Raw genomic sequence first — 57,671 nt, 5'->3', positions numbered from 1 at the left:
GGCGGATATTGAAAAAGAGCTAAAAGCACTTATAGGTGATATGGTTGAAGAAAATGATGAAGATGTATCTTACGAGAGTAAGGTAAAAAATGTTCTTATAGAATTGGGAGATCCTGAAATTCTTGCAGACAACTACAGGGGATCCAAGCGATACCTTATAGGTCCCCAATACTACGAAAAATATATACTGATACTAAAGATTGTACTTATTGCGGTATTTGCAGGGGTAACAATGGCTATTATGGCACAAAGCTTTTTTACAAAGGAACAAAGCGGGCTTGATATAATAAAGAACTATTTGTCTGCATTGTTTTCCGCAGGATTGCAGGCCTTTGCCTGGACTACCGGAGCTTTCATAATTGCTGAGAGAAGTCAAATGAATATGGAAAAGGGTAATACTGAAAAGGATAGCCTGGAAAAAGGTAAATGGAGTCCTTCGCAATTACCTGTTATTCCGGAAAAAAAGGCAGTAATACCTGTACATGAGCCTGTTATATCCATCATCTTCAGTACCATATTTTTAGTTCTGCTTTATAGTACGCCACAGGTCTTCGCTGCATATTTTGAACTTGAGAGTGGGAGAATAGTGATTCCGGTATTTAATCAAGAGGCTATGCAAGGCGTAAGAGTAATACTTGTTTCAATACTTTTGCTGCATATTCTTAAAGAAATTTTGAAGCTTTACACAAGAAGGTGGACACTAAAGCTTTCGGTTGTTGTAACTGTGTTAGGTGTAGTATCGACTATCTTGGCATTAAGTATATTTACCAATCCTGATATTTGGAATCCTGATTTTTCAAGTGCAATTGTGAAACATATGAAGTTGACTTTTGATTTTAATGAATTGTGGGATAAATTTAAAACTGGGTTTATTGCAGTTATCATAGTAGTGGGAATTGCAGATGCCATAACCACTTTATATAAGGGAGTCAGGTACAATGTTATGAAATAGTGGAGTAATGAAAGGAATCTTATTTAATGAGTTTTTTAGGTCTATATGAAAAATATAAAAAACTATGTCCCACATATATTCTATACTTAGGCTGCCTTGTAACAGCTTTTGCCATAAAGCTTTTTTACACGAATGCAGACAGTTTTTCTCTGCAATTTATACTGGCTCCTGTTACAAGGCTTGTGGAAGTATTTACGGGGACTCTTTATCATTTTGTGCAGGAAAGAGGCTACATGAGTTCAGATGTAACTGTTGAAATAGGTCCAAGCTGTGCGGGAATTAATTTTCTGGTAATTTTGTTTTGTGCATTTTCCTTTTCATTTATTAAGGAATTTAATGGTATAATAAAAGTACTTGCTGCAGTGTTGTTTTTAATATTATCTTACATAATTACAATAATTGTTAATACCTTTAGAATAGTAGCTGCTATAAATTTTACAGTTTATAACGATGCATATTTAAAAATTGATAAAGAAGATTTCCACAAGATTTTAGGAACACTGGTATATTTCTTTTTTCTTGTATTGTTCTATATGGCAATATCGAGGCTTGTCATATTTCTAAAGACCAGGAAATCTAGAGGCATGCCAAAAACCACCTTGTAAATTTATTAACGATCAAGGTTGCAAAATCGCAATCAATTTTGTTTATGTCTAGGAAATTATGGTGTATTCACACCACAATTTCCCACGACAACAATCAGGGTTGCAAAATCGTAAGCGATTTTGTTCAAGATAGAAAGGAGTGTTTTAATGAAAAATATACTTAAGCCTTATTGGCTTCTAATAGGAGTTTCGCTGCCACAGCTGCTGATATTTATAATAATGGGCAGAATATTTTATATTATAAATTCCCAACTCACTGAGGAAAATCTACGGCTTTGGGCTGTGTTCGGTGGGCTTTTGGGATTATCGTATATTTCCTATACTGTCTATGGGGTTATAAGATTGATTTCAAGGAAGGAAGTACATTTAAAAACAGGTGTTTCACTTTTTTTGACTTACATACCATATCTTTATTTTTTTACTGTATTTAATGATAAAATAATTCCTTCCAGTATTCCAGACTGGATGCTTTTTGAGATTTCCCCTGAAATGATGGTTGTTACAATGATTACGCCTTCTATGGTTGTTGCAATGCTAATTAGCGTAGTCTGGCTTACTCCCTTTAAGTTTGGTATTTTGTTTAATAAAAAGACAGTACCGGTTCTGGCAATTCCAGCCTTTTGGTTTTTGCTTGTTACTGCGTTGCTTCCGTTATTGCATGTTCCTTTTACATCGGTTTTGGACCACCTTTCAACCATATCATTTGTTATTGGAACTGTTGCATTTTTGTTTGTTATTGTCAAACTTATTTATCACCTTCTTAATAAGAAACCTCAGATATGGCAAAAAGCCGTTATTCCGATCGTAACACTGGGACCTTTATTTGGGCTTTCAATAAACAATCAGGGCAATATTTTCGGGAATTTCTCCAGTGTTTATTTTTATCTGCTTGCAGTTTTTACGGGAGTGCTGCTTGTTATACCATCCTCAGACAACAAGTATCTAAGAAGTCTTTTATTTATACTTAAAAGCATCACATTCACTTTTACTGCCTATTTTTTTATAATCTTTTTGCCATACTTGCCTTTTTCATTGATTGGACTATTGGCATTTGGACTGGGAATTCTATTGCTGGTGCCTGTTGCACAAGCTTTTGTGCACGTCAGATCACTATGGGATGACTATAAATTCTTACAGCAGCACTACAAAAAAGCAGCTCTTTTAATTGTTTTTATCTGCGGTGTTTCAGTTATACCTGCACTTATCTCAATTTCCTTTAATAGCGATAAGGGACATATTGATAAAGCTTTAAATTTTATTTATCAACAAAACCTTTCGGATAAGAATGAAGTAAAGGTAAATACTAATGCACTTTCACGCTCGCTGAACTTTTTAAGAGAAAACAAATCATCCGGTAGAAGAGGTGGATTTTTTTCTTCAAATTATAAAATTCCTTTGATATCTGCCTATTATAATTGGCTTGTACTGGAGAACCTTACACTGTCCGAACAAAAGATCAAAGCAATTAAAAGCATATTTTTAGGAGTAAAGTATGAGAATAATACTATAAATAACACATTTAATAATACAATTGAGACTAGTGAAGAACAGGTTCAGCCAGTTAGGATCGATAAACACACTGTAGAGACGCAATTTGATTCAAAAAACAACTGCTACAGGAGCTGGATTCACTTTGATCTCAAAAACTCTAATGATTTCAACGCTGAATTCAGAGCCAGGTTTGAGCTTCCCCAAGACAGCTTTATAACAAACTATTATCTTTATGTAAATAATAAAAAGAAATTCGGTATGATTGCAGATAAAAGGGCTGCAAACTGGATATATGATCAAATAGTGACTATAAGAAGGGATCCGGGGATTCTTTCGTATATAAGCGACAGCATAATAGAATTCAAAGTGTTTCCTTTTAACACAAACGAAACCAGAAAAACAGGCTTTGAGATTATTCACAAGACGCCTGTAACATTAAAAATTGGTGAACTTGGTATTGACCTTGGAAACACAAATGTTGAAGGCAGCACCAAAGAAGTGGGGCTTTTAGATGCTTCAGTAAAGAAAATTGATGATGATGTTACTCTTGTGCCATATGAAGTTAAAAAAGCACTTTTGAAAGTCACAAGGGCTCCCTTTTATCACTTTGTAATTGATAGATCGGAAGGTAGCAAGGATAGGGGCCAGGAGCTTGTTAAATGCGTTGAAAACTACATTGAAAAGAACAAATTGAACCATAAGGATATTGGTATATCTGCGTTAAACTACAATCTGAAAAAGTTGACGGCTGGAGGAGCCTGGCAGGAGCAGTATTATAAGCTCCCGGCTGTTGGAGGGCTTTATCTTGACCATGCACTTAAAAGCATTCATTTTGAAAACTATAAAGATAAGTCCCATAAGTACCCTGCTGTAATAATAGTTACCGATGATATCGATAAAGCAACCTTGATCGGCAGCTACGATTCATTAAAGTATTTAATGCCGGACGTAAAGTGCTTTTACAGTCTTAATACTGAAGGGATGCTTTTGAGCCATTCGCTGGATGGAAAAGGAACAACAGAAATCCCTGCAACCGCATCAATTTCACCTGATACTGTTCTTCCATGGCCTGATGTTTCTGATATTAAGGCGTATTTAAGCGATGATACTTCTACATCGATAGTCCTTGGCGATAGCGACTATGAGCTTAATTCCGATAAAGCCATGTCTTCATTGGACACCGGGTTTGTGCTAAAGGCTGCAACTGCCAGCATGTTTTTGCATCCGGAAAAGACCAGTGGTAAGACACTTGAAATAGTTAAGGCCAGCATTAAAACCGGAGTTATGTCTCCCCTTACCTCCTATATAGTGTTGGAAAATGAAGCCCAGGAAAAGGTTCTTTTAGAAAAGCAGCAAAAGATTCTTTCAACCAAAAAACCTCTTGATGTAGGGGAGCCATCCCAGATGTCGGAACCTTCATTGATGATAATTGCACTTATAACGGCAGCCTTTGTTTTGGTGGTTCGGCATAGAAGGAGAAAGATGGCTGTTTAGATGATCCATTAAAAAACTCTGGCTAATCAACTGCTAATCTGATTTCCAGTTGGTTAGCCAGTGTCCATTTATACCTTTAGTAAAACTCTTGACTCTCCATTACTAGCAGTACCCATTTTTTCCAAGAAAGCTTTTATATTAGCCTCTTCTTTTCTTCGGTCTGCATTAAGTCTGCCCATTCTGTCACATAGACCAAGGAGTGCTACTTCCGTAACATTTGCCTGCCTTTTCATTGTTTTCACGTCTGCAAAGGGTAAATTATTAACTACAAAAAGTATTTGCATATGCCATCTTACAAGTATGGTTACTTTTCTTATAAACTCCTCATCATCTGAAAATTCCATTAAGAATTTCCTTGCAAGATTTGCACCGATCTTATCATGATCATAGGATGTTATTTTACCATTCCTGTTTTTTGTGGCATCGGGTTTTCCTATGTCATGCAGCAAAGCAGCCCACATAAAAGCCTTTCTACTGTTACTCTCGTTTTTTACTTTTGCTGCTTCATCTACAACCATCATCGTATGAACCCATACATTACCCTCTGGATGGTGCTTTGGGGACTGCTGTGCATTCTTTAAGTTGTTAAGCAAATTAAGAGGATATTGCTCAAACAACCGGGTTTTGGAAATTTCATTAAAATATAAAGATGGCTGTTCATCATTTAACAGATGTATATGCATTTGGCGAAATATATCGTGTAGTGATGTCATGATTTTTCATCTACCTTTTTATTCCCATACTTGGCTTTCCCCTGAATTTCGGGAACAGGGGCTACATCATTTTTTTGTATGTGCATTTTTTGAGTGTTTTCCGTTCCGTGTGGTTCTCTCGGATCGGGCCTTCGCATCCCAGCCTTCGCCATTTTACTCACTCCCTTTATATTTTGTTTGTTGTATTTTAAACATCATTATTCTTTATAGATTTTTTCTTAGCATTTCTATTCTGATTTTGATTCTCGGCGGTTAGTGGGGTTTGCCCATTTGATTTTTCCGCTCTTGCTTTTTTATTGTCCGGCTGACTGTCTTTTGGCATATAAATCACCTCGTAATTAGGTTTCCTTCATTTTTTTATTAATATACTTTTAAGGGTTTGAGAAAAAATATAAACAGGGTCTAATTTTGTATTTGAATTTATTACCACAAGGCAAACTTATGAAAATAATGATTATTACAGCTTGGTGTTGAGAGTATGTAAAGACATATGTTGCATAACGTGCCTGTATGATATAATTAAGGTATATTATGGTTGAAAAGGATATTACAATAAATAAAACTGACAGAGAAAATGCTTTATAAGCAATAAAATACAACTTGTATAATCTGAAAGGAAGGTGTTAAAATGTACAGAATCAAAAAGAGAGGAACCAGCTTGGCAGTTCTGCTTATTATCAGTTTAGTTCTAGGGGCCTTCAGTTTTGCCAATACTACTGCCTTGGCAAAAGCCACATGTATCAATAATAATTCTTCAACTTGGGAATGGGAAACATCAACACCTGAGCAGCAAGGTATGGACTCAGCCAAGCTGCTCGATATGTTTAAAGCGATCGAGGATAATAAAACACCGATACACAGTTTACTGATAGTTAAAAATGGTAAACTGGTTACAGAAGCGTATTTTGATCCATATGATAAAAATATGAGGCATGCATTATATTCAGCCACAAAGAGTGTGACTTCCACCCTTGTCGGTATTGCCATAAAGGAAGGTTACATAAAGGGAGTTGATCAGAAGGTTCTTGATTTCTTTCCTGATATAACTTTAGAAAACGATCAATATCAGGGTAAGGATATGACAATAGAAAACCTCCTGACTATGTCAACCGGGCACAGGGACGATTCATCACAGTATGTTTTTACCAGTATGGATTTCCCAAAATCCTTCTTCGGAATTCCTTTCAGCTCAAAACCGGGCACAAAGTTTTATTATGACAGCGGTGCATCTCATTTATTATCCGTTATCCTGACTAAAGCAACAGGGATGAGCACTGATCAATATGCAAAAAAACACTTGTTTGATCCAATGGGTATTACTGACTATACCTGGGAGACTGATCTTTCTGGCATAAACATCGGAGGATGGGGATTAAAAATGACTCCAAGGGATATGGCCAAGTTTGGTCAACTAGCCATTAACTGGGGAAAATGGTGCAACAAACAGCTGGTGCCAAAGGAATGGCTGGAGGTAGCAACCAGTAAGCACATTGATGCATACTGGGGAGAAGTAAGAGCCGATGATTATGGCTACCAGTGGTGGAGAAACTTTTTTGGGGGTTATAGAGCTGATGGATATGGTGGGCAGTTTGTTTATGTGCTTCCTGAACAGGATCTCGTTGTTGTTTTTACTTCAGGTATAAATTATTCTGAAAAGATGCAGCCAGGAAATTATGTTAATGATTACATAATACCTTCTGCAAAATCAAGCAAACCAATTAAGCCCAACTCAAAACCATTAATGAAGCTTAAGAATTTCATAAAAGGGCTGGAATCACCAAAGTCTGGTAAAAGTTCGTCACTGCCCAAGATTGCTCAAGAGATTTCAGGAAAAGTGTATAAAATGGATTTAACGGACATAAGTTTATCTTTTGATTTTAAAAAGAAAAATTCATCTGTATTAAATATAAAGCAAAATGGAAGCAGTCATGTATTGACGATTGGTCTGGATGGAGTGTATCGTATTAGCAAGGCAAGTCAGGTAGGAACTATGACCATGTATCCTTTATATAGCCAGGTGGCTTTAAAAGGAAATTGGGTAAATGAAAATACATTTGAAATGGACTGGCATTATGTAGGAGAACCTTTTTGTGAGGTGTACAGGTTTATATTTGACGGTTCTAAGATAACAGTAGATATTACAAAATACTTGGAGGATACAACCGGCTTATCTCCAAAGCAGTTGGTCTTAACCGGTATGTGTGAATAAAATATATAGATGATTGTAAATGATTGATTGTGAATGATTGATTGTGAATGATTATAGGTACCCAGCCGTAAAGCATTTTCTCTATATGTTTTGCTATATTAATCGCTTTTAGGCATGTTAAAGAAATAACTTACCATATATGCTCGTTTTCGAGCCAACTTAATTTCGTGAACTCACACTCGCAACGGTAAGTAATTCTTTAATCATGCCTTAGTATATAAACATTTTTTATATAGTTGTGCTCCACTACTAATAGTCGTATAATTAAATTAATGCTATATTGAAAGGATATATTTTGTATGGCTGTATTACTCTTACAGGCAAACAGGCAAATACCAAGATCAATTTATGCAATTATAAAAGCGGCATTGCTCTTGTTTGTGTCTGGGAAATTATGGCGTATACTAAAGAGCAATTTCTCACAACAACGACCAATGTTGCAAAATCACTTCATGATTTTGCTTTGTTCAATAATAGCCTGTGTCAGCCAAGTTTTATTTCTAAAAAAGCACTTGCTGGCTTCTGAAATAACAGAAGTTCTGCGGTTTAAGCCATTAGATTTAATGATTGCCTTAAGCATCATTTTATTGATTATATTCTTTTCAACGCTAGCATATCTTATTCTATTTTTGGAAATAGCTTTTATGCTTAATATTTTAATTATTATTCTTTTTCAGAGGATCAAAGTTCCCAATATATCTATTTGATTTTCATAGAAATAGCTAAAAATAGCCACATAATTTGTCTTTGGTCAAATTAGTGAGGTAGGCCTTTTTTTGACGTGCCTATGAAACCTTATAATTTAGATCAAATAATATATTGGGAGGTTATCTATATGATAAAGCTTATAAAAAAACTGAAACAGCTTCCGGATGAGTGGAATAATAAAGCCCTCAACGAGGAAGTTGATGAATATAAAAAATTAGTTGAGAAAATAAAAGAAGTAAATTTGCAAAATGCAGACGATTCGGAATTGTTAGCAATCTCAAAAAAACTTATGTCGCAGGCACAGAAAGGTACAAACTTGGATGAACTTATGTTGGAGGCCTTTGCCTTAGTAAAAGAAGCTGCTAAACGGATACTTGGGATGAAGCCTTTTGATGTGCAGGTTTTAGCTGGAATTGCAATGCATAAAGGCAAGCTTGCAGAGATGCAGACTGGAGAAGGCAAGACTTTGGCAGCTGTGTTTCCTGCGTACCTCAACGCACTGACTGGTAAAGGTGTTCATATATTTACTGCCAATGATTATCTTGCAAGGCGGGATGCGGAATGGATGGGACCGCTATATGCTTTTTTGGGTGTTGAGGCAGGGTTTATAAACGGCGGAATGAGCAGGGCGGAAAGAAGGAAAGCCTATGATTCCCATATCACATATGTTACTGCAAAAGAGGCTGGATTTGATTACCTGAGGGACTCATTGTGCTATGAGGTAAATGAGCTTACACAGAGGAATTTTAATATGGTCATAGTGGATGAGGCAGATTTCATACTGATTGATGAAGCACGGATTCCCCTTGTGATTGCTGAAAATACTCCTATAACAGAGGGGGAGTCGGATAAAATATCACATATAGTTGATAAACTGGAGTATGGGATTCATTACAGCACTGATGAGTGCAAGGGGAATGTTTACCTTACGGATAAAGGGGCTGACAGAGTTGAAGAGCTTTTGGGGTGCGGGAATATATACTCTGAGGATAACTATCAGGTGCTTTTAGATATAAACTGTGCACTGCATGCCCGTGCATTATTAAGGCGGGATGTTGATTATATTGTAGAGGAAGGTAAACTTAGGCTTGTTGATGAATTTACCGGGCGTATTGCAAATAAAAGGATGTGGCCCGATGGACTTCAGGCTGCAATTGAATCAAAAGAAGGTCTTAAAAGGCTCGCGGAAGGCAAAATATTAGGCACAATTACCATGCAGCATTTTATAAAGTCATATCCTAAAATATGCGGTATGACAGCTACTGCCTGTACATCGTTAGCAGAATTAAAAGAGTTTTACGATCTTGAGATTGCAGTGATACCACCAAATAAGCCTTGCATCAGAAATGATTATGAAGATTTGATATTTGCCGGTATTTCTGCTAAATATGAAGCTGTTGTTTCAGAAATAAAAAAAGTACACGCAACGGGTCGACCTATACTGGTGGGAACAGCCAGCATTGAAGAGTCTCAGAGGCTTTCGGATATTTTAAAAAAGGCTGATGTTCCATGTAATGTACTTAATGCAAAAAATCACGAACTGGAGGCAGATTTAATAGCAGAGGCGGGGAGCATTGGTGCTGTCACGGTTTCAACAAATATGGCAGGCCGGGGAACTGATATAAGGTTAGGTGGAGCAAGAGAGGAAGAAAGGGATAAGGTTGTTGCACTAGGAGGATTGTATGTCATAGGAACCAATAAATATGAAAGCCGCAGGATTGAAAAACAATTGAGAGGACGTTCCGGAAGGCAGGGGGAGCCCGGTTCATCAAGGTTTTTTATATGCCTTGATGATGGTTTGATTAAAAAATACGGGGATAAAAGGCTCTTTGCTGCTGCCCAATATTTAAAAAACCAAAAGAATCCCATTGATGACTGGCTCTTTAGAGATTCTGTAGAAAAGGTGCAAAGGGTGGCAGAAGGGCAGAGTGAGGATATGAGGTTTCTTTTGTGGAGATATTCTAGTATTGTTGAAAACCAGCGGAAGATATTTTATAACCGGCGTCAATCTGTCCTGAGAGAAGATGGTGAATTGGGTAAAGTAGCAATATTGGCTTCTAAAGAATACAATATTGCTAAAAGTCAGTTAAGTAGCATTATGCTGCTTAAGGTGGAGAAGTACATTACGCTGTTCCATATGGATCGATTGTGGGCAGAATATATTTCTCAAATAAATTATATCCGGGAGGGAATACACCTGGTGAATGTAAGCGGCCTCAATCCCTTGGAAGAATTTGCAAGAGATATCCATAGTCTATTTGAGGAACTGATGACAAATATTTATGAAGAAGTGGCAAAATCTTTTAAAGCCATTGATTTTTCAAGCGGTGATGTAGATTTAGAAAAGGCCGGGATTAAGGCCCCTTCATCAACATGGACATACCAGATGACGGATAATCCCTTTTCCAATGATTTGGGAGTGCTTCTTGCAAGCAATCGAAATATAGGGTTTACTCCGGCTATTTTGCTCCTGTGGCCAATTGTGCTTTTTGGGATTATCTATACCAGAATTAAAAAGAGCAGGAAAATGAGGAATGTACCCTGAAGCTATAGCAATAACATATAGTACAGACATTCACGAAGTTAACATAATGCACATATTATAATCTATAGGAATGAATTATTGTGAAATGAGGTATATTATGTTAACTGGAACGGAGTATGTTAAGCAATCTATCGAAACTAACCTGTTCTTCCTGAGAATTATTAAAGAGCACCTGATATTTGCCAGTGCCGCCCTTACATTAAAGGATGCAAGCCTGGTACCGCAGCTAATGGCTTTTAAAGTAAAATTTGAAAATCTGCTTGTTTGTACAATTTCTTTAGCCAGGGGAGTTATTAAACCTGAAGCCATTGCGGCAGGGGATATAATCACGCCATATACAATGAAAGCAGAGATTGTAACACAGCAATATACGGGCATCCCCATTAATACTGCCATAACGCAGATGGAAGCAGCATTGGCAAATAACAATGCTATTGCACCAAACCCTGCAATAGTACAGTCTGTAAACATCTTAAATGAGAATATAATAATGAATTTAAGGGCTGCTATAGATGCCAAGAAAATGCTTCTTAGCAATATTTTAGCCTGTAAGATGTTTACCAATATGTATCCGGCCATGCTAGAGCATGTAACTCATGAAGCCGAGCATTACCTTGAGCATCTTGAGACTCTGCAAAGCGGCAAGAGCCTGTCTGATGGACCTAAGACAGCGGCAGAAAGACAAATATTCTGGAATCATATAATGGGAGATCACGGCAGGTTTATCAGAGGGCTTCTTGATCCAACTGAAGAAGAACTGATAGCAAAGGCTAATGGATTTGCAGGAGAGTTTGACGAGCTTACCAATGCAGCTAAAGAAGCTTATGATCAAGTAGGGCTCCTGCCGGAGGTCACAAAAAGAAGTATAAATGCCACAACAAACATTAAGGTATTTAAGGAACAAGGCACAATGGGAATACTTGAATGCAAAATAAGGTCAATAATACTGCCTCTGTTAAGCGATCACGTACTTAGGGAGGCAAACCATTATTTGAAGGAGCTAAGACATGAATGAAAAACTACTTACGCTTTTGAGCGTGTGTTGACGAGCTAAGTCAACGCATGAGCCAAATTTATAGCGGAAGTTATTTTTTGATCATGGCTAAAAGAGCTTTAATTACAAGTACAAATCAAATATGGAGCAAAGAGGTTGTCTTTGCTCCATAAGTTATTAAAAGCCTATGTATAGTATTAGCTTGGTTTTACCAGCCAAGCTTTGCCTTAATCTCTTTAGTCAGCTGATCAGCCATGAGCTGGTGGGTTTTAAGGCTTGGATGCCAATCTTCACCATAACCGTTGGCTTCTGACTGCTGTGGATATTCCATCATGTATACCTTGGAATCTCCTTTGGATTTAAAATCGTTTACAACCTCAGTCACGTATGATCTGCATGATTCCAGTCCTGTTCCCCACAACATGGGTCCAATAGTACAGAATACATGTGCATCGGGATAGTTTGTACGTATCTTTGACACAAGGGCCTTATAATTATTTATAAACTTTGCTTTATCAGGAGTGACAGTTGAAAAATCATTTGTACCTATGTTTATAACAATAACCTGTGGAATATATTTCTTAAAATCCCATTGCACACCACTTTGAGGAAGTGTCATGAGATAGCGGTCTTGAATAAGCTGTCCGCCTGCACCGCCATAGTTCATTGTAATGCCTATTCCCGACCACGCTATCAAGTTGGCACTGGCGTTTAATGACCTTGCAGTGATTGCGGCATAAGACAAGTAGCTGTTTTCATTTTTGGGTGTGAAGGGCTGCTCTTTGCTTGTTCCTTCGTTACCATATGCACATGTGATTGAATCACCGATAAACTCAATTTTTCTTTCAGGAGCAGGCGGCGGTGCTAAAAGCTTACCACTGTCGAAGGTAAATCCTAAGAATTGGACTTCTCCCTGGGATGCTTCTGTTCTCTTCCACAAAACAACCTCATGGTTTCCGTTGGTAAGACCGCTGGCAAGCTTAACTGTAGATTGATTGTTTACCATAAACGGGGTCATTACCTTGCCGTCTACGATAGCCTGGAACCAGTTCTCGCCGGTAGATTTTAATGTTACACTTACTTCAGTTCCTGAGAAGCTTGCGACTATGCTGCTGCCCGACCATGCAAATTTAGGGGATTGAGCATTTGTAAAGTCAAACCTTCCATCATAACGCACTCCTGGGGTGCCTGACGGTGATGTAGGCGTAGGAGATGCACTTGGTGTAGTCATAATGAGCTTGGCTGCAGGGTAGTTTGCGGATGTACTGCCGAAGTGCTTTGCTACAAACAATACATCTTCCATATTAATAGCCCCATTAAGGTTGAGATCACAAGATTCTTTATATTTTGAGTCTCCGGTAACAGCATTGAAAGAGCCTGCCATTAATATAATATCTGACATATTAATAGCGCCGTCGCTTACTCCGGATACTTCCATATCGCCAGGCCATATATCAAGAGGTCCTTCTTTTGGGCCAACCGATATATCTGATTTAAGGTTTGTAAAGCTGATGCTGCGGGCAAGATAACCGGATTTCTTTATTATCAATGTACCGCTAGTGGTTTCGGGTACTCCGCTAATCAAAAAGTAGCCTTCATTGTTTGTCTGAGCTTTGTAGGATGTTCCTGTAATTTCTGTAGTGAAGCCTGATTTAAGAATGGCGGCTTGTGACTCGTTAAATTTAAAATCAGGTGTTATGTAACCGCTTATTTGGTATCCTGCTGCTGCGGATGCATAGGATCCGCACAGAACCAGCATCAATGCTAATAAAGTCAGCATCAATGCCGGTAAAACAGATAATTTGACTTTCATTTTAAAACCTCCTCCTAAATAATAAAATAAAAAATTATAATAAGTCTAATATATCTATTATTATCTCATCATTTGGCTTGTTTTTCTACAATTTTCACTAATCTTCAATTATTAAGTGATAACAACAATCAAGGATCTGATTATTTTAGGGTTCCATAAGATTCAATATTCACTTTTACATCTATATTGAAAACACTGTGCTTATATACCTCCTTCCATTCGATGCTTTTCCAGTATTTATTGTATTTGCTGCGGATCAATTCTCCGATACCTATGGGATCAGATCCCACACCCTGCATGTATTTTATAAGCTTTTGCATTTCTGACTTTATGCTTCTTGCAATGTTATCCTGCAGCATTTTTTTGATCTCAGGTTTATAGAGGTTATCTTTTAAGGTATATTCGTCTATCAAAGCTGCAAAGTTAGTGCTTATGTTGATTACTGGCACATCCCCCGAGGTATCAATTTTAATCTTACGTTTAATGTCCCTTATGGACATTGAGGCTCCTCTTTTTATATTTCCGGTGCTCTTGCTTGGAGTTTGACCGTAATATGTGTAATGAATGTCTTTTTGCTCACCCAATAATGCATTTAGGATTATTGTCTGTTCTATATCCAGCTGTCCTACCATTTTATCGCCACTGAATAAAGCACTTCCAACTATTTCGATGTTTTTTTTGGTATACCTTACTAGAGGAGTTACTGGGTCTATAGTTTTTGAATAATACATAATGCAAAAATCATAGATCCTCGTTTCTGGAACAGCACCTCTTCGGCGTGCATCCATAAGCAAGTTGTTTACATAGAATGCAGGGATTGGCTTATCTTTAAATTTAGTGCTCATTTCCATCATCTCTTTAGGACTTCCATCTACCACTACTACATTTGCCAGCAATGGATTTTCAGGGTCTCTAAAGAAAACTTCTAAAAATTCATTTATACCCTTATGGGATATTCCTTTGGAGAAATAGATTTGCTGAATTTTTCCTCCTTGAAGGTATTTTCCGGATATATTACGCATTCTTTCCCTGGAAGCTCTTACGAGCTTTTCAGAATTCATACTCATGAATTGGACTTTTTCTTCAGTATTGTGTTCTACAATAGGGTAAGTTACAGACAAGAGTATACTATTATCAGGAGACTCTTCTATACCTAGCTGAAGGATAAAACCTATCTCCTCAAAGAGTTTCTGGTCCCAGCAACCTGTTTGCAATATTAAAATGATACACAGAAAAGCTACGACTATGAACCTGGCTATTTTCATCGGGTTTTCACTCCTTTTTTTCTGATAAATGAAAGAATAAGGCACAATACAAGAAAAAATGATATAAACATACCAGCGTAATTAATTATATCTATTAACATGAAAATTTGATTTATATCTTTAGGTATGCTGCTCAATATAAGTACGGAAGCAAAGAATATAAAATACGAGAGCCTGTTTTTTTTTATCATGAAAACTTTTTGCAACCCGTCAAATGCAGCAAATATATAAGACCTCATTGAACAAGCCATTGGTATGTACCATATGGCTATAAGGTATAAATCTACTCTTTCAAGAATAGGGGCGTTATAAATTCGGGACAGGTTGAAGAAAGGCATGGAAAAAAGGCTTACCATATTTTCTCCAAAAACTGCAGTGGTTGCAGCTACAGTAGATACAAAGATAAAAGTACTTACAATGGTGGCCAGAATATACCATTTAAATACTTTCTTTTTTTCGCTTACCCATGGGTAGAAAAAAACAATAAGTTCAAATCCTATAAATGCAAAAAAACATGATTTAACACTATATAACATTGGGAGTACGCCGGCTTCACCTAAAGGAAGTAGGAAGGAACCCTTAAAGTTATCATATAACAAAATAATGAGTATTGGAATTATAAGGTAGTTTATCATGGATAAGTATAGAAATCTGCTAATGCTTTTAAGGCCTTGCCATACGAGATAAAAAGACGGCAGTATAATAACGGGTGCCAATGCCCATGATGGTGTTGCCTGAAGTATTGTGATTCTGATAAAGATGTTAAAAAGACTGGCACCGGCCACTGTGGCAGCTAAAAGATATGCAACCAATAAAATGTTAAAGCCCAAGCCGATAATCTTGCCATAAATTAGTTTGTTTATGTCATATATGCCTTTGTCGGAATACCTCTTCATTAATAGCATAATCAAAGCACTTAATATAATTACGGCTATACTTGTGATTATTACTGATATCCACCCGTCATGCCCCACTTCCTTTGCTAAGGTTGCCGGGAGCATAACGATACCAACACCTGTTTGTGTTATAAAGACAATCAGTCCTAATTGAATCGGTCTTATTGTGTTATTCCCTTCCATTTTTCCTACCCCTTGTCTGATTTTTTGTCTTTGTAATTGTCGATCGTTTCCCCATTGTTTTTAACGGTAACCTCAAGATGGTGTCTTTAAGGTCTTTAACAACTAAAGGGGCAAAGGGTTGGAAATAGGGTTGCCCTAATGATTGCATGCTTACAAGGTGAACCAATGTAACTCCTGTGCATATGACAATACCTATAAAACCGAAAATGGATGCTGCCAGTGTGAATATAAACCGCAATATGCGTATTGACATGGCCATATCAAAAGAAGGAATAACATATGATGCAACAGCAGAAGCACCGACAATAACTATCAGTACATTGCTTACAATTCCTGCCTCCACTGCTGCCTGACCGATAACCAGACTAGCGAAAACCCCTATAACAGTACCTATATATGTAGGAAGCCGAACCGCAGCTTCACGTATCATTTCAACCAATATCTCCAATATAAGAACCTCAACAATAGGGGGAAAGGGAACTTTTGCTCTTGATTCTGCTAGGAATATCAACAGATTTAAAGGTACTACATAATAGTGAAAAGTAGTGATTCCAATATATAGTGATGGCAGTGCAACTGCGATAAAAAGTGCAATAATCCTTACCAGTCTTAAAAAAGACCCGTGTATCCATGAGGTACTGTAATCATCCGGTGCCTGGAAAAACGATATGAAATTTACAGGAGCAACTAGTGTTACAGGTGTTCCGTCCAGAAGTACAGCAATACACCCGTCCAGGAGAGCGGCCATAGCCCTGTCAGGCCTTTCAGTGGCCAAAAACTGGGGAAAGAGCGAGTAAGGGTGTGCAGTAATTAACTGTTCAATGTATCCTATTGCAGACAGTCCGTCTATTTTTATTCTGCTTATTTTGTCATATATGCTGTTAACCATATCAATATTAGCTATGCCTTCAATATATGTAACAGCAACTTTTTGGTTAGTCTGCATACCAAGAGTCACAGTTTTAAATTTCAATCTGTTATTTTTAATTTTTCTTCTCAATATTGACAGATTTGTTGATAATGGCTCTACAAATCCCTCATGGGGACCGCGAATATTTTTTTCTGTAACAGGTTCATCGATACTTCTTTTATCGGTATCTGACATGGTGCAGGAGAGTGCAAAGTCAAGGGAGCCACATATAAAAACCGAGTTGCCTGACATAATGCTGTCAATAATCTCAGTAGAATCATATAAAAGGTTTATTTCATAACATGGTATATTAAGAAGCTTGCTTTTATTTGACAGCTCTTCAATACTCATGAAAACAATAGGCCTTATAAAATCCCTTTGTATAAGGTCCTTATCCACCATATCGCCTATGTAAATAAAGTATGCTTCATGCTTGCGGCTTATATAAACCTTCTTTTGAACTATATCAGGGCAATCGGTGAGCTCAGCCCTTATTAATTGTAAATCAATACTCTTTGCTTCTTTTTTTATGTCGGCTTTAGTAGCTTTTCTTTTCTTCCAATACACAGCATACACCTCAGATATGACAGTTTATCAACTTAAATATATATATTAAACTGGAGTTAATCTCATAATATAATATATTGTTTGCAGTAAAGTGATTTCTATCCATACCTGGGTTTGTTATTCAATTAATGTATGATTAATTGTAAAAGTTATCGATTTATACCTCCTTTATTTAACATTGTTGCCGATAATATTATGAGATAATTAATTATAATAAAGTGTTGAATTATGTTGCCATTAGGTGTAAAATACCTGCATATTAAAAACGGGGTGATGGTATTGGGGATTATACAAATAGAGAACCTATCCAAAAGTTTCAAAGTCTTAAACAGGCACCAGGGCTTTAGGGGAGCAGTAAGAGACCTGTTTTCCAGGGATTATAAGATTGTAAAGGCTGTAGAAAATATATCGATGACCATCGATGAAGGAGAAATGGTTGGTTTTGTGGGTCCCAACGGTGCGGGAAAATCCACCACAATCAAGATGATGACTGGGGTTTTAGAACCTACGTCAGGAAGAATTACAGTAAATGGATTCATACCTTATAAGCAGAGGATGAAATATGTCCGCAATATAGGAGTGGTTTTCGGTCAAAGGACTCAGCTTTGGTGGGAACTGCCTGTTATAGAATCCTTTAAGATATTGAAGGAAATATTTGAGATAGGCGATAAGACTTACAACACAAATATGGAGCTGTTTAATGATCTTGTGCAGCTTGATACTTTACATAATACGCCTGTCAGATTTTTATCTTTAGGACAGAGGATGCTGTGCGATATAGTGGCGGCATTTTTGCACAACCCCAAAATAATATTTCTTGATGAACCCACCATAGGACTTGATGTTTCAGTTAAAAATAAAATAAGGAGTGTTATAAAAGAGCTTAACTCATTAAATAAGACCACCATACTCCTTACTACCCATGATATAAGCGATCTTGAAATTCTTTGTAAAAGAATAATAATAGTTGATAAGGGGTCAGTGATTTTTGACGGAGACATACAGAAGGTCAACAGTATATTCGGTGTATACAGGGTATTGAGGCTGGAAATGTCGGAGCAGCTTAATTTGGAGGAGCTTTCAAATAAGATAGGAAATAATTTCAAGTGCCAAAAGCCTCCTGAAATTGAAGCTACTGATGATGGCTGGATCAATATAACTATAAATTTGGAAGAAATAAAGCTGGTTGATATACTAAATTATCTTTTGACACTGTTCCCATTAAAGGATATAAAGGTGGAGGAAGTGCCTACAGAGAAGATCATAAGAGAAATTTACGAGGGTGGTCTTAAATGAAAAAGTATTTTACTGTAACCCAAAAAGTATTCCTTACTATTACCGTATTTAGGTTTAATTTTATTTTTTCCATAGTAAGTAATTTGGTTTATATCACTGTTATTTACTTTTTGTGGAGCTCTATTTATGGTTCAGGTGCAAGAAGTCTCAACGGAATGACCTTCAACCAGGTATTTGTTTATTTATCCCTAGCCTCAACCATATTTTCGCTGTTTACTACATTTGTGGAGTGGGGAATGTCAAGGGAAGTGATTGAAGGCTCTATTGTTATGCATTTTATAAAGCCTATAGATCTCATGATGTACAAACTCTTTGAATGCCTTGGCTATGTGCTTTTAAAGCTCGTTACAATAACGATGCCTACTGTTCTGGTAATTTTGCTGGTGTTTAAGCCGGATATGCCTATTGGATTAAATATTTTGATTTTTCCGGTTTCACTGATATTGTCATACTTTATAATGTTTAATATTGACTTTCTTGTAGGGCTGCTATGCTTTTACAATGAGTCCACCTGGGGAATGAGCTCAGCAAAGGATTCTATCGTAATGCTTTTGTCAGGAGCTGTTATTCCAATAAGCTTTTTTCCGGATACATTAAAAACAATAGTCAATTTTCTGCCGTTTCAGGCGGTTTATAATATACCGCTGGAGACATTGATTTCCAACAAGCTTGGTACAGGGGATTACATTAAAAATTTTCTGTTACAGCTTTTCTGGATATTGCTGCTTTTTGCAATAAACAGACTTTTTTATCGTAAGGCTGTCAAGGTTATTACAGTAAATGGAGGCTAACTTATAATGAAGCGTTTAAGGTTTTATTCGAGGTTGTATATTAAGATGATTTCACAATATATAAAAGCCAGAATGCAGTTTAGAAGTGACTTTTATATAAGTACATTTGCAATGCTCCTTCTTAATATAACAGGATTATTTACATATTGGGTCCTTTTTTATTCCATAAACAACATTGAAGGCTGGAACCTCAATGAATTGATATTTTTATATTCCTTTGCACTCCTTGCTGTAACACCCATGCAGCTGTTCTTTGATAATCTTTGGGTTATAAGGATCAGCTTAAGAAACGGTAATTTCATAAAATATTATTTTAAGCCCATAAATACTCTGTTTTATTATGTTTCGGAGGTCTTTGACATAAAGGGCTTGGGACAGCTTATGTTGGCACTTACAATGCTGATTTATTCATCGATAAAGTTGGGAATCCATTGGACCCCGTTAAACCTCATCATGTTTGTTGTATTCATATTGAGCTCAGCTATTATAATGATATCCCTTGTGCTGATGGCGGCTTCCATTTCCTTTTGGGTAATAGAATCGGTTTCGGTGCTGGTACTTATTTTTAAGCTTAGTGAATATGCCAGGTACCCAATTACAATATTTAATGGGTTCTTCAGGTTTGTGTTTACCGGAATAATTCCAGTAGCTTTTATAGGATACTATCCGTCCAGGTTCTTCTTGAAGCCGGGTAGTGGTGACATTACTGTTTTTGCTACACCTTTTATAGGTATAGGGCTTTTTATTATTGCATATAAAATCTGGAGAATAGGGCTTAACAGATATTCAGGCACCGGTTCATGATTTAAGCAAATCTGGATGAATGAAAAGTTTAAATGCTAGTCCAAAAATTCCCTAAATGAATGGTATAATTATATTAATATGGTTTTAGGGGGAATGGGCATGAAAATTTTCACGACAACACCAAGGTTGCAAAATCGCAAGCGATTTTGTTTTAGAAAGCTCATTGTGGTCTTGTGCATTGCAATAAGTGTACTGGTATCCAATGTACATATTGTTACTGCCAGTGAAGATACGGAAAAAAACATTGTGGGTTATTTTCCCGAATGGGGAATATATGAAGGGCATAACTTTTATGAGGTGTCGGATATACCTTGGGAAAAGATAACACATATAAATTATGCATTTGCGAAAATCGAAAACGGAAAAATTGCTATATACGACTCCTGGGCTGCCACAGGCAAGCCTTTTGGAGATGACAAATGGGATACTCCGCTAAAAGGCAACTTCGGACAGTTGATAAAGTACAAAAAGCTTTATCCAAAGGTAAAGACGCTTATATCAGTAGGCGGCTGGTCCCAGTCCATGTATTTTTCAGATGTGGCTTTAAGCGAATCATCAAGAAAGGTTTTTGCAGACAGCTGTGTGGATTTCATCAGACAATATCAGTTCGATGGTGTGGATATCGATTGGGAATACCCTGTTGCAGGAGGATTGGCAGGAAATAAAAACCGACCTGAGGACAAGCAGAATTTCACTATGCTTTTAAAACAACTCCGTGCCAGCCTTGATGGGGCAGGTACAGTTGACGGCAAAAAGTACCTTCTTACCATAGCTGCTCCTGCAGGCTATTCAATGATATCAAATACGGAGCCGGATAAATACCACCAATATCTTGACTTTGTAAATCTTATGACATACGACTACAGCGGCGGATGGGATACCGTAACCAACCATGTCTCACCTCTGTATGCAAACCCTGGCGATCCTTCTTATGCTGAAAAAAAGGAAAAGTATAACACAGACTGGACCGTACGAGAGTATATGAGGCTTGGGATACCGTCTCATAAGCTTAATATAGGGGTTCCTTACTACTCCTATGGATGGAAGGATGTATCTGGTGGTACCAACGGATTATTCGGAAATGCTAAAGGTTCACCTATGGGGATATGGAATGAAGGCGGTGCAGCCAGTGGGAACAATCCATTTTATTACATAAAGGATGTCTTGGAGGCCCCGGGTTCAGGATTTATCAAGTACAGGGATAGTTATGCTCAGGTGCCTTACTTGTGGAATCCGGCAACAAAGGTGCTATACACATATGATGATGAAACTTCCATACAAAACAAATGTGAGTATGTTAAGAAAAACAATCTTGGAGGAATAATGTTCTGGGAGCTTAGCGGCGATTCTCCTTCAAAAGGAGATACGCTTACCTCTGTAATATATAACAGTTTCTTTTCAAATATTCCTCAACTCACTCCTACTCCCGTTCCTACTGATACATACACATACAAAATCAGCGGGTATCTGAAACCTGATTTTTATACTGGTAAGGAATCATCAGCTGTACTTTCAGGCTTTAATGTTGAATTGTCATTTAATGGATTGAAAACAACCACAGACTCAAAAGGGTATTATGAAATTTCAGGTGTACCTGCAAGCAATGACCCTTATACATTGACACTGTCCAAGCCAGGATACTTGAGAAGGGAGTTGACGGGCATAATTTTAAAGGATAATTTACTGATTGGTTCACAAGAGGCTCCATACCATATATGGGCAGGTGATATAAGGATAAATGGTTTGCAGGATAATGTAATAAACATGTCGGATATAATTGAAATTGCTAAAGTTTTCAATAGTACTAAGGGCGACGTAAAATACAATCCGGACTGTGATTTTAACATGGACTATTCTGTAAATATGGCTGATGTCATAACAATTGCCAGGCATTTTAATATGGGTACAGCTGATTATAAAGGCTAGATAAGGTAGATTTAAATGGGGATGGTACAGTTAATTTTGCCGATATAATTATTATAGCCAATAATTTTAATAAGACGACCAGCACATATGACTTTGAAAAGCTGTGAAACAACTTTTTTACAGGTTGTTTCACAGCTTTTTTTGAATGTCTAGGAAATTACGGTGTATGCTACACCATAACTTCTCACGACAACAATCAAGTTTGCAAAATCGTAAGCTATTTTGATCTTACTTGCTAATAGGAATCCAAATCTCACACCTATAATCAGGAGCACTTACATCTCCTGCCGGATAAACCTCTATCTCTGGTGCACAATCGTGCTCATATCCTGTAGCAGGAAACCATTCTGAAAAAATCCTTCTTGTAACATCCTGAGCTGCCTCAGGCATGGGACCGATTGATTCAAAAACTGCCCATGTTGCAGCAGGTATAGTTCTGGATTCGAAACCCTCAGGAAGTGCTTCGTTTACTTCTACAACTGCTATCATATAGTTGAGCTCTTCGTTATCTTTGTCAAAATCCATGCATATCCCAAGCATTCCAAGCTTACCTGCTCTTTTACACAGCCACTCTTGGGTACCGTCAATTCTGCAGTCATTCCAAAATTTCGGGACAAGATTGAAGTTTTGGTTGTCTACCATGGTGATTCTTGTTTTTTTGCCTATAACAGAAAAACTCTCTTTTTCAATAATCTTATAATCCATCTTTTTGTCTCCTTTTATTGAAATATGAAAGGATAGTTTTGGATATGCCTTGAGCTTTGCTCCAGGTTCTTTGGCAGCAGAGGGGCTTATTCCATGCATTTTGCCAAAAGCTTTTGTAAAAGACTCAGGAGTCTCATATCCGTATTTGTAAGCGACATCAATTATTTTTTCACCGGATAAAATATCCTGTGCAGTCAGTGTAAGCTTTCTCCTTCTTACATACTCGGCAATTGTGATGCCAGTCATCATATGGTACATTCGTTGGAAGTGAAAAGGGGATGATAGAGCAATCCTGGAAACCTTCTCTATATCCAGCTTTTCATTGATGTCCTCTTCAAGATATTCAACTGCTTTGCTCATTGCATCAAGCCAATCCATAATACATCTCCTCTCTGCTTCCATATTAAAGGATTTTCCATTATTGTCCTCTCATAAAATGCTTCCAGGTGACAGGTAAAGTATATCATTGTGTGGTCTTTATTGTAAATTATCTTAGTTTATTCAGATTTGTTTCCTAGACATCAAAAAAAATTTACAGGCCTTTATTGATAATTGCTGATATAAATAAAGGCCTGTAAATTCTATTTCACAACATATATGATAAGTATTTTTACATCGAATTTACTTATTTCAGACCAAGTTCCTTACGTTTTTTCTCAATATGGTCGACATATATCTGGATTGTTCTTTCCGCATCCAGTTCTACCACAACCTTGCCAAGACCAAGGCTCTCTGTAGTTTCTGTGAGTGTCTTTACCACAACATCACTTCCCGTGATTGACGGAACGGGTGCTACATGTACCAGCCATCCTAAAGCAACTGCCGTACATGCATCTGCAACAGCTTTTTGCTCAAGATATTCAGGGGCACCTATGACAAGAGGAAGCTTGTTTGTGTCTACATTAAGTGCGTCAGCCAGTTCCTTTGCTGTATGAGTCATTTTTCCGATATCTACGCAGGCTCCGTAAGATAGAACAGGAGGAATGCCAAGTTGTTTACATACCGCTTTCAAGCCTTCACCGCATTCATCAGCAGCGTTGGGATTTGTAAGGCCGGTATATTCCATAACGGATGATGTGCATCCGCCTGAAAGGACAAGAATATTGTTTGCAATGAGGCCTTTTGTGATTTTAAAAATATTGCTTCCGCCCTGACCGTATCTTGCTGTAGTACATCCTACAATAGTTGCGATGCCTCTTATATTTCCGTTTGCAATCTGTTCAATCAGAGGGCCAAAGCTTCCTCCAAGGGCCTTTTTAACCGATTCGGTGCTAAAGCCCACCATGCAGTCGGACTTATGAGGTGGAATATAGACCTTTCTGTTTTCTGACTTTCTTTGCTTGAAGGCATCAAATGCCATATTCAAAGCCTTTTCCGCCTGTTCCTTCATTTTTTCAGGAATGAAGTCTAAGGTTTCGGTGCCCTGAAGCTGAATAACCGGGTGTGTGCTTAACAGCTTGGTGCCAAAACGCTTTGCATACAGAGGCATTGTTGGAACAGTGCAGTTATAGTCAAACATAAATAAATCAACTGCACCTGTTGCGAGCAGATATTCCTGTGACAGCCATTCTCCTTCCTGTCCGCCATATCCCTTTTGATTATGCATGCCTTCATAATTTATAAGCTGCTGTCCTTCACAGACATGGCCTAAAATCTGAATTCCGTCTGCACCTGCTGATTTGGCCTTTTGCTGCCATTCGTCAGTTGATGCCATATCGATTGCTACATGGGCTAGTAGTGGCATGTGTCCGTTGGTGATAACATTGATCATGTTCTCCTTCAAAAGCCCCATGTTTTGCTGCTTTTTAGCGATTTCCTGGGTGCCCATGAGTATTTCCTGAATAATATCAAGAAGGAAAAGACCCTGGTACTCGTTTGCTACTCCGAGCCTTACACTGTCCATAAGAAATTCTGTGGGCTCTGAGGTAAAGTTTGTCATGCATCGTGTTTGAGCATAAGCCACTTCGCTGTAGCCTCCGCCTGGGAATAACCCCAGTTTTCTCCACAATTCTTTACGTCTTGTTGGAGCAAAGGCCTCAACTGCTTTTGACGGGATGTGATAAGGAGAATGGATGTCATTCATTACCCACTGGGCAAAATCTACCGCCAGCTTTTCTATTGGCTGGTTTGCATTGAGACCCGCCATATCGGCATATTTTTTCAGTTTTTCAGGGTCCCTTATTTTAAGTCCGCTTTCAGGGTGCTCTCCTGCAGCTTTCAATGTGCGTGCTGCCTGATGGCAGTGGAAAATGTTTGCTGATGTACCTATGGTAACATGCCTGTATACAAAATTCCTTGCAACCATGGTGTGAGCATCAACTCCACAGGTGCCCCTGGGTACCTTGTCGGAAATACGGCATGGGCCATTGGCACATAGCTGGCAGGATAAGCCCTCTATGCAAAATTTGCACTGGATGGGCTGCTGCTGGCTGAATCTGTCAAAAACGTTTGTCAAGCCTGATTCATGAACCACTTGGTACATTTCCCTCATGGCAGGATCAATTATAACGTTAAGAGGATAACCTTCTTTTGATTGGTCATTTTTTTTGATATGTTCTCTCTGCCAGGCATGTACTTCTTCCATTGAAGGTGATTTTTCTATGCCATCGTAATTAATCTTGATTCGGTTATGAATATCTGCGTGTGTGTTAGGGTCGTTTGAATGTTCATTGGTGAGCTTGGTTCCGAATGTGGTCTGGTCTCCACGCATAGTACCGGCACTTTTTTCATAAGAATTTTTGATGTCCTGATCTGACATTATAAGCCTCCTTAAGTAAGATTCACATACTTTGTCTCATATTTTTTGTTTAATTAAGCATTAATATGCATTGTTTTTTCTCATGATAACGATCAAGGCTGTAAAATCACTCCGTGATTATGTCTAATAAAATTTGGAACTGTAAAGCCAATATTTTACATAGTCAATTGAACAATAAAATAATTGGCTTAATTATCCGATATTATAGGTATAATAATGAAATTTTTAAGAGGAAGGTAGTTGGTATGAGATATAAAAGACAGGGAAGAGCAGTGTCATTGCTGGTCATAATGCTTGCTTCAGGGATTTTTTCATGGGCTGCCAATGAAAAGGAGGTACCTGAGGCCATTTATACCGGTATCGATAATGCATCTGTAATATTGACCAATATCGATTATATAGATGTAAAAAACTCCAACACCTGGGCTAAGGAAGCCATATACGAGACAGGTGCCCTTGGTATAATGAAGGGATATGGAAATAGAAACTTCGGATTAAATCAGCCGGTTACCAAAGAGCAGGCCATAGCCGCTGCCTATAGAGTAGTGGGCAGGGAGGGAGATGCCCAAAAAGCCGCTGAGCTTCTTGATAATGTCAGGTTACCTGCAGATAAAAAGAAAAATGCCATAAACATGTGGGCTGATGGGTACTTGCAGCTGGCATCAGATGACGGGCTTATTACAAATAGGGATAGAGCAGATGCCTTTAATCCTGATCAGACAGCACTTATACCCGGGACAAGCTTTTACAGGTCAGGAAATGCACAAAGGCAGGAATTTGGTGATTGGATGGCTAAGGCAATGAAAATAGAGCCGGTTTACGGTCAGGATAAAATATTTAACTCATTTATGGACTGGTCATCTGCTGATCCAGTTAAAATTCCATACCTTGAGGGTCTTATAAAGAATAACATAATGAACGGTACAGGAAACGGAAGGTTTGACCCTAAAGGAACTCTTACAAGGGCTCAGGTGGCACAGATCATAAAAAATGGAGAAAAGTTTATTCTGCCGATTTTAAAATATGAAAAAAAGCTTGGAACTATTGAATCCGTAAATAAATCCATTGATTCAAGCCTTGGTGAGAGTATAACCACAAATACATTCAACATAAGAAACAATAACGGTAAGCTCCACAAGGTGGATGCACAATTTTTAACTGATGCGGTTGCCAAAAGCAAAAATGAGCAGATAGGCACACCCATGCCGGGAACTGAGAGAGACTTTATAGTCTATAAATACGGGAAAATTGGAAAAAGTGATCTCTTAAAATCAGGAGACAGGGTTGAGTACATTGTTGGAGAGGATAGTTCAGTCAGGTTTGTTAATGTAGTTTCAAGTGTAAATGATACAAAGTATATGGCAGCACAGGTTAATTCCGTAGACCCCAAAACTCTTACCATAAACGTCACAAGGCTTATGGATCTCGAGTATCCCGATATGAGCAAGGAAGGCAAAAAAACAATTGCAAACGGAAGCGGTGGTCTGGTGGACTCGACCTACAGATACAGCAACAGTGTAAAGATATACAATGAAGGAATACCGGCAGCGATAGAAACGGTTAAGCCTGATTCCATATATATTCTTACAATTAAGGATAATATGGTGACCGATATAAAGAGTGTGAATCTGACGTTAGATGGAGATTTGAGAATAGTTAAGGGGATTGTGGAAGACAATAATCCTCAACTTGGCTATATCACCCTATACGGTGAGAACGGAGATGGAACAAACCCCTCCGGTAAAAAGGCCTTGAGGACCTTCAGTTATGTAAACCCAAACGGGATGAACGTGTTCAAGAATCAAACAAAGGCAAAGATCGATGATATAGAGCCAGGAGACTCTGTATTTATGAAGCTTGATGAGAAGATGAATGTATATGATATAAGTGCTGTTGACAACTACATTCCAAGGTATGCGAGGATTATTACCAAAAAGCCTTCGGCTATATCGGTGGAGTATGACAATGGAGTGCAGCAGGTTTTGGCTGTAAATGAAAGAATCCCTGTGATTGTAAATAACACTGTTGCAGGAATAGACAAGCTAAAAGATGGCGACAGGATAAAGCTTATTTTGAATCAGACAAATAAAGATGTATCTGTAAAAAGCATTACCGTAAATGACAACCAAAAGATTATCAAAAATATCTATAAGGGAAGTCTTATAAAGCTTGATGAATCAACAAAGGACCTGGTGGTTCAGAACTTGGAAAGGTTATCAAAGGGACAATGGGAGCGCTCCCATAATATAGGCATAAGCAAACTAAATCTGGGTGACACTTACAAAATTTTTTCGGGTGATAAAGCTTTAGACATTGAAACGGTCAATGACAAATTGAGAAACCAGGAAGCTTATATCGCATCAGAAGGGGATTATGGCGGCGGTGAAAAGGCTGTTATCGTTTCCTTCAGGGATAAAGATAATCTGGAAAGCCTTGCTGACGACATAATTGCAAGAAATGAGGCAAGTGCGGGGCAGCTTGGACTCAATAAAAGCAGCAACAGCATAAACTATGGACCATCAACCATTATTGTGAAGGATGGAAGACTTGTTACAGGAAACAGCATATCGGAAGATGATGCGGCTTATATCGTAGCAAACAGGGATAACTACACAGGAGATTTTTTTGCAGGGATTGTTCAGTTAAACGATAGAGTTGATCCCAATGCTTTAACCATTTACAGAGGAAGGATCAAAGCATTAGCGGATAATAAGGATTTTGAGCTGGAGTCATTTTCCCAGTTGAAAGGCCAGAGCTGGGAGTATGTTAATACTCCGAAGACACTAAGGATTACATATGGCACGAAGATATTAGATGATAGCGGACTTTTGCCCCAAAGAGAATTTACGGGTTATGGAGATAAGACCTATATTGGACGAAGTGTTTATGTTGTAGCTGACAATATAAATGCACTTTTGGTAAGCACTGCTCCATATGGTCCGGATGGCGTGTTTGCAAAAGGTAAGGTGGTTGAGTTGACAGGTGGTAGTACAGGCTCCGATGGAAAGTACATCACGGACCCAACAGGGGTAAAGATCAAAAATGCCAAGGTATACGACATGGCAAACCATGTCTGGACAGACACCAAAGATATGACACTTAACCTTCTTAAAAATGCATTAATATTAAAGGATAAAAAAGAAATAAGCCCATCCCAAATCGAGGTTAATGACAACTTAAGAATTTACAGAAAAGGAAAAACTGAAACAGGAGACGCATTTATAGTGTTTGTGGAGGATTAAAGGAGTGGGGTACAGTATGAAGATAAAGTTTTATAAAGGTATGATTTGTATGTTGGCAGCTTTGATTATAAACCCTGGAACTGTCAATGCTGTAGAAGGCTATAGCGGGTATGAGGGCGGAATATCATCGGGAGAGGTTGTCGGCAAGACTACATACGAATACCAGGAGGTTAACTTTTTAAGCGGACAACCTCTTGTTTTTAAAGGGAACCTTACTATTAAGAAATCCCTGAAAGGAGAGTCCATTACATCTACTTATACTTATGATCTATCTAATGTAGATAAAGGGGCTACCTTGAAGCGAACTTTGATTTATAACACCAAGTTAAGTAAAAAGGATAACGGGCAAAGCGTTGAAGAGACAAGCATAAGCGGAAAACCTGTGGAATCTGTAAAAATCGGTAACAGTACATATACTTTGACTGGCTATGATTTTTCACGGACAAACCTTACCGATCTGAAACCTGCTGTAAATTACTATGCAGGTAACATATCAGGGAGAAAGGCATATTCTGTAGGCAATGGTTCGGGGTCTGCGTCCCAAGGCAGCGGTACCATTACAGTAGATATAACCGGAAAGTTTTATGGGTATGACCAGTACTGGGGTACAACAGAGGTTGAAGAGATTAACTACATAATTCAGAGTGAAAAAAAGAACGGGATGAAGGTTGAAAGGTGGGGAGGTACAGCGGATATAACCTTTTCCACTTCAACCACAAAGCAGATCAGATACATTGAAAACAAGCCAAATGAAATAAGTTTTGAGGGAGGTTATGTTCAAACTCAAAGTAACAGCAGTATCTTAGAGTATACCTCAAAGCTTCCTTCCTTTAGTGCAGGTAATGTGCCTTCGGATAATATGATTACATCTAAGGACAGCCTTAAGATTGAAACATTCCCGGTACAGACAAGGCTCAAGGTTCCTGATTTAAGCCAGTTAAAGGGGCACTGGTCGGAAAATGATGTTCGCACACTCTATAGTCTTGAGGTATTAACTGACAATGAAAAAAACTTTAACCCCGAACAGTTTATGAAAAGATCGGAATTTGCCAAGGCCATAATACTTGCGGGTAAAGAGGTGCCGATAGATTCCTCAATTGCACCGAAAACCACAGCTCAGACTTCGAAAAAGAATACTCAAATTTTCCCTACATTTAATGATGTTTCATTGGACCATCAATACTTTAACCAGATTGAAAGCTCCTTTAAGCGAGGTTTTTTAAATGGCAAGGGAGAAGGCAACTTCAAGCCCGATGACTATTTAACACTTGCTGAAGCTGTAACTGTTTTCATAAGAGGATTGGGGCTTGAGGCAATGGCACCTAAGTTTGGAGCTGTAACTACTTTCAAGGATAATGATTTAATTCCAGCATACGCCAAAAATGCGATAAGGGTAGCTGAGCAAATAGGCCTTGTTAAAGGTGATGAAAAAGGGTACCTGAACCCAAGCTCAAAGCTAACCAACGCCAAGGCGGCGGCACTTCTCAACAGGTTCATAGTTTATATGAGGGACGGTATCAGGAAGGATTACAGGGATAAATATCTAGGGTTTTGATGATTAAGGTAAAGTATGATAAAATTATATGAAGCCATATATTAATGCTTTTAATATAAACATATTATATGAGGAGAGAACAGTATGACAAAATTGAACAGGAAAATGATAAGGCTATTCTTTGTAGCAAATATTGTAATGGTAATGCTCACAGCAAATTGTTCCTTTTCATGGGCAGATAATACTAAATCAGATATTAACTCAAACCTGGACTACATAAAAAGTATCATGGAAATGGTGGATGACAAGTACAAGGGTGATGTTGATCAAGATAAGCTTATGCAGGGGGTCTTAAAAGGAATTTTCAATTCTATGGACTCATACACCGAGTTTTATACAAAGGATGAAGCGGTAGAGTTTTTTAATACTATTGATGGAGAATACAGCGGAGTAGGAATGTCTTTTGACGAAGTTAATGGAAGGTTTTTTGTCAGGGAGGTTTATAAGGATTCTCCTGCTGAGAAAGCTGGAATATCTGAGGGGGACAGGCTTATTGGAGTTGATGGACAAACCCTCGAAGGCTTAAGTTCAAGCGAAGCTGTAAAAATGATTACTGGAAAAAAAGGAACTAAAGTTGTGATAAGTGTTATAAGTGATGGTGAGAAAAGTGTAAGACAACTTACAGCTACTCGGGACGAAATAAGAGTAAATCCTGTAAAAGCAAGTATAAGAGAAGATGTGGGATACATAAAGCTATCCATTTTTAATAATAATTCTGCTGATGAAATGAAAAAAGCATTGAGGAAAATGGATGACAATAATATTAAGAAGATAGTACTTGATTTAAGGGATAATCCAGGAGGAGATGTAAACCAGGTTGTAGAAATTGCAAAAAGTTTTATACCTGAAGGATTAATTACTAGGCTTGACTTCAAATCGGAAAATATAGGGGATATGGAATTTAAGTCGACCCTGAAGGAGAAAAAGTACAAGCTGGCTGTTTTAGTGAACCAAAACAGTGCAAGTGCATCGGAAATACTGTCAGGTGCTGTGCAGGATGCAGGTGCCGGAACACTGATAGGAACTAAAACATACGGTAAGGCAAAGGTTCAGAGTATTTATCCCATATTGTCTTTAGAGGCTTACAAAAAATATGAAGAGAAGCTTGGTGTCAAGCTGGTAATGGGTGATGACCTTGAGACTAAATACGGTATAACTCCTGAAGAAAGTGAATTGATTGGCTGGATCAAGATAACAACAGGCTTATACTATACTCCAAAAGGAAGGATGATTGATCTTAAGGGCATTATGCCGGATTATAATGTATCAGGCAGCAATATAATAAATGAAGTGGATATGAGCTCAATAGGAAGCCTACGACTGAAAGTAAAGCCTGGATTATATTCCGAAAGCTATGATGTTTTGAATGCCAAAAAGATTTTGAAGATTTCAGGATATAAGATAGATGATGTAAGTAGTGTCAAGCTTGATGTTAAAACTTGGGAGGAACTTAAGAAATTTCAAAAGAAGAGCGGTTTGTATCCCAGCGGTATCTTGGACTTCTCTACACAAAAGGCACTTAATGAGGCGTATGGAAAACTGGAGTTAAGCTCCGACAAGCAGTATATGAAGGCTTTAGAGGTTCTCAAAAAATAAAAATGTTAAAGTATAAGATTTTTTTGAAAAATCTATTGACATGTTAACAAAATACCTGTTATAATATCCTAGCGTGCTGGTCATGAAGTAATAACAGCAGTAAACGCTTGGCGGCGTAGCTCAGTTGGCCAGAGCATGCGGTTCATACCCGCAGTGTCGTTGGTTCAAATCCGACCGCCGCTACTTAAGGCCCATTGGTCAAGTGGTCAAGACACCGCCCTTTCACGGCGATAACAGGGGTTCGACTCCCCTATGGGTCATTACGGGCGCTTAGCTCAGCTGGGAGAGCATCTGCCTTACAAGCAGAGGGTCATAGGTTCGAGCCCTATAGTGCCCACCAAACAAAGGATCCAAGGTTTTACGAAACCTTGGATCCTTTGTTTATGTCTACATAATTATTGTGTATACTGCATCACAATTTCTTTTCTTTATAATATTTTAATGACAAATTTATGCAAGAATCTACTTTTAGCTGCTAAATCAAACATAAACCTAATTAACTTGTCTTGTTAGATTATACTTATTGTAGTGTATATTGTCCCGATGTTTTGATGATATGTGTCAAAAATAATTTTGCTTAAGACAACGAAAAGTGACATGTTTTATCTGCTGTTTAAATTATAATCTTCCGTGTGGTTTAAAAATATTGGAGGAGGTAACAAAAGATGAAATTGGGATATTTACCGTATCAAAGATTTAATAATACGGCAAAAACCTATGGGAAGATGGGAAGTTTTATCAACTTATTAACAGGAAGTAACCTTATATTGCTTCCGGTATCATTTTTAATCGGCAGGGCTTCCATTGCAGGAGGTATATTGCCCTTTGGAATGGCCTTATTTGCTTCAGCAGCAGGTACGGAGTGCAGCAGATATTTAATAGGAATATCCGTTATTATGGGCATGATAACAAGGGCAGCCCCGGAACAGGTATATATAACCTTAGCAGCCATGTTCCTGTTTAGTATATTTTGCACAATGGTTAATTCTGGTAAGGGCTATTCAACTACAAAAGTAGCTATTTTTGCACTGCTTGCCACCCTTATTCCTGAATTTGTAATAATTTACATGCAGGGATTCCTTCTTTATGATGTTTTGAAAGCTTTATTTCATGGGTTGTTAATTTTTCTTCTTGTATATATATTTAGAAATGCCTTATCCGGGATTCAGAAAAAATCAGCATTAAACAATGAAGAGATAATAAGTGTTACAATATTAACTGCCGTAGGCATTGCCGGACTGGCGGATGTTCAGATCATGGGAGTTGTTCTTAAAAATCTGCTCAGCATAACTATCATTTTAGTATGCGGGTTTAGATGCGGTGCCGGTGTAGGAGCGGCTTCGGGAGTTACGATGGGACTATTTGCAAGCCTGTATTTGCCATCTGCTCCTTTTATAATAGGATCATATGCCATATCCGGTCTTATGACAGGAACACTCAGAAAGCTTGGGAAGGTAGGTTCAAGTCTAGGCTTTGTTTTGGGAAGCGGAATTTTTATGCTATATATGAATGTGTCGGGTGAAGCATTTACATATATGAAAGAAATCATCGCTGCGGTACTGGTATTTATAATAATTCCAAATAAGTTTACAGACTATATAACAAACCTTGTAGGGGCAAGTTTTGATATAGGTAATAGGAGCGTTCACTATACAAATAGGATAAAGGAGATGACCGTAGATAGATTAAACAGTTTTTCAAAGACATTTCGTGAGCTCTCAAAGACGTTTTGTGAGATTTCAGATACAAAGTCAATGGCGGACAAGCAGGATATATCTGTTTTATTTGACAGGGTAGCGGATAGGGTTTGTAAGGACTGCTGTTTGTGTCTCCACTGCTGGGACAGAAATTTTTATAATACATATCAGGTAATGTTTAAGATTGTTGAAACTTTAGAAGATAAAGGAAGGATTGAAAGCAGCGATATACCAAAGTATTTTATGGACAGGTGTGAAAGAATAAATGATTTTGTTATGTCGGTAAATAATGTATATGAGCTTTTCAAAGTGGACATGGTTTGGAAAAGCAGAATATGTGAGAGCAGAGAGCTTGTGTCACAACAATTGGAGGGACTATCTAAGGTTGTTTCCAAACTTGCATGTGAAATCGATACCGAGGTTAACTTTAAACTTGATCTGGAGAATAGTTTGATTCAGAGTTTGGAAAAAGCAGGTATAAGGGTTAGAGATGTGAGGGTTCTGGAAACTATATGGGGCAAGTATGAGGTATCCATAACGCATAAGGGATGCGGAGGAAAGCGTTTGTGTGTAAATACTGTTGAAAAAATCGCTACAGAGGCTTTGGGCAGGAAGATGGCAAAGGAGGCAATTGAATGTCAAAAGGGTATAAAGGATAGTCATTGCACAATTAAGCTTATTGAAGAAGAGATTTACAGTGTTACTACAGGTGTTTCAAAGCTATCAAAATATAACAGCATTGTTTCAGGAGATAATTATACATTTTTAAACACCGGAAACGGAAAATACATAGTGGCATTAAGCGATGGAATGGGAAGCGGCTACAAGGCAGCTGTTCACAGCAGGGCGACAATAAACATGCTGGAACAGTTCATGGAATCAGGCTTTGACAAGGATATGTCGGTTAAGCTTATAAACTCGGTTTTGGTTTTAAAGTCAGAGGAAGAAGCATTTTCTACAATAGATATGTCGGTTATAGACCTGTATAACGGAGAGGTGGAATTCGTGAAAACGGGAGCGGTATCCACGTTTATTAAACGTGAACATAAGGTTGATGTTGTAAAATCGATTTCTTTACCTGCGGGAATACTTAGTAACATTGAGACGGAAATACTAAAAAGAAGTATAGGTTCGGGAGAATTCCTTATACATGTTACAGACGGTGTGCTGGATGCCTTTAAAAAGGAAAATGGAAATAATGATGAAGGTTTTATAAATTTTATAAATGACATAAGTACCAAGAACCCGCAGGAAATAGCTGATGCTATACTAAACGAAGCTTATAAAAAATGCGACAGCAAGCCTTGCGATGATATGTTAGCAGTTGTTGCAAAAGTGTGGAAAAAGGTTAGCTAAGGCATGAATGAAAAGTTACTTCCGCTTTTGAGTGGGTGACGAGTTGAGTCAACACATGAGCGAAATTTATAGCGGAAGTTATTTTTTGATCATGACCAAATAAAAAGTAATTAAATGTATAAATAATTAAAAATTATCATAAACTACCTTCAAATATATCTGAGTATATCTTGGAGGGATAAAAATGGTACTTGGCAATACGAAAAGAATAGTAATAATAAAGGATATACATTCAAACCTCATTGAAGAAGCAATATTGATTCTTAAAACTGATGCGGGGGCAGGTAAGGCTAGCGACTCCGCATCCATTATTAAGAACAACAAGGATAATGGATATCTTTTAAGTGAGGCTGAAAGCGTAATCAATAACTTCATAAAGGAAAACAAGTATAAGATTGCTTCAGGAATTGATTTGAATTTTAAAGAAGTAAATATGTCAAAATCAAAGATCCTAAGAAACATGATAATAAACCTTGCTCTTGCCGGCAGCTTGGTACTACTTATTTATGTTGTTGTAAATTTCCTCTAGGTAAGTTGTGATTAATCTTGCATTATATAAAGAAAACAGCCATAATAACTCATTTCCATTGATTTTATTCCGGTTAAGCTATATTATAATATGTAATGATTTATTTACTGTCAGGATTTCATGACAAATATTTTGATTTACCGTTAAATACCGTATTAAACTATGGTTAACTGGAATTATATCAAGGAGAAATGCAATGCTTAAAAAGATATTTGAACTGATTTTGCTACCGGAAAAAATATACAAGAAGTTTACCGATAGAATTCTAACGCTAATTATTGGTGTATTTGCTCTAGGAATAATTGATTACATATTTTCTATCAGCGAAAAACTTCTAGATGCGTTTACCGGTAAGGCATCGGCAGATTTAAAACTGAATCTCTTTTACTCATTATTATTTATTGCAGCTTATGGAATAGCCGATGTGGTGTTTTTCTCGGTGCCTTTTTTTGATATTGTAAAAAAGCTTAGATCAGACAAGAATGCAAAAGAGGATAGAGGCTCAATAGTAAAGATAATGAAAATCCAAATTACAGCAAATTGCATTATCTTTATACCTGCCATGATTTTAAGCTACCTGGTATATAAGGCGGATGCAGAAAAAAATATTGAGCTATTGGCATTCCTCATGCTTTTATTCGTGGGTATACAGATATGGCTAGCTGCAATTGTATCAAGAGGAATAAAATCCATTTTTATTTTTGATCAGAAATTCAAAACTCTTATTTTTCCTATAGTCTTTTTCTGGTACTATATTGTAGGAATAGCCCTGAACTTTGCTATGGACAAATTAATGGGCTGGTTTATGCATTAGCAAAAACAGATATAGCATAGTATTAATGCTTGAATTTGTATTTTTAGTATATTCAAGCATTTTCAACTGTATAAATTGATCGATATCTTCTTTTGAATAGTTCAGTGGAACTTTTCTGTAAAACAAATATGTATTTTTACCATCATCAAAATCATAATTGTACTCTTCTAAAATTCTGTTTACCGCACTTTCTTCACCATTTTGAACGATTTCATTTAGGTCATTATTTTCTTTGGTGCAAAAGTACTCTTTTTTAAATTCCAATTCATTTTCATACAAAAATTGTTCTTTATATTTTTCTATAATATTACTCATTTTGTTTCTCCTTAAGGATGTTAGTAATTCTAAAATACCGAAATTCACCATATTATACAATAAGTAAAAATACTTTGTGCTATATGCAAAATGTCTTCGTAGGAGAGAATACTTCTTAATTTAATTATTCAATTTGTGTAGATTTATTCCATTTATGTTTTGTATATCAGAATACCCTTGTGCTAAAAAAACATGTATGGTAATATAATAAAGTGGTTTTTGGAAATTATATTATTAAGTCTTTTTCCAGTAAAGTATATTTAAATAGGTAAAATAGTGAAAATCAAATAATGTCTCGGTAGTCTAATGGATAAGACGGTGGATTCCGGTTCCACTGATACGGGTTCGATTCCTGTCCGGGACGCTAGAAAGAAATAAGAAGAGGGATTCTATTTAAAAGAATCCCTTACAAATTAAAAGGTTAGATACAATAATCATATCTAACCTTTTAATTTACCACGTTTAAATGATATTGGATTTTGCTCAACTAAAATCCCTCGCACTTTCCATTACCTCTTATGGTTTTGTCCTAGTTCATTGGACTCAGTCCCTTCATGGTAATCTGTTTACCAATCATTTTATGATTGTATTATATATATACCTTAATATAATAGTCCTAAAACAACATTTTTTACGGTATAGAAAATTATCTTTGAAAGAAATGTCGGTATATGAAAAACGTTGTTTGTACATTCTACATTTCCAGGGAAATATCTACAAAATTCCTCGTTCTTTTAAAGATATATAGGATATAATGCAGGAATTTGGCAAAGTTGGTAGTCGATGAAAGACTAATCTTGTTCAAGCTGAGCAACTTCAATTTCTTTAATAAGAATACCGTCCTGTTGCCATGGGTTGGCAAGGAATCAATTTACAATTAATGAAGCAGGCCACTAAGCCGACGAATGCTTCTAGAAGGGAAACATACATGGTTTTTATGAATGATGAAATACTTGGGTATGTTGATCCCCTTCTTGATCTCTTAGGAAATCAATCTGATTTAAACTTTGATGCTTTATATGAGGAAGCTAAATGGTTTGCTTCATAAGGTGCCCATAGAGGTGTTGTTAAGATAGGTATTGCCCTTTTCGGACCCTAACGAAAAACTTTTCAGTCTTGCAAAATCTGTTCATGGATGGGGAAAGATACATCTTGTAGAAAGGCTTCAGTTGATACTGATGAAATAAAGGACTGGTTTTTAAAGCATGGCTGCAGCAACAGCATTATGCCTGAGTGTCTTGCCTACACCTGTGCCGTTAATGGTGAGCTTGACAAGGCTTTACAAGGACCGGACATAGGCAGGGAGCTTTATGAGGGAGCCGGAGAAATAATCGGTGCCTTGATTGGAGGAGGACCTGCAGAAGATATTGATGACTACCATATGTCCATGACCGTGGTATCAAATTTCCTAAAGCATTCCTCGGCTCATTGCAGCACACTTAGTGATCTGTTGGTAGTTGCGGATATTAAATATAATCTAGACCAAGAAGACGAAATATGGAACAAGCGGCTGGAATCAGGATGGAACGGAAGGATAAAAAAGGAATGCCCGGAAGCATGCGACAAGATTATTTCGGAGGATAGAGGGAAAAATTACTTCCGCTTTTGAGCGGGTGCTGACGAGTTAAGTCAACACATGAGCGAAATTTATAGCGGATGTTATTTTTTGATCATGACTTGAAAAATAGAAAGCATCAAAACTTGTGTTTTTAGACATTCTAAAATATAATAGATTTATTGATATTGCCATAAATATAAGTTAAAGTGAGGATGAGTAGTATATGCTGGTTATATTATCAGGAAGTTCCGGGGTAGGAAAGAACACTATTATAAATAGGATTTTAGAAGATATGGATAATGTAGAGCTTATGCCAACAATGACCACTAGAGAAAAAAGGCCCGGTGAAGAGACAGGCAAACCTTATATCTTCGTTTCAAAGGAAGAGTTTGAGCGGATGATAGAGGGGGATGAACTTGTTGAGCACCAGATAGTTCATGGCTTTTACTATGGAACGTCCAAAAAAATAATAAATGAAAAATTCAAGGGCAATAAAATTCTCATTAAGGATATAGATGTGGACGGCACTCAGAATCTGGTTAAAAGAATAAATAATGTTGTAACCATTTACCTAAAGCCCAAGTCAAAGGAGCAGCTTATTGAAAGGCTGAAGGGTAGGGGCGAAGAGCGTATTGAAGTCCGGCTTGCACGTTTCGAGCATGAAGAAGCAATGGCCGATACATATAAATACATCTTAATTAATGATCAGCTGGAAGAAACTGTTGAAAGAATTAAGGATATTATCATAAAGGAATATAACGAGTCTCTTAAGGGTTAATATATCAAAAAGCACTGAGTATTAAAAATATTCAGTGCTTTTAATCATGCTTTATTGAAAAGATCTTTCAGCCTGCTTACAAATGTTGAACTGGAGTTTTCGCGTACAGGCAGGAAGGGTTTTTCAGCTCCTTGATTCTCAGTTCCGGGAACTCCAGGGAACGGATTTATTACCTTTTCGTTCTGGTTTTTGTCAATAACCTTGACTTTGCGTGGCTCACCCAGCTCTACATCAACTACGGATTCAATACATTCCGCAACATCTGATTCTGGGTATGTAATTAAAAATGATGATTGATTCTTCACCGATTTACTGACCAAAATGCTTTCGGGTATGTACCCAAGTGAAGAAAATGTACAATTGGGGAATCTGCCTATTACACCCGAGATCCTTTTTGTAACGGATTCGCCTTCCTGGGGCGATTCGCATTTGTTTACAACAAGCTTAAGGTTCAAGCAGTGATGCCTTGATATCAAAACCTTAAGAATTGAAAAAGTATCTGATATTGCATGAGGCTCAGGTGTTGTTACAAGTATTGTCTCATGTGTGTATATAACCAGGTCGTTTAAAACTGGGGAAAGGCCGGCACTTGTGTCTATTAAGATATAATCAAAATCTTTTTCAAGGGCTGTGAGACCTTCGGTTATTTTTTGTATTTGCTGGGGAGATAAGTTTGAAAGCTCAAAAAGCCCGTTGCCCCCAGGGATCACCTTTATATCACCTGGACCGTCAATTATAACTTCCTCAAGTGTTTTTGCACCCCTTATAACATCTGTCAGGTTATAAACCGGGGACAATTTCAGTAGTACATCTATATTAGCCATTCCCAAATCTGCATCAAGAAGTACAACTTTTTTATTTCTTTTTGCCAATGATATGGCAAAATTAATAGCAAAGCAGGATTTTCCAGTACCACCTTTACCGCTTGTTATAGTTACAAACTTGCATGCCTTTTTCATCATTGCGTTTGATCCTATTGTTGTGTTAATTGCGTTTGTCAAGTCTTGAGGCAAGCTAATAAAGAGAGAGTTATTTTCAGGATTTTTACCAACAACCTTTGAATTAAATTGTATTAAACCATAGGGAGTATTTGTTTTAAGGCTCAAATTATAGCCTGTAGGTATAGTCGAAAATACTCCGCTTTTACTAGGCTGCGTGATTTCAAGGTAGTTCTGATCCATTGACAGGAGTTTGCTTTCATAGATGTCACAAACATTACCTGAATTTGTAGTTATTTCAACAAGCTGTCCGGGTAAAAATTTGATGTTATCCATAATACCTCTCTTAATCCTATAGATAGAAATAAATATATGATAATTATTATCTTATTAATATACTAATTTTATATTATGGTATAATTAATGTCAATTGTGCCATAAAAATTAATAAATACTCATGTAATAGTTTATCACTTTAAATATATTCAAAAAATAATTGAATATTACTTGGGAATGACTAAAATTCAATATAACAATATATGCTATATATAGGGACGAATATGAAGCTATATATATGGGAAATAGGATTTATAAACCTTTCGCAAAATAATTAAATGTTATATAATTGACTTTGCCATCCGAATATATATTTATATTCAGATAAAAGTGCCGGTAATCACTTTTATGCTATAAAGCTTGATATTTTAGTTTGTCAAATGTAATATATTTATGAGCCAAAGCGGTAAAACTCAGGAATAATACATCAGGAGGATTATATGGAAAATCTAAAAATTTTATTTGCTTCTTCCGAAGTAGTACCTTTTGCAAAAACCGGAGGTCTTGCAGATGTAGCAGGTTCGCTGCCAAAAGCAATAAAAGCAGTTGGAGCGGATATCAGGGTAGTTATGCCAAAGTATAAATGCATTCCCCAAAAGTATACCGAAAAGATGGAACTAGTCAGCAGCTTTTATGTAAATATAGTTTGGCGAAGGCAGCTTTGCGGTGTTTATATGCTCGAGATGGATGGTGTTATTTATTACTTTATAGAGAATGATTTTTATTTCAACAGAGACGGACTATACGGCTATTTTGATCAGGCTGAGCAGTTCACTTTCTTTAACAGAGCTTTTTTGGAAATGCTGCCCCATATAAATTTTCAGCCTGATGTAGTACACTTCAATGACTGGCAGACAGGGATAGGCAGTCTTTTATTGGAGTCCGATTATAAAGAACTTAAGTTTTACAAGGATATGAAGTCCTTGTTTACAATACATAATATCAAATATCAGGGCATATTCCCCAAAGAAATAATGGACAGCGTGTTAGGTCTAAGTTGGGAGTATTTCCATTTGAACGGCTTGGAGAACAACGACCAGGTCAATTTTATGAAGGCGGGTATAGCATATTCCAATATCATAAACACGGTTAGCAAAACCTATGCAGACGAGATAAAGTATGACTTTTTCGGGGAAGGGCTCAATGGAATAATAAACAGGCGTTCTGATGATGTATACGGTATATTGAATGGAATAGATTATGACCACAATAATCCTTCTACCGATAAAAGACTGTATGTTAATTACAGCACGAGAAGCATAAACGGAAAATACGAAAATAAAAAAATGCTGCAGGAAGAGCTAAAGCTTCCGGTAAAAGATGTGCCATTAATAGGGATAATTTCAAGGCTTGTTGATCAGAAGGGATTTGATTTGATTGACTGCGTTATTATGGAAATTCTTCAGATGGACATACAATTGGTTGTATTGGGTACCGGTGAATACAGGTATGAAAACATGTTCAGGTGGGCCAGTGAGGTTTTCCCCGATAAGGTATCTGCCAACATTAAATATGATGATGTACTGGCACAAAGGATTTATGCCGGATCTGACATGTTTCTCATGCCATCCCTGTTTGAGCCCTGCGGATTAAGTCAGATGTTCAGCATGAGGTACGGAACTATACCGCTTGTTAGAGAAACAGGCGGTCTCAATGATACCGTAAGGCCATATAACGAGTTTACCGGTGAAGGCAACGGCTTTACGTTTTCCAACTACAATGCACATGATATGTTGCACACCATAAGAAGAGCCGTTGAGTTTTATAATAACAAGCCAACATGGGAAATGCTGGTGAAGAGGGTTATGAAAGAGGATTTCAGATGGGAAAAGTCTGCATCTGAATATATAGAATTATACCAGAAAGCAATAGCTAAAGAATTTTAAGATTAAGGGGATTTATGGTGGAATTTAATGCACCTGTATTAAATGAGATTAAAAGGTATATCTCTTCCGGTCCGCTTCCTTTTCATATGCCGGGGCATAAAATGGGAAAAGGGTTTAAAAAGGGTCATTTTGACCAAATTGCAGCAATGGATTTGACAGAGATTCCATTGCTTGATAACCTGCACTTTCCGGAAGGAATAATAAAGGAAGCTCTAGAACTGGCCGCTACGGCTTTCGGTGCAGATAAAACCTTTTTTCTTGTTAATGGCTCTACATCCGGTATCCATGCTATTATAAGAACTATATGCAATCCGGGTGACAAACTAATAGTAAGTCGAGATTGCCATAAGTCGGTAATAGGCGGGATGATGCTTGCAGGAGTGGAGCCTTATTATATTACTCCCGATTTTGACCGGGAATTTGGCGTTCCTGGCACCATATCACCGGAAAAGGTTTGTGAGGCCTTTGAAAAAAATCATGATTGTGCAGGTATATTATTAACAAGACCCAACTATTACGGAATCTGTTCCGATTTGAAGTCCATTGCTGAAATTGCGGCATCATATGGGAAGGTTTTAGCTGTGGATGAGGCCCATGGTGCACACCTTAAGTTTAGCAGCAAGCTTCCCCGGTGTGCCATGGACCTTGGTGCCGATATATGTGTTCAAAGTGCTCACAAAACCCTTCCTGCGTTTACGCAAGGGGCATATCTTCATGTAAAATCACAAAAAATTGATATGGAAAAGCTGAAATATATTTTGGGTATGCTTCAAACTACAAGTCCTTCATACGTGATAATGTCATCACTTGACTATTCAAGAGCCATTATGGAAACAGAGGGTGAGGCTCTTTTTGAAAACCTTCTTTATAATATAAAGTGGTTCATAAACTCTTTAAAATTCTTTAATGAGTTTACTGTTTTGTCTGAGGTCAAAACTGGAAGCATACAGACCGACAAGACCAGACTGGTTATAAACGTAAGCAGGACAGGGCTTACTGGATTTGAGGTTGAAAGGTTATTAAGATTTGATTATAATATACAGGTTGAAATGTCCGATATGGGCAATATTGTGTGCATAACAACTGTTTCCGATACCAGGGATGATTTTGAAAGGCTTTATCTGGCACTTCAAGATATCAGGAACAGAGTTGTTAGGGAAGGAAAAATATCCGATATTAATATAGATACATGTTTTAGGATTTATGATATTTCGGAGCAAGTGATACCGTTAAAAGAGGCGTTTAACTCAAGGTCAAAAATTGTAGAGCTTAATTCTGCTGCAGGCATGATTGCAAAAGGCACAATAACTCCTTATCCGCCAGGCATACCGGCTGTTTGTCCCGGTGAACGTATTAGCCGTGATGTTATCGAAGCCTTATTAAGCTTGCGTGAGCAGGGAGGAAACGTTAACGGTATCGGAAAACACAATGAAATAGAAGTTATTGATTTCTAATTACTATATAAATGTATGTTGTTGGAGGGTGTCATGGGCAGAGGGTATTTTATTACAGTTGAGGGCACTGATGGGTCTGGAAAGACTACACAGATTAAGTTGATAGAGGAGTATCTAAAGAGCAAGAATAAATCGGTGGTGCTTACAAGGGAGCCTGGAGGGACCAATATAGGTGAAAAAATAAGAGATATATTGCTGGACTCTCAGAACTCTGAAATGGGGATAATCACCGAAATGCTTTTGTATGCGTCTGCTCGTTCCCAGTTGGTGTCGGAGGTTATAAGGCCTGCAATAGAAAAAGGCAAGGTTGTCATCTGCGACAGGTTTGTTGATTCCAGCTATGTTTACCAGGGATTTGGAAGGGGCATTGATCTTAAGATTATTACAGATGTAAACAGAATAGCTCTTGATGGATTGGTGCCGGATATTACATTGTTTTTTGACATTGATCCGGCGGATGCATTGAAAAGAAGAATCAATTCAACGGGACTGGATAGGATTGAAAAGGAAAAAATGAATTTTCATAAAAGAGTATATAATGGATACAAAAAGCTGGCGATGCTCTATCCTGATAGAATTAATTGCATAGACAGTGACAGGAGTATAGAAGAAATATTCAACGAAGTTAAAAACTGCTTGGACGAACTAATGAATTTATAAACTTTGGTTTGGAGTGATTCAGAATGAAGGTTCGGAATTTTGGAGAAAATACTGCCAATATTAGTGAACCCCGAAGTCGTGAAGACAGAAAGGTTTCAGAGTCAAGAAGCGGTACTTTTCAGACAAAGCTTGCCCAGGCTGAGACCAGCAATTTTGATGAGCGTGTAAGGAACATGCTGAACAAAATAGTTGAACAGGGTGAGAAGCTATCAAAGAAAATAGATATCAGAGACTTTAAAGTTTATAAGACCATGATTTCTGAGTTTTTGGACGAGATAGTAAATAACTCTCATAAATTTTCCAAGAAGAGCTTTTTGGATAGACGTGGAAGGCATAAGGTTTATGCTGTCATAAAGAGGATTAATGAAGAGCTGGATTTGCTTGCCAAAGAGTTTCTTAAAGACGAAAAAGACAACATTCAGATCCTCCAAAGGCTTGATGATATAAGAGGACTGATTCTGGATATAACCATGTAAGAAAGGCTAAAATGCCGGGAAGAAACAAAATCACGGAGTGATTTTGCAATATTGGACATTGGACAAAGGGGTGTATAGCTATATTTAACGGTCTTATTGGGCAGGGTGAGATAAAAGGGATTCTTGAAAATTCAATAAAAGGCAATAAGGTATCTCATGCTTATGTCTTTACTGGTCCAAGAGGAATAGGTAAGAAGAGTTTTGCAAAGATTTTTTCAGGTATGCTTTTATGTGAAAAGCAATCGGGAGATATGAGATGTGGTCAGTGTTTTGCGTGCAAAACATTTGACAATAATACTAATCCTGATTTTCATATAATTGATGCAGGAGAAGGCAGCATTGGTGTAGATGAGATAAGAAAGATTCAGAGTGAAGTTATAATAAAACCGCTTTATTCCTCCAGAAAGGTATACCTTATTATTGAGGCGGACAAGATGACTGTACAGGCACAGAATTGCCTGTTAAAGACACTTGAGGAACCGCCTTCATATGCGGTTATAATTCTGACTGCGTCCAATTATGAAGCTCTTATGGAAACCATTCGTTCAAGAGTCTCGAGAATTCCGTTCAAAAAGTACAATAATGAAGAATTAAGGGCTATTTTGGATTTATGGATGGACAAGCCTGTTAATAACATGGATTTTGTGCTTTCCTTTTCAGACGGTATTGCCGGAAATGCTTTGGATATTGCGGGATCAGAAGAATTTGTCCGGATTAGGGAAGAGTCTATAAATGTGATTTTAAAATTGAGCACTAAAAAAGCCGACGATATTTTTAATGCCGCTAAATTTTTTGAAGAAAATAAAAGTGATATAGATACCATATTGGATATAATGCAGACGTTTTACAGGGATTTACTTATATACAAAAAGACCAAAAATGAAAAAATGTTGATTAATTCCGATAAAAAGGGTATCATATTAAATAATATTGCAAAATTCACTGTGGGGAAGCTCGGTGACAATATTGAGCTTATTGAGAATACCAAGAGAATTTTGCAGCAGAATGCTAATTTTCAGCTTTCAATAGAAGTAATGCTTATGAAACTTCAGGAGGAGTAATATAGATGGTAAAGGTGGTTGGGGTTAGGTTTAAAAGTGCAGGAAAGATTTATTTCTTTGATCCCGGTGATTTGGAAATAGAAGTTAACACAAATGTTATTGTGGAAACGGCAAGAGGTGTGGAGTTCGGGCTTGTAGTTATTCCCATAAGGGAAGTGGCTGAGGAAGAGATTGTTGCCCCGTTAAAGCCGGTAATCAGAATTGCAACCGAAGAGGACAAAAAGCACTCTGATGATAATAAAAAGAAGGAAGATGACGCATTCAATATTTGCTTGAAAAAAATAAAAGACCACAATCTTGATATGAAATTAATTGATGTAGAGTATACATTTGATAATAACAAAGTATTGTTTTACTTTACTGCCGACGGCAGAGTGGACTTCAGGGAGCTGGTTAAAGACCTTGCATCAGTCTTCAAAACAAGGATTGAACTAAGACAGATTGGAGTCAGGGATGAAGCTAAAATGCTTGGCGGTATAGGCGTATGCGGACGTGTTTTATGCTGTAATTCATATCTTGGCGAGTTTCAGCCTGTTTCCATAAAGATGGCGAAAGAGCAGTGCCTTTCTTTGAACCCTACAAAAATATCCGGTACATGCGGAAGGCTCATGTGTTGTTTGAAGTATGAGCAGGATGCATATGAAGAAATCCTTTCAAGGGTTCCAAGAGTCGGTGCAATTGTCAGTACTCCTGGCGGCCAGGGAACTGTTATGGAGATAAGCCTACTTAAAGAGCTTGTAAAGGTAAAAATGGATAAGGGCAATGAGACGGATTTGCAGATTTATAAGGCTGATGAGGTAAAGGTAATCAAGGACGTAGCCAAAGAGGAAGACTCCGATATAAATATAGAAGAGCTAAAGAGTTTGGAAGATTAGGAAAAAATAAAAAAAAGAGTTTCCTTTAATGAGCATTGGTGGTAAAATAGTAAAGTCGATAATATATTAAAAGTGTTATGGATGTGTATCACTTTTAATAAAGCAATTTGTAGCGTAAGTATTTGCTGTTTGTGAAAATTATCAAGGAGGTGTTTTTTGATGGCATATTTTATTGAAGAATCATGTATTAGCTGTGGAGCTTGTGAATCAGAATGCCCTGTTTCCTGTATAGCTGCTGGGGATAAAGCATATGTTATAGATGCAGATGCATGTATTTCATGTGGTGCTTGTGCAAATGTTTGCCCTGTTGATGCACCAAAGGAACAGTAATTGAATTTTAGATAGGGTCGGGCGGAGATTATGAAATCTTTGCCCGACTTTATTAATGTGGTGAAAAATTATGGTGTGCTCTAAAAGAGGTATGGGTAAGCGGTGGATATAATAATAAACGAAAATGAGGTCATGGACGATCTTCAGTTTAAAGGCCTTAAAATAATTCAAAAAAAAGATGGATTCAAGTTTGGTGTCGATGCAGTTATTTTGAGCCATTTCTTGAGTGTAAAAAAGAATGATGATGTCATTGATTTAGGAACAGGGACAGGCATAATACCCATTTTGCTGGCAGGAAAGACTGAAGCCAAATCAATAACGGGACTTGAAATTCAGTCTGATATGGCGGAAATGGCAGCCCGGAGTGTTTCGCTTAACTGTCAGTGTAACAGGGTTAAGATTGTTTGTGCTGATATCAAGGAAAGTGTAGAACGTTTCGGCAGTTCAAGGTTTAACTGTGTTGTTACAAATCCTCCATATATGAGTATTGGCAGAGGGCTAGTGAACCCCTCTGATACGAAGTCAATTGCCAGACATGAGATTTTATGTACTTTAGAGGATATAATAAGGGTTAGCTCAAGGCTTCTTGTTCCAGGGGGGCAATTTGCCATGGTTCACAGGCCGCAGCGGTTGGTTGATATATTATTCCTCATGAGGCAATATAAAATAGAGCCCAAGTTTTTAAGGTTTGTTCATCCTTCTCCCTATAAGCGTGCCAACCTTGTGCTTGTGAAGGGTTTTAGAGGCGGCAACCCTGAACTTAAAATGATGGAACCGTTATATGTTTATGACGAGAGCGGTAAGTTTTCAAAGGAGATAGACGAGATATATCAAAGAGGAGAATTATAAATTGAGTGAAAAGGGAATTCTGTATCTTGTTGCAACACCAATAGGCAATCTTGAAGATATAACATTAAGGGCAATAAATGTTTTAAAGCAGGTGGACATTATTGCCGCAGAGGATACGCGGCAGACATTGAAGCTATTAAACCACCTGGAAATAAAAAAGCCTTTGGTAAGCTATTATGAGCATAATAAAACAGTTAAAGGCAATTATCTCATTGAACAGCTTTTAGATGGAAAGGAAATAGCCCTGGTTTCTGACGCGGGAACACCAGCAATTTCAGACCCGGGAGAGGACCTGGTTAAACTGGCCATCAAAAACAATATTAATATAACTTCCATTCCGGGGCCGGTAGCTGCTATAGCAGGTATAACGGCATCAGGCCTTAAGTGCGGCCGCTTTGTTTTTGAGGGGTTTCTCCCCATGAATAAAAAGGTCAGAAAGGACAGGTTGAACCAGCTTAAGGGCGAAGTGAGAACAATGGTATTTTATGAAGCTCCTCATAAACTAATCTATACCCTGAAGGATTTGTATGAAACCCTGGGCGATAGAAGGATTGTACTTGCAAGAGAGCTTACCAAAAAGTTTGAGGAGTATTTACGCCTAAGCCTTAAGGAAGCATTGAATTATTATGATGAGAAATCGCCTAAAGGTGAATACGTCCTAATGGTTGAAGGAGCTAACGAAGAGGAAATAGAAGAGGAACGGAACGAAAAATGGAGCAGTGTTAGTCTTGAAGAACATATAAATATGTATATGGATGAAGGTATGACAAAAAAGGAGGCAATATCTAAAGTAGCCGCCGATCGAGGTCTTAGCAAAAGAGATGTATACAATAGTTGTATGATAAAATAGCTATTTGATTAAATAAAAATAAAAAAGATAAAAAATAGAAATGAAAAAGGACTGTATTTAAACAGCCCTTAATTATAAGTGTTATTATTTCTTTAATTCTCTCATACAGTCGGGACAAATGTTTTTGCCCTTGTATACTGAAACATCTTTAGCATTTCCACAGAATATGCAAGCTGGTTCGTATTTCTTGAGTATGATTGTCTGACCATCTACGTATATTTCTAAAGCATCCTTTTCTGCGATGTCAAGTGTTCTTCTTAATTCGATTGGAAGTACAACCCTTCCTAACTCATCAACTTTTCTAACAATTCCAGTAGATTTCATTTTTTTTCCTCCTCTAAAATTACAGTATTCGACAAACTTTGCATTTTTATAGTAGCATAAATTCCAGCTAACGTCAACAATAAATTTTAAAAAATTCTAAAAAATGTTTGTTTAGGTTTTAGTAAAATAATGGGAAAAACCCAAAACGCAGTTGTATGAACTATAGCTTACATGTATAAATCTTGGTTGATTTTTATCCTGATAACTGAGTACAATTAGCTTCTAAAAAAAGAAAAAATTAACTGGTAAGGATAAATAAAAAACCGCGACAGGATTCGACAAAGATTGCGATTTTTAATTATAAAAATCACTTCAAGAAATTGTTATAATTGTAAAGTGGACGATACAATAATGGTTTATAATAACCACTTTTAAACATTTGTTATATATTATAAAAAAGTAAAACATATACGGTATTTACCCTTCATATAAATAAGTATATATTTTCAGTCATTTATATATAGATTACGAACAGAAATAACTTTGCAGTTCGATGTCTATATCAAGAGGAAATCCATGCTTAATTATATCTGGATGGGAATGCTGTTAATAGGTTTTGTTATTGGTGGATTAAACGGCAGGCTTGAAGAGGTTACTCAAGCAGCATTTAATTCATCAAAATCAGCCGTCGAGCTTTCGATAGGCCTCCTTGGCATATTATGTCTGTGGACGGGTTTAATGGGTGTTGCAGAGAAAAGCGGACTGTTAAATAAGATAGCTTATCTGGTATCACCCCTTATTAGACTGTTGTTCCCTCAAATACCTAAAAAAAGTCCGGCTATAGGAGCAATAGTAATGAATATGGCTGCTAACTTTTTAGGTTTGGGTAATGCTGCTACGCCATTAGGACTAAAAGCTATGAATGAGCTTCAAAAGCATAACACCTCAAAGGAAACAGCTTCTGATTCCATGGTTATGTTCCTTATACTAAATGCATCGGCTATCCAATTAGTGCCTGCAACAATTATAGCTCTAAGATCTTCGGCGGGATCAACCAATCCTGCAGAGGTAATTATACCGATATGGGTAGCATCTGCTTCAGCTGCAGTGACGGGGATAATTGCCGTTAAGGTATTGGGAAACCTAAAAAGAAACCGTTAGGGAGTTGAGGAATCATTCTTAAGGATATTTCAAATCTAACTGTACCCCTTATTTTTGCAGTTATATTAATTGCAGGAGCTATTAAAAATGTAAAGGTATATGATGTTTTTGTTGAAAATGCAAAGGAAGGTATAAGTACAATAATAAGAATTATGCCATCTCTTATCGGTCTCATGGTGGCAATAGGTGTTTTCAGAGCATCAGGGGCTTTGGATCTTTTAATATATGCGACCAAGCCGTTGGCTTTCATAATGGGAATTCCGTCTGAGGTTTTGCCCCTTGCATTTTTAAGGCCTATTTCCGGAAGTGCCTCCCTGGCTCTGGTATCGGATATAATGAAGAGCTTTGGTGCTGACTCCTATATAGGAAGAGTAGTCTCAACAATGATGGGATCAACGGAGACAATATTTTATACATTGACTGTTTATTACGGTTCTGTAGGTATAAAGAACATAAGACATACACTGGCAGCTGCCCTAATTGCAGAATGCGTCAGTGTGTTGGTGTCAGTGTGGGTGTGTGCATATATGTTCGGTACATAAACTTATACTTTATAAAAGGAGTGTTTATGGATAATTATAGTATTGCAGTTTTCAAAAACGATAATTTACAAGAAGAAAAAAGCATAAAAAATGCTTTTCTAAAAATGATTAAAAAGTTTAGAGGACATGATAAACCCAATTGGTTTCAAAAAGTGGAACTATGCGATGGCTTGATAATTAATTTAATAAAGATACCATACAGCATAGAAAAATATAGGAGCCTGAATTTAAAAAAAAGAGAAAAGGTCTTAAGGGGTGCCATGGAAATTGGCTGTGCCAATGGTGTAAAATATTCTATTCTGCCCTTTGCATCAGAAGGAGATATGGGAGGAGAAAACTTTTATAAAAGAACTTATAGCGGACAAATTTTGTATAGAGCATTATTGACAAGTATCATAAATAAGATTTGTACAACAAAAAAATTGGATGCAAGTTCTATAGATATTACTATTATACATGGTAATGATAAAAGGGAATTAATGAGTGTTGTAAAACTATTATCAAGCTTTATTAAGTTTATCACGATAATAACAAGGGACGAATGTATAAAAAAGGATACTGAAGAGATTTATTATGAAACTGGTACATCCATAGTTGTATCGGGAGATTACAGCAATGCACTAAAGCGGTCTGATATAGTAATCAATATGGGGGACATAGAGGAATTTAAATGTTTTCTAAGGGAAAAGTCCATAATTTTAAATTATGGAAGGACAGCGGACGTTTATAAAAAGGTATGGGTTATTAACGATATTAAAGTATCACTGCCGCCATCTATTACATCGAATTTGGATGAAAGTTTATTGGAGATGTATAAGGTTAATGAGCTTGCTGAAATATTTATACTATCTAAAGCAGGGCTCATTAACATTGGGGATGGGGAAAAATGTGATTTGGATTTTATTAATAAGGTAGAATCGGTATTTAAAAAGGATGGCTATACACTGGAAGGGTTTGAGTGAAGTTAAAGCGGTGTTTGCCTAATTATGAAGCATGCACCAAAACTGTAATTCTTGACAATAGATATTTTGTATTTTATAATGGTGAAAAATAATTAAATGCCGTGCAGTTTTTGTACATGCAGTTTAATTTTTATATTTAATTCTAATCGGTCACTTTTTGTTTAATTAAGAGCCTTGAGACAGTGTTGAAACAAATGTGTATCAGAATAGCACTAAATGAAACGTATTGTTTCTTTAGAAGGTTAGGTGCGTAAGAATAAATTAGTTAGAATTGCATATATTATCAACACAAATTTTAATAAAAGGAGAACTTCAAATGACCAGCAAAGAAGTTGTTTTGACTTATGAAGGGTTAAAAAAGTTAGAGGAAGAATTGGAATATTTGAAAGGCATTAAAAGAAGAGAAATTGCTGAAAGAATAAAGCAAGCACTCTCCTTTGGAGATATTTCTGAGAACTCTGAGTATGATGAAGCTAAAAACGAGCAAGCCCATATTGAGGGAAGAATTGTTCAAATAGAAACCATGTTAAAACATGCCAAGGTAATTGATGAAGATGAAGTAAGCACTGAGGTAGTAAGCTTGGGATCTAAGGTCAGACTTCTTGACATTGAATTCAATGAAGAGGTTGAGTATTATATAGTTGGTTCAACAGAAGCAGATCCGTCAAAGTTTAAAATATCAAATGAATCTCCTGTAGGTAGTGCCCTTATAGGGAAGAAAATCGGTGAATCTGTTGATGTTGTCGTGCCTGATGGAATTATTAACTTTAAAATTCTTGAGATTCACAAATAACTTGTAATGATGCCTATATTTATATATAATAGACGAGGATAACAGTTTACATATCGTGTAAGCTGTTATTTTGTTGAAAAATTCGGGTTTACATTTAGTTTTTTAGGAGGATAAAGATGTCTGAAAACATTGAACAAAATAATGAGTTGCAGGATTTAAACGAACTACTTAGGGTTAGAAGGGCTAAATTGGCAGAATTGCAGAATAACGATAAGGACCCTTTTAAGATTGTCAAATTTGATGTTAATTGTTCCGCTAAATATATATTGGATAACTTTGAGGAAATGGAAGGAAAATCGGTTACCCTAGCAGGCAGAATTATGTCTAAAAGAGGCATGGGTAAGGCTGGTTTCTGTAATCTCCAGGATAGGGACGGAAAAATTCAGCTATATGTACGTGTTGATGGAATCGGTGAGGAAAGCTATAGTGAATTTAAGAAGTTTGATATTGGAGATATAGTTGGAGTTAGTGGTGAAGTATTTAAAACTAACTCGGGAGAAATTTCCATTAAGGTAAAAGAAATAACTCTTTTGACCAAGTCTTTGCAGCCTCTGCCTGAGAAGTGGCATGGACTTAAGGATATGGATTTAAGGTACAGACAAAGATATGTGGACCTCATTGTAAATCCTGAGGTCAGAAATACATTCATGGTAAGAAGCAAGATAATAAAAGCGGTTAGAGAGTTTCTCGATAACAGAGGCTTTCTAGAAGTTGACACACCACTTCTTAATACTATACCTGGTGGGGCATCAGCAAAGCCTTTTATCACACATCACAATACCCTTGATATTGACCTGTACTTAAGAATAGCTCCTGAACTCTATTTAAAAAGACTTATAGTAGGCGGTCTTGAAAAGGTATATGAGATGGGAAGGATGTTCAGGAATGAAGGCATGTCGGTAAAACATAATCCTGAGTTTACATTGATGGAAGTATATGAGGCGTATAATGACTATAAGGGTATGATGGAATTGACTGAAAACCTTATCTCCTCAGTGGCGGAAAAGGTTCTTGGCACTACGAAGATAAGTTATCAGGGACAGGAAATTGACCTTGCACCGCCATGGAACAGAATGACTATGGTAGAGGCGGTGAAAAAGCACACCGGCATAGATTTTGACCAGGTTGGAAGCGATGAGGAAGCAAGACAAATTGCAAAAGACAAAAAGGTTCACATAAATGGAAGTCTAACAAAGGGCGAAATTCTTAACCTGATGTTTGAAGAATTTGTCGAAGAACACCTTATACAACCAACATTTATCATGGACTATCCTGTTGAGGTTTCACCTCTCACAAAGAGGAAGCCGGACAGGCCTGAGCTGACAGAAAGGTTTGAGCTGTTTATAACCGGCAGGGAAATGGCTAATGCATATTCAGAGTTAAATGATCCTTTAGATCAAAGGGATAGATTTGTAAGTCAGGTGAAGAAGAGGGAAGCTGGCGACGAGGAAGCAAACATGATGGATGAAGATTTCCTTACTGCATTGGAATACGGTATGCCGCCAACAGGCGGTCTGGGTATTGGGATAGACAGGCTTATTATGCTTCTTACCGACTCCTATTCAATAAGAGATATATTGTTGTTCCCTACAATGAAGCCCCGTGATTAAAATATCCATTACTGAAGTATGGCTGGAGGAAAGTTAGATGGCTGAACAAAGGGATTCTTATGAAGTGTTGGGATTAAAAAAAGAAGCAGGTAAAGATGATATAATAAAAAGATACAACTTGCTGATGAAGAAGTATAAGGGCGATAAAAACATTAAATCTGATGAAGATAGAAAACGCAGTATAGAAGAGATTGAGGCGGCATATAATTTACTTATGGGATACGACTTTGATTCGTTGGCAGGAGGTAAATTGTCAGAGGAGGCTAAAAAGCCCCCTAATCCTATCTTGAAAAAGATTAACGTGGATGAAAAGAAGTTGGGAAATGTTATATATTACTATAAAATACCTGTAATTATCGGTATAATAGTTTTAGTAAGTGTGTTTTTACTTATAAAATCCATAGTTACTAATGTAGAGCCGGACCTTATAATAAAGCTAGTAGGACTTTATCCCAGCCAGGGTGTTGAAACGTTGGAAGACAAGATTGAGGCCGGTATTTCAGGCACAAAAGAAGTACAAATAGACCCAATTGTATTTTGGGATAAAGCTAATCCTGCAGTGGAATCTTCTATGGAAATGAAGTTTGTTACAATGTCGGGAACCGGGAAAGTAGATGCATATTTTCTTGACAAAGAACGTTTTGACAAGTTGATGGCTATGACCAACAGAGTGCAGGAGTTGGATCATATTGTCAAGAAATATGAAAATAAAATTGATGCTAAAAATATTTATAAAGTGAAGTTGAAAAATAAAGATACTGAACATGTATATGGTATTGGCGTTGAAAAGAGCAGTTTGTTTAAAGGAACTGGATTGGAAAATTTCAAAATTATACTTTCCGTTGGAGTAGATGGAGATAATGATGAAAATACAATGAAGCTTATTGATTTACTGTTAAAATAACAGAACAAAAACCGGTTGATTAATGACCGGTTTTTGTGTAATATTTAATATAAAATGATCCGGGAGTGATAAAGATGGCAGAAGAATTAGGTTATAGGGAAGAACGGAATGAAAGTTCTGTAGACATATATCTGGCAGGTGAGTTGGACATATATTCGTCTGAGGGCTTCAAGGAGAAGCTGTATAATACTGCAGACAATGCTGATGTTGACTTAAAAATACATTGTGATAACCTAAAGTACATAGACAGTACTGGTCTAGGTATTTTCGTGGGAGCTCTTAAAAGAGTTAAAGCGAAAAATAAGAATATATTTCTTGTTAATCTTAAAGATAATTTAAAAAAGTTGTTTATAATAACAGGGCTTGATAAGGTATTTATAATAGAGGAGTGACGAAATGGATAATTTTGATATCATAGAGCTTAAGTTTCCGTTAAAAGCTGAGTATGTCGGTATTGTAAGGTTGACAGCCTCAGGCATATCAAACAGGATAGGTTTTGATATTGACTCTATTGAAGATATAAAGATCGCAATAGCAGAGGTTTGTAACAAGCTAATTACTGTAGAAGGATCCAAACAGGAGCTTGTTAAAATAATTTTCAGGATTGAGAAGGACAGGTTAACTGTTATCTTTGATTCTGATGATGAATCACTTAAGTGTATATTTACCGGAAGCGATAATGAGTTTGGACTTTCGATAATAAATGCCCTAATGGATGAGGTAGAGCTGTGTTCAGACAGTTATATATTGTCTATATCAAAAGTGATTGAAGGGAAAAGTTGAAATGGTTGATATGAATGATAATATAGATGTTTCATTAAGCCAGGCAGATAATGATGAGATTTTCGTACTATACAGGAACAATCCCAGTGTTTCTAATAGAAACACCATTGTTAATCGGTTCATGTACCTTGCGGAGATAATCTCCAAAAAATTTGTCAATAGAGGCGTTGATTACGAGGATATTTATCAGGTAGCTTGTATAGCACTTATCAAAGCTGTTGAACGCTTTAGTCCGGATAAGGGAGTAAAGTTTGTAAGCTTTGCAACACCTACAATTATAGGGGAAATAAAAAGATATTTCAGGGACAAGGGGTCGGTAATCAGGATCCCCAGAAGAATTTATGAAGTTTATCAAAAGGTCAATCTGGCTAGGGATACACTGACTCAGGAGTTAAACAGAAGTCCTAGAGTAGATGAAATAGCAAAGTACCTTAATATTGACGAGGAAACAGTACTCGAAATAATTGAATCCTGGAATGCATACAACATGCAGTCCTTCGACCAAAATGCATTTTCAGATGATGATTTAGAGCTGCATGAGACTATCGGAGAAGAAGATCATACATTTGAAAGGATTGAAAATCTGGACTTTTTGGGAAAAAGCTTGGATAGTTTTAATGATGCTGAAAAAGAATTTATAAAGATGCGTTATTTCAGTAACAAAACTCAAAAGGAGATTGCAGAAAAGTTTTCGGTATCACAAATGTATATTTCCCGAATGGAAAGAAAAATACTTGATAAATTTCGCAAAATATTGTCGAAATAGAATAATTCAAAATTAATATATAAAGGATTAAGTATGTTATTTGCTTATAGCTAAAACACTTCAGACGATTTTTTATCTGAGGTGTTTTTGGCTGTAAAACAAATGTAGCGTCAAGAGTTTAGCCATTTGTTTCGGTGGGTAATATATTTATATATCATATATTTAAGGCGGGGGTACTTTGAAAACGAAAAGGTTCTATAATGTTAAAATTGCCAGTAACATTGGAAATATCAGAAATGTAGTTAATGAGATAATTAACAGGATAAATGGGCTATGTGGTGTTGACGATAGATTTGTTTATGACACCAAAGTGATATTGAATGAGTTGATTATTAATGCAATAAAGCATGGCAATAATTGTATCAATGAAAAAAGCGTAAAAGTATCTGCGGCACTAATAAACGATCAATACCTCCTATTTTCAATACAGGACGAAGGGGAAGGCTATTGCCGGGACACCTCAATTTCAGAAAATGAACCTGACGGACTTAACAATTGCTGCTCTTTATTAGAAGGCGGCAGAGGAATAATAATTGTAAAATGCCTTTGCGATAAGCTTAAATTTAATAGAAAGGGCAATCGTGTGCTTGTGCTTAAGAGGATTAATTCATAATTATATGAAAAGTTATTGATCTTTCGCTTTTTATATAGTTATGGATACTTAGAATTTTAGCGAAAAATGCAAAATTAAAGAGTATTTAATAGAAATTTAGTTATAATTCAGTTCAATAAGCATATTTAGCATATAGATAATATTGAAAGATATATATAGTTGGTGGTATATTAATAAAGCTGTCGCTCACGAGTTGACAAAAAGAAAAGCGAAATAAAAATAAAAAAAGTGTTGACAGCAAAAAAACATTATGGTAATATATAAAAGCTGCTTCACATGAAGCAATGGACTTTGAAAAGTAAACAGTGTAAAAAGACGAAAGAAACTCGTTAATTTTAAGATGAAGCTTTTGTAAGCTAAATCAAATTTGAGTAACTTGCGAACTTTATAAAAAGCTAGTAAGTAATTTAAGAGCTAATTAAATTTTCAAATATTAATTTGAGAGTTTGATCCTGGCTCAGGACGAACGCTGGCGGCGTGCCTAACACATGCA

The 57,671-nt window shown here is 37.0% G+C and carries 50 protein-coding genes, 4 tRNA genes and 1 rRNA gene (1 of these 55 running past the window's edge); 43 read left to right on the top strand and 12 right to left on the bottom strand.

Features of this window, described 5'->3' with window-relative positions; genetic code table 11:
* The 3 genes from VIO64_RS01175 to VIO64_RS01165 all read left to right on the top strand — a co-directional run.
* Nucleotides 1-952 carry the 3' portion of a hypothetical protein gene (locus tag VIO64_RS01175; RefSeq protein WP_331914391.1) on the top strand. 59 nt of this gene lie to the left of the window's left edge, so 952 of the gene's 1,011 nt are visible here — the last part of the coding sequence; its start codon lies beyond the left edge, outside the window; its stop codon occupies nt 950-952.
* Nucleotides 953-978: 26 nt separating this feature from the next.
* Nucleotides 979-1,557, top strand: a complete 579-nt coding sequence (gene xrtK / locus VIO64_RS01170; protein WP_331914389.1) for an exosortase K — start codon at nt 979-981, stop codon at nt 1,555-1,557.
* 147 nt (nt 1,558-1,704) lie between these two features.
* The gene (locus VIO64_RS01165; RefSeq protein WP_331914387.1) at nt 1,705-4,542 is read left to right on the top strand and encodes an MSEP-CTERM sorting domain-containing protein; all 2,838 of its coding nucleotides are present in this window, start codon (nt 1,705-1,707) and stop codon (nt 4,540-4,542) included.
* A 68-nt stretch (nt 4,543-4,610) separates the two neighbouring features.
* Here the strand turns inward: VIO64_RS01165 and VIO64_RS01160 are convergent, their stop codons facing one another.
* Genes VIO64_RS01160 through VIO64_RS01150 form a run of 3 tightly spaced genes read right to left on the bottom strand, consistent with a single transcriptional unit; the run spans nt 4,611 to nt 5,577 of the window.
* Entirely contained in the window at nt 4,611-5,255 is a 645-nt protein-coding gene (locus VIO64_RS01160) for an HDIG domain-containing metalloprotein (RefSeq protein ID WP_331914385.1), read from the bottom strand.
* Entirely contained in the window at nt 5,252-5,407 is a 156-nt protein-coding gene (locus VIO64_RS01155) for a hypothetical protein (RefSeq protein WP_331914383.1), read from the bottom strand. Before VIO64_RS01155 ends, VIO64_RS01160 begins: the two co-directional genes overlap by 4 nt.
* A 35-nt stretch (nt 5,408-5,442) precedes the next feature.
* Nucleotides 5,443-5,577, bottom strand: coding sequence for a hypothetical protein (locus tag VIO64_RS01150; protein ID WP_331914381.1), 135 nt, complete (start codon nt 5,575-5,577; stop codon nt 5,443-5,445).
* Nucleotides 5,578-5,883: 306 nt separating this feature from the next.
* Between VIO64_RS01150 and VIO64_RS01145 the strand changes: the two genes are divergently transcribed.
* The 4 genes from VIO64_RS01145 (at nt 5,884) to VIO64_RS01130 (ending at nt 11,732) form a co-directional block, all read left to right on the top strand.
* On the top strand, nt 5,884-7,464 hold the full coding sequence (locus VIO64_RS01145) for a serine hydrolase (protein WP_331914379.1): 1,581 nt from the start codon (nt 5,884-5,886) through the stop codon (nt 7,462-7,464).
* A 299-nt stretch (nt 7,465-7,763) separates the two neighbouring features.
* Nucleotides 7,764-8,171, top strand: a complete 408-nt coding sequence (locus VIO64_RS01140; RefSeq protein WP_331914377.1) for a hypothetical protein — start codon at nt 7,764-7,766, stop codon at nt 8,169-8,171.
* Nucleotides 8,172-8,299: 128 nt separating this feature from the next.
* Entirely contained in the window at nt 8,300-10,717 is a 2,418-nt protein-coding gene (secA2, locus tag VIO64_RS01135) for an accessory Sec system translocase SecA2 (RefSeq protein WP_331914375.1), read from the top strand.
* A 97-nt stretch (nt 10,718-10,814) separates the two neighbouring features.
* Nucleotides 10,815-11,732, top strand: coding sequence for a DUF2935 domain-containing protein (locus tag VIO64_RS01130; protein WP_331914373.1), 918 nt, complete (start codon nt 10,815-10,817; stop codon nt 11,730-11,732).
* 187 nt (nt 11,733-11,919) lie between these two features.
* Here VIO64_RS01130 and VIO64_RS01125 read toward each other — a convergent pair whose 3' ends face one another.
* From VIO64_RS01125 to VIO64_RS01110, 4 genes are all read right to left on the bottom strand, one after another.
* The gene (locus VIO64_RS01125) at nt 11,920-13,524 is read right to left on the bottom strand and encodes an SGNH/GDSL hydrolase family protein (RefSeq protein ID WP_331914371.1); all 1,605 of its coding nucleotides are present in this window, start codon (nt 13,522-13,524) and stop codon (nt 11,920-11,922) included.
* Nucleotides 13,525-13,664: 140 nt separating this feature from the next.
* Nucleotides 13,665-14,789, bottom strand: coding sequence for a Ger(x)C family spore germination protein (locus VIO64_RS01120; protein WP_331914369.1), 1,125 nt, complete (start codon nt 14,787-14,789; stop codon nt 13,665-13,667).
* Nucleotides 14,786-15,868 (bottom strand): GerAB/ArcD/ProY family transporter, encoded by a 1,083-nt coding sequence (locus VIO64_RS01115; RefSeq protein WP_331914367.1) that lies wholly within the window; start codon nt 15,866-15,868, stop codon nt 14,786-14,788. Before VIO64_RS01115 ends, VIO64_RS01120 begins: the two co-directional genes overlap by 4 nt.
* Entirely contained in the window at nt 15,855-17,345 is a 1,491-nt protein-coding gene (locus VIO64_RS01110) for a spore germination protein (RefSeq protein WP_331914365.1), read from the bottom strand. The genes VIO64_RS01115 and VIO64_RS01110 overlap by 14 nt, the downstream gene beginning before the upstream one ends.
* A gap of 228 nt (nt 17,346-17,573) precedes the next feature.
* On the opposite strand from VIO64_RS01110, the gene VIO64_RS01105 reads away from it, so the two are divergent.
* The 4 genes from VIO64_RS01105 (at nt 17,574) to VIO64_RS01090 (ending at nt 22,162) form a co-directional block, all read left to right on the top strand.
* Nucleotides 17,574-18,641 carry an ATP-binding cassette domain-containing protein gene (locus tag VIO64_RS01105; RefSeq protein WP_331914363.1) on the top strand — a complete coding sequence of 356 codons (1,068 nt, stop codon included), beginning with the start codon at nt 17,574-17,576 and terminating at the stop codon, nt 18,639-18,641.
* Entirely contained in the window at nt 18,638-19,432 is a 795-nt protein-coding gene (locus tag VIO64_RS01100; protein WP_331914361.1) for an ABC transporter permease, read from the top strand. The genes VIO64_RS01105 and VIO64_RS01100 overlap by 4 nt, the downstream gene beginning before the upstream one ends.
* A 6-nt stretch (nt 19,433-19,438) precedes the next feature.
* Nucleotides 19,439-20,236 (top strand): ABC transporter permease, encoded by a 798-nt coding sequence (locus VIO64_RS01095; protein ID WP_331914359.1) that lies wholly within the window; start codon nt 19,439-19,441, stop codon nt 20,234-20,236.
* A 99-nt stretch (nt 20,237-20,335) separates the two neighbouring features.
* The gene (locus tag VIO64_RS01090) at nt 20,336-22,162 is read left to right on the top strand and encodes a glycosyl hydrolase family 18 protein (RefSeq protein ID WP_331914357.1); all 1,827 of its coding nucleotides are present in this window, start codon (nt 20,336-20,338) and stop codon (nt 22,160-22,162) included.
* A 228-nt stretch (nt 22,163-22,390) separates the two neighbouring features.
* Here VIO64_RS01090 and VIO64_RS01085 read toward each other — a convergent pair whose 3' ends face one another.
* Entirely contained in the window at nt 22,391-23,245 is an 855-nt protein-coding gene (locus VIO64_RS01085; protein WP_331914355.1) for an AraC family transcriptional regulator, read from the bottom strand.
* A gap of 247 nt (nt 23,246-23,492) precedes the next feature.
* A complete protein-coding gene (gene cooS, locus VIO64_RS01080; protein ID WP_331914353.1) occupies nt 23,493-25,625 on the bottom strand; it encodes an anaerobic carbon-monoxide dehydrogenase catalytic subunit in 2,133 nt (710 codons plus the stop codon).
* 245 nt (nt 25,626-25,870) lie between these two features.
* Here cooS and VIO64_RS01075 point away from each other — a divergent pair, with 245 nt between their 5' ends.
* The 9 genes from VIO64_RS01075 to VIO64_RS01035 all read left to right on the top strand — a co-directional run bounded on the left by VIO64_RS01075 (nt 25,871) and on the right by VIO64_RS01035 (nt 36,414).
* Nucleotides 25,871-28,867 carry an S-layer homology domain-containing protein gene (locus VIO64_RS01075; RefSeq protein WP_331914351.1) on the top strand — a complete coding sequence of 999 codons (2,997 nt, stop codon included), beginning with the start codon at nt 25,871-25,873 and terminating at the stop codon, nt 28,865-28,867.
* 16 nt (nt 28,868-28,883) lie between these two features.
* Nucleotides 28,884-30,422 carry an S-layer homology domain-containing protein gene (locus tag VIO64_RS01070; protein WP_331914349.1) on the top strand — a complete coding sequence of 513 codons (1,539 nt, stop codon included), beginning with the start codon at nt 28,884-28,886 and terminating at the stop codon, nt 30,420-30,422.
* Between the two features lie 84 nt (nt 30,423-30,506).
* Nucleotides 30,507-32,018 (top strand): S41 family peptidase, encoded by a 1,512-nt coding sequence (locus VIO64_RS01065; protein ID WP_331914347.1) that lies wholly within the window; start codon nt 30,507-30,509, stop codon nt 32,016-32,018.
* A gap of 109 nt (nt 32,019-32,127) precedes the next feature.
* Nucleotides 32,128-32,201, top strand: a tRNA-Met gene (locus VIO64_RS01060).
* Between the two features lie 5 nt (nt 32,202-32,206).
* Nucleotides 32,207-32,278, top strand: a tRNA-Glu gene (locus tag VIO64_RS01055).
* A gap of 4 nt (nt 32,279-32,282) precedes the next feature.
* Nucleotides 32,283-32,358: transfer RNA gene (locus tag VIO64_RS01050), tRNA-Val, on the top strand.
* 325 nt (nt 32,359-32,683) lie between these two features.
* Nucleotides 32,684-35,071: a stage II sporulation protein E gene (gene spoIIE / locus VIO64_RS01045; protein WP_331914345.1), complete on the top strand. Its 2,388-nt coding sequence runs from the start codon at nt 32,684-32,686 to the stop codon at nt 35,069-35,071.
* A gap of 184 nt (nt 35,072-35,255) precedes the next feature.
* Nucleotides 35,256-35,600 (top strand): hypothetical protein, encoded by a 345-nt coding sequence (locus VIO64_RS01040; protein WP_331914343.1) that lies wholly within the window; start codon nt 35,256-35,258, stop codon nt 35,598-35,600.
* Nucleotides 35,601-35,796: 196 nt separating this feature from the next.
* Nucleotides 35,797-36,414, top strand: coding sequence for a hypothetical protein (locus tag VIO64_RS01035; protein ID WP_331914341.1), 618 nt, complete (start codon nt 35,797-35,799; stop codon nt 36,412-36,414).
* Here VIO64_RS01035 and VIO64_RS01030 read toward each other — a convergent pair.
* Nucleotides 36,391-36,729, bottom strand: a complete 339-nt coding sequence (locus tag VIO64_RS01030; RefSeq protein ID WP_331914339.1) for a hypothetical protein — start codon at nt 36,727-36,729, stop codon at nt 36,391-36,393. The two genes, VIO64_RS01035 and VIO64_RS01030, sit on opposite strands and share 24 nt — an antisense overlap.
* Before the next feature lie 292 nt (nt 36,730-37,021).
* On the opposite strand from VIO64_RS01030, the gene VIO64_RS01025 reads away from it, so the two are divergent.
* The 3 genes from VIO64_RS01025 (at nt 37,022) to gmk (ending at nt 39,065) form a co-directional block, all read left to right on the top strand.
* Nucleotides 37,022-37,093: transfer RNA gene (locus tag VIO64_RS01025), tRNA-Arg, on the top strand.
* Between the two features lie 771 nt (nt 37,094-37,864).
* The gene (locus VIO64_RS01020; protein ID WP_331914337.1) at nt 37,865-38,338 is read left to right on the top strand and encodes a hypothetical protein; all 474 of its coding nucleotides are present in this window, start codon (nt 37,865-37,867) and stop codon (nt 38,336-38,338) included.
* 172 nt (nt 38,339-38,510) lie between these two features.
* Complete coding sequence (gmk, locus tag VIO64_RS01015; protein WP_331914335.1) at nt 38,511-39,065, top strand: guanylate kinase; 555 nt, start codon at nt 38,511-38,513, stop codon at nt 39,063-39,065.
* Nucleotides 39,066-39,109: 44 nt separating this feature from the next.
* Here the strand turns inward: gmk and VIO64_RS01010 are convergent, their stop codons facing one another.
* Nucleotides 39,110-40,339, bottom strand: a complete 1,230-nt coding sequence (locus VIO64_RS01010; protein WP_331914333.1) for an AAA family ATPase — start codon at nt 40,337-40,339, stop codon at nt 39,110-39,112.
* A gap of 440 nt (nt 40,340-40,779) precedes the next feature.
* On the opposite strand from VIO64_RS01010, the gene glgA reads away from it, so the two are divergent.
* From glgA to rsmI, 9 genes are all read left to right on the top strand, one after another.
* Nucleotides 40,780-42,225: a glycogen synthase GlgA gene (glgA, locus tag VIO64_RS01005; protein WP_331914331.1), complete on the top strand. Its 1,446-nt coding sequence runs from the start codon at nt 40,780-40,782 to the stop codon at nt 42,223-42,225.
* Between the two features lie 14 nt (nt 42,226-42,239).
* Nucleotides 42,240-43,679, top strand: a complete 1,440-nt coding sequence (locus tag VIO64_RS01000; RefSeq protein ID WP_331914329.1) for an aminotransferase class I/II-fold pyridoxal phosphate-dependent enzyme — start codon at nt 42,240-42,242, stop codon at nt 43,677-43,679.
* 33 nt (nt 43,680-43,712) lie between these two features.
* The gene (tmk, locus tag VIO64_RS00995) at nt 43,713-44,339 is read left to right on the top strand and encodes a dTMP kinase (protein ID WP_331914327.1); all 627 of its coding nucleotides are present in this window, start codon (nt 43,713-43,715) and stop codon (nt 44,337-44,339) included.
* Nucleotides 44,340-44,362: 23 nt separating this feature from the next.
* Nucleotides 44,363-44,815, top strand: coding sequence for a YaaR family protein (locus VIO64_RS00990; protein WP_331914325.1), 453 nt, complete (start codon nt 44,363-44,365; stop codon nt 44,813-44,815).
* A gap of 50 nt (nt 44,816-44,865) precedes the next feature.
* Nucleotides 44,866-45,876, top strand: a complete 1,011-nt coding sequence (locus VIO64_RS00985) for an ATP-binding protein (RefSeq protein ID WP_331914438.1) — start codon at nt 44,866-44,868, stop codon at nt 45,874-45,876.
* 5 nt (nt 45,877-45,881) lie between these two features.
* Nucleotides 45,882-46,751: a stage 0 sporulation family protein gene (locus VIO64_RS00980; protein ID WP_331914323.1), complete on the top strand. Its 870-nt coding sequence runs from the start codon at nt 45,882-45,884 to the stop codon at nt 46,749-46,751.
* A 159-nt stretch (nt 46,752-46,910) separates the two neighbouring features.
* The gene (locus tag VIO64_RS00975) at nt 46,911-47,081 is read left to right on the top strand and encodes a DUF362 domain-containing protein (protein ID WP_331914321.1); all 171 of its coding nucleotides are present in this window, start codon (nt 46,911-46,913) and stop codon (nt 47,079-47,081) included.
* A gap of 132 nt (nt 47,082-47,213) precedes the next feature.
* Nucleotides 47,214-47,930: a tRNA1(Val) (adenine(37)-N6)-methyltransferase gene (locus tag VIO64_RS00970; RefSeq protein WP_331914436.1), complete on the top strand. Its 717-nt coding sequence runs from the start codon at nt 47,214-47,216 to the stop codon at nt 47,928-47,930.
* Between the two features lies 1 nt (nt 47,931).
* Nucleotides 47,932-48,780: a 16S rRNA (cytidine(1402)-2'-O)-methyltransferase gene (rsmI, locus tag VIO64_RS00965; RefSeq protein WP_331914319.1), complete on the top strand. Its 849-nt coding sequence runs from the start codon at nt 47,932-47,934 to the stop codon at nt 48,778-48,780.
* An 84-nt stretch (nt 48,781-48,864) separates the two neighbouring features.
* Here the strand turns inward: rsmI and VIO64_RS00960 are convergent, their stop codons facing one another.
* The gene (locus VIO64_RS00960; protein ID WP_036945675.1) at nt 48,865-49,104 is read right to left on the bottom strand and encodes an AbrB/MazE/SpoVT family DNA-binding domain-containing protein; all 240 of its coding nucleotides are present in this window, start codon (nt 49,102-49,104) and stop codon (nt 48,865-48,867) included.
* 516 nt (nt 49,105-49,620) lie between these two features.
* Here VIO64_RS00960 and VIO64_RS00955 point away from each other — a divergent pair.
* The 11 genes from VIO64_RS00955 to VIO64_RS00905 all read left to right on the top strand — a co-directional run.
* Complete coding sequence (locus tag VIO64_RS00955) at nt 49,621-50,205, top strand: nucleoside recognition domain-containing protein (RefSeq protein ID WP_331914311.1); 585 nt, start codon at nt 49,621-49,623, stop codon at nt 50,203-50,205.
* A gap of 11 nt (nt 50,206-50,216) precedes the next feature.
* Nucleotides 50,217-50,747, top strand: coding sequence for a spore maturation protein (locus VIO64_RS00950; protein WP_331914434.1), 531 nt, complete (start codon nt 50,217-50,219; stop codon nt 50,745-50,747).
* 26 nt (nt 50,748-50,773) lie between these two features.
* The gene (locus VIO64_RS00945) at nt 50,774-51,709 is read left to right on the top strand and encodes a hypothetical protein (protein WP_331914309.1); all 936 of its coding nucleotides are present in this window, start codon (nt 50,774-50,776) and stop codon (nt 51,707-51,709) included.
* A gap of 316 nt (nt 51,710-52,025) precedes the next feature.
* Nucleotides 52,026-52,502, top strand: a complete 477-nt coding sequence (gene greA / locus VIO64_RS00940; protein ID WP_331914307.1) for a transcription elongation factor GreA — start codon at nt 52,026-52,028, stop codon at nt 52,500-52,502.
* A gap of 116 nt (nt 52,503-52,618) precedes the next feature.
* Nucleotides 52,619-54,112 (top strand): lysine--tRNA ligase, encoded by a 1,494-nt coding sequence (gene lysS, locus VIO64_RS00935; RefSeq protein WP_331914305.1) that lies wholly within the window; start codon nt 52,619-52,621, stop codon nt 54,110-54,112.
* 37 nt (nt 54,113-54,149) lie between these two features.
* Nucleotides 54,150-55,016 (top strand): DnaJ domain-containing protein, encoded by an 867-nt coding sequence (locus VIO64_RS00930; protein ID WP_331914303.1) that lies wholly within the window; start codon nt 54,150-54,152, stop codon nt 55,014-55,016.
* A gap of 74 nt (nt 55,017-55,090) precedes the next feature.
* Entirely contained in the window at nt 55,091-55,408 is a 318-nt protein-coding gene (locus VIO64_RS00925; protein WP_331914301.1) for an STAS domain-containing protein, read from the top strand.
* Between the two features lie 4 nt (nt 55,409-55,412).
* Nucleotides 55,413-55,799, top strand: coding sequence for an ATP-binding protein (locus VIO64_RS00920; protein ID WP_331914300.1), 387 nt, complete (start codon nt 55,413-55,415; stop codon nt 55,797-55,799).
* A 10-nt stretch (nt 55,800-55,809) separates the two neighbouring features.
* A complete protein-coding gene (locus VIO64_RS00915) occupies nt 55,810-56,565 on the top strand; it encodes a SigB/SigF/SigG family RNA polymerase sigma factor (RefSeq protein ID WP_331914432.1) in 756 nt (251 codons plus the stop codon).
* A 178-nt stretch (nt 56,566-56,743) separates the two neighbouring features.
* Nucleotides 56,744-57,178 carry an ATP-binding protein gene (locus VIO64_RS00910; RefSeq protein ID WP_331914298.1) on the top strand — a complete coding sequence of 145 codons (435 nt, stop codon included), beginning with the start codon at nt 56,744-56,746 and terminating at the stop codon, nt 57,176-57,178.
* A 434-nt stretch (nt 57,179-57,612) separates the two neighbouring features.
* A 16S ribosomal RNA gene (locus VIO64_RS00905) occupies nt 57,613-57,671 on the top strand; the annotation flags it as partial.

This window comes from Pseudobacteroides sp. (genome assembly GCF_036567765.1).
Taxonomy (GTDB): Bacteria; Bacillota; Clostridia; order Acetivibrionales; family DSM-2933; genus Pseudobacteroides.
Note: the sequence above shows the minus strand (reverse complement) of the source record. Positions and strands in the feature narration are given on the sequence as shown.

Excerpts from the sequence above, each read along its gene's own strand:
- VIO64_RS01105 (WP_331914363.1), top strand. The coding sequence starts at position 17,574 with ATGTTGCCATTAGGTGTAAAATACCTGCATATTAAAAACGGGGTGATG.
- VIO64_RS01160 (WP_331914385.1), bottom strand. The coding sequence starts at position 5,255 with ATGACATCACTACACGATATATTTCGCCAAATGCATATACATCTGTTA.
- VIO64_RS01145 (WP_331914379.1), top strand. The coding sequence starts at position 5,884 with ATGTACAGAATCAAAAAGAGAGGAACCAGCTTGGCAGTTCTGCTTATT.
- VIO64_RS00990 (WP_331914325.1), top strand. The coding sequence starts at position 44,363 with ATGAAGGTTCGGAATTTTGGAGAAAATACTGCCAATATTAGTGAACCC.
- VIO64_RS00970 (WP_331914436.1), top strand. The coding sequence starts at position 47,214 with ATGGACGATCTTCAGTTTAAAGGCCTTAAAATAATTCAAAAAAAAGAT.
- spoIIE (WP_331914345.1), top strand. The coding sequence starts at position 32,684 with ATGAAATTGGGATATTTACCGTATCAAAGATTTAATAATACGGCAAAA.
- VIO64_RS01075 (WP_331914351.1), top strand. The coding sequence starts at position 25,871 with ATGAGATATAAAAGACAGGGAAGAGCAGTGTCATTGCTGGTCATAATG.
- VIO64_RS01010 (WP_331914333.1), bottom strand. The coding sequence starts at position 40,339 with ATGGATAACATCAAATTTTTACCCGGACAGCTTGTTGAAATAACTACA.
- VIO64_RS01000 (WP_331914329.1), top strand. The coding sequence starts at position 42,240 with ATGGTGGAATTTAATGCACCTGTATTAAATGAGATTAAAAGGTATATC.
- glgA (WP_331914331.1), top strand. The coding sequence starts at position 40,780 with ATGGAAAATCTAAAAATTTTATTTGCTTCTTCCGAAGTAGTACCTTTT.
- VIO64_RS01030 (WP_331914339.1), bottom strand. The coding sequence starts at position 36,729 with ATGAGTAATATTATAGAAAAATATAAAGAACAATTTTTGTATGAAAAT.
- VIO64_RS01115 (WP_331914367.1), bottom strand. The coding sequence starts at position 15,868 with ATGGAAGGGAATAACACAATAAGACCGATTCAATTAGGACTGATTGTC.
- VIO64_RS01100 (WP_331914361.1), top strand. The coding sequence starts at position 18,638 with ATGAAAAAGTATTTTACTGTAACCCAAAAAGTATTCCTTACTATTACC.
- VIO64_RS01090 (WP_331914357.1), top strand. The coding sequence starts at position 20,336 with ATGAAAATTTTCACGACAACACCAAGGTTGCAAAATCGCAAGCGATTT.
- VIO64_RS01165 (WP_331914387.1), top strand. The coding sequence starts at position 1,705 with ATGAAAAATATACTTAAGCCTTATTGGCTTCTAATAGGAGTTTCGCTG.
- greA (WP_331914307.1), top strand. The coding sequence starts at position 52,026 with ATGACCAGCAAAGAAGTTGTTTTGACTTATGAAGGGTTAAAAAAGTTA.
- tmk (WP_331914327.1), top strand. The coding sequence starts at position 43,713 with ATGGGCAGAGGGTATTTTATTACAGTTGAGGGCACTGATGGGTCTGGA.
- VIO64_RS00925 (WP_331914301.1), top strand. The coding sequence starts at position 55,091 with ATGGCAGAAGAATTAGGTTATAGGGAAGAACGGAATGAAAGTTCTGTA.
- VIO64_RS01155 (WP_331914383.1), bottom strand. The coding sequence starts at position 5,407 with ATGGCGAAGGCTGGGATGCGAAGGCCCGATCCGAGAGAACCACACGGA.
- gmk (WP_331914335.1), top strand. The coding sequence starts at position 38,511 with ATGCTGGTTATATTATCAGGAAGTTCCGGGGTAGGAAAGAACACTATT.
- VIO64_RS01130 (WP_331914373.1), top strand. The coding sequence starts at position 10,815 with ATGTTAACTGGAACGGAGTATGTTAAGCAATCTATCGAAACTAACCTG.
- VIO64_RS01085 (WP_331914355.1), bottom strand. The coding sequence starts at position 23,245 with ATGGATTGGCTTGATGCAATGAGCAAAGCAGTTGAATATCTTGAAGAG.
- cooS (WP_331914353.1), bottom strand. The coding sequence starts at position 25,625 with ATGTCAGATCAGGACATCAAAAATTCTTATGAAAAAAGTGCCGGTACT.
- VIO64_RS00980 (WP_331914323.1), top strand. The coding sequence starts at position 45,882 with ATGGTAAAGGTGGTTGGGGTTAGGTTTAAAAGTGCAGGAAAGATTTAT.
- VIO64_RS01040 (WP_331914343.1), top strand. The coding sequence starts at position 35,256 with ATGGTACTTGGCAATACGAAAAGAATAGTAATAATAAAGGATATACAT.
- VIO64_RS00975 (WP_331914321.1), top strand. The coding sequence starts at position 46,911 with ATGGCATATTTTATTGAAGAATCATGTATTAGCTGTGGAGCTTGTGAA.
- VIO64_RS00955 (WP_331914311.1), top strand. The coding sequence starts at position 49,621 with ATGCTTAATTATATCTGGATGGGAATGCTGTTAATAGGTTTTGTTATT.
- VIO64_RS01020 (WP_331914337.1), top strand. The coding sequence starts at position 37,865 with ATGGGGAAAGATACATCTTGTAGAAAGGCTTCAGTTGATACTGATGAA.
- secA2 (WP_331914375.1), top strand. The coding sequence starts at position 8,300 with ATGATAAAGCTTATAAAAAAACTGAAACAGCTTCCGGATGAGTGGAAT.
- VIO64_RS01035 (WP_331914341.1), top strand. The coding sequence starts at position 35,797 with ATGCTTAAAAAGATATTTGAACTGATTTTGCTACCGGAAAAAATATAC.
- VIO64_RS01095 (WP_331914359.1), top strand. The coding sequence starts at position 19,439 with ATGAAGCGTTTAAGGTTTTATTCGAGGTTGTATATTAAGATGATTTCA.
- VIO64_RS00945 (WP_331914309.1), top strand. The coding sequence starts at position 50,774 with ATGGATAATTATAGTATTGCAGTTTTCAAAAACGATAATTTACAAGAA.
- VIO64_RS00915 (WP_331914432.1), top strand. The coding sequence starts at position 55,810 with ATGAATGATAATATAGATGTTTCATTAAGCCAGGCAGATAATGATGAG.
- lysS (WP_331914305.1), top strand. The coding sequence starts at position 52,619 with ATGTCTGAAAACATTGAACAAAATAATGAGTTGCAGGATTTAAACGAA.
- VIO64_RS01120 (WP_331914369.1), bottom strand. The coding sequence starts at position 14,789 with ATGAAAATAGCCAGGTTCATAGTCGTAGCTTTTCTGTGTATCATTTTA.
- VIO64_RS01140 (WP_331914377.1), top strand. The coding sequence starts at position 7,764 with ATGGCTGTATTACTCTTACAGGCAAACAGGCAAATACCAAGATCAATT.
- VIO64_RS01150 (WP_331914381.1), bottom strand. The coding sequence starts at position 5,577 with ATGCCAAAAGACAGTCAGCCGGACAATAAAAAAGCAAGAGCGGAAAAA.
- VIO64_RS00930 (WP_331914303.1), top strand. The coding sequence starts at position 54,150 with ATGGCTGAACAAAGGGATTCTTATGAAGTGTTGGGATTAAAAAAAGAA.
- VIO64_RS01065 (WP_331914347.1), top strand. The coding sequence starts at position 30,507 with ATGACAAAATTGAACAGGAAAATGATAAGGCTATTCTTTGTAGCAAAT.
- VIO64_RS01125 (WP_331914371.1), bottom strand. The coding sequence starts at position 13,524 with ATGAAAGTCAAATTATCTGTTTTACCGGCATTGATGCTGACTTTATTA.
- VIO64_RS01070 (WP_331914349.1), top strand. The coding sequence starts at position 28,884 with ATGAAGATAAAGTTTTATAAAGGTATGATTTGTATGTTGGCAGCTTTG.
- VIO64_RS00960 (WP_036945675.1), bottom strand. The coding sequence starts at position 49,104 with ATGAAATCTACTGGAATTGTTAGAAAAGTTGATGAGTTAGGAAGGGTT.
- xrtK (WP_331914389.1), top strand. The coding sequence starts at position 979 with ATGAGTTTTTTAGGTCTATATGAAAAATATAAAAAACTATGTCCCACA.
- VIO64_RS00920 (WP_331914300.1), top strand. The coding sequence starts at position 55,413 with ATGGATAATTTTGATATCATAGAGCTTAAGTTTCCGTTAAAAGCTGAG.